Annotated in this window: 56 protein-coding genes and 1 tRNA gene (1 of these 57 only partly in view); 38 read left to right on the top strand and 19 right to left on the bottom strand. The window is 73.2% G+C overall.

Annotation, left to right across the window (positions count from 1 at the left end; genetic code table 11):
- The 7 genes from AB0H28_RS03215 to AB0H28_RS03185 all read left to right on the top strand — a co-directional run.
- Positions 1–243, top strand: partial view of a hypothetical protein gene (locus AB0H28_RS03215; RefSeq protein ID WP_358033401.1) — the final stretch only. It extends 618 nt beyond the left edge of the window; only the last 243 of its 861 coding nucleotides appear in the window; its start codon lies off the left edge, out of view; the stop codon is at positions 241–243.
- A complete protein-coding gene (fahA, locus tag AB0H28_RS03210) occupies positions 240–1439 on the top strand; it encodes a fumarylacetoacetase (RefSeq protein ID WP_358033399.1) in 1200 nt (399 codons plus the stop codon). The genes AB0H28_RS03215 and fahA overlap by 4 nt, the downstream gene beginning before the upstream one ends.
- A gap of 146 nt (positions 1440–1585) precedes the next feature.
- A complete protein-coding gene (locus AB0H28_RS03205) occupies positions 1586–1795 on the top strand; it encodes a DUF397 domain-containing protein (protein WP_358033397.1) in 210 nt (69 codons plus the stop codon).
- 111 nt (positions 1796–1906) lie between these two features.
- Complete coding sequence (locus AB0H28_RS03200) at positions 1907–2389, top strand: SRPBCC family protein (protein WP_358033395.1); 483 nt, start codon at positions 1907–1909, stop codon at positions 2387–2389.
- Between the two features lie 114 nt (positions 2390–2503).
- On the top strand, positions 2504–3757 hold the full coding sequence (locus AB0H28_RS03195; protein ID WP_358033393.1) for a PQQ-binding-like beta-propeller repeat protein: 1254 nt from the start codon (positions 2504–2506) through the stop codon (positions 3755–3757).
- Between the two features lie 36 nt (positions 3758–3793).
- A complete protein-coding gene (locus tag AB0H28_RS03190; protein ID WP_358033390.1) occupies positions 3794–4000 on the top strand; it encodes a hypothetical protein in 207 nt (68 codons plus the stop codon).
- Positions 3994–4509 carry a hypothetical protein gene (locus AB0H28_RS03185; RefSeq protein ID WP_358033387.1) on the top strand — a complete coding sequence of 172 codons (516 nt, stop codon included), beginning with the start codon at positions 3994–3996 and terminating at the stop codon, positions 4507–4509. Before AB0H28_RS03190 ends, AB0H28_RS03185 begins: the two co-directional genes overlap by 7 nt.
- A gap of 54 nt (positions 4510–4563) precedes the next feature.
- On the opposite strand, the gene hisC is transcribed toward AB0H28_RS03185, so the two are convergent.
- From hisC to hppD, 4 genes are all read right to left on the bottom strand, one after another.
- A complete protein-coding gene (hisC, locus tag AB0H28_RS03180; protein WP_358033384.1) occupies positions 4564–5667 on the bottom strand; it encodes a histidinol-phosphate transaminase in 1104 nt (367 codons plus the stop codon).
- Positions 5664–6641 carry an RDD family protein gene (locus tag AB0H28_RS03175; protein ID WP_358033382.1) on the bottom strand — a complete coding sequence of 326 codons (978 nt, stop codon included), beginning with the start codon at positions 6639–6641 and terminating at the stop codon, positions 5664–5666. The genes hisC and AB0H28_RS03175 overlap by 4 nt, the downstream gene beginning before the upstream one ends.
- 115 nt (positions 6642–6756) lie before the next feature.
- Positions 6757–7458, bottom strand: coding sequence for an RDD family protein (locus tag AB0H28_RS03170; protein WP_358033378.1), 702 nt, complete (start codon positions 7456–7458; stop codon positions 6757–6759).
- 10 nt (positions 7459–7468) lie between these two features.
- Positions 7469–8674, bottom strand: a complete 1206-nt coding sequence (gene hppD / locus AB0H28_RS03165; RefSeq protein WP_358033375.1) for a 4-hydroxyphenylpyruvate dioxygenase — start codon at positions 8672–8674, stop codon at positions 7469–7471.
- A gap of 137 nt (positions 8675–8811) precedes the next feature.
- On the opposite strand from hppD, the gene AB0H28_RS03160 reads away from it, so the two are divergent.
- The 7 genes from AB0H28_RS03160 to AB0H28_RS03130 all read left to right on the top strand — a co-directional run bounded on the left by AB0H28_RS03160 (position 8812) and on the right by AB0H28_RS03130 (position 18383).
- Complete coding sequence (locus tag AB0H28_RS03160; protein ID WP_358033371.1) at positions 8812–9318, top strand: Lrp/AsnC ligand binding domain-containing protein; 507 nt, start codon at positions 8812–8814, stop codon at positions 9316–9318.
- 153 nt (positions 9319–9471) lie between these two features.
- The gene (locus AB0H28_RS03155) at positions 9472–10854 is read left to right on the top strand and encodes a PQQ-binding-like beta-propeller repeat protein (protein ID WP_358033850.1); all 1383 of its coding nucleotides are present in this window, start codon (positions 9472–9474) and stop codon (positions 10852–10854) included.
- A gap of 77 nt (positions 10855–10931) precedes the next feature.
- Entirely contained in the window at positions 10932–12599 is a 1668-nt protein-coding gene (locus AB0H28_RS03150; protein WP_358033369.1) for a fumarate hydratase, read from the top strand.
- A gap of 92 nt (positions 12600–12691) precedes the next feature.
- On the top strand, positions 12692–13093 hold the full coding sequence (locus tag AB0H28_RS03145; RefSeq protein ID WP_358033366.1) for a hypothetical protein: 402 nt from the start codon (positions 12692–12694) through the stop codon (positions 13091–13093).
- A gap of 10 nt (positions 13094–13103) precedes the next feature.
- On the top strand, positions 13104–13637 hold the full coding sequence (locus AB0H28_RS03140) for a hypothetical protein (RefSeq protein WP_358033363.1): 534 nt from the start codon (positions 13104–13106) through the stop codon (positions 13635–13637).
- A gap of 310 nt (positions 13638–13947) precedes the next feature.
- Positions 13948–16929 carry a BTAD domain-containing putative transcriptional regulator gene (locus AB0H28_RS03135; RefSeq protein ID WP_358033360.1) on the top strand — a complete coding sequence of 994 codons (2982 nt, stop codon included), beginning with the start codon at positions 13948–13950 and terminating at the stop codon, positions 16927–16929.
- A gap of 44 nt (positions 16930–16973) precedes the next feature.
- Complete coding sequence (locus AB0H28_RS03130) at positions 16974–18383, top strand: class II fumarate hydratase (protein WP_358033358.1); 1410 nt, start codon at positions 16974–16976, stop codon at positions 18381–18383.
- Here AB0H28_RS03130 and AB0H28_RS03125 read toward each other — a convergent pair whose 3' ends face one another.
- Complete coding sequence (locus AB0H28_RS03125) at positions 18384–18647, bottom strand: hypothetical protein (protein ID WP_358033355.1); 264 nt, start codon at positions 18645–18647, stop codon at positions 18384–18386.
- A 258-nt stretch (positions 18648–18905) separates the two neighbouring features.
- On the opposite strand from AB0H28_RS03125, the gene AB0H28_RS03120 reads away from it, so the two are divergent.
- Genes AB0H28_RS03120 through AB0H28_RS03110 form a run of 3 tightly spaced genes read left to right on the top strand, consistent with a single transcriptional unit; the run spans position 18906 to position 20532 of the window.
- A complete protein-coding gene (locus tag AB0H28_RS03120; protein ID WP_358033352.1) occupies positions 18906–19718 on the top strand; it encodes a helix-turn-helix transcriptional regulator in 813 nt (270 codons plus the stop codon).
- Positions 19709–19894 carry a DUF397 domain-containing protein gene (locus AB0H28_RS03115; protein ID WP_358033349.1) on the top strand — a complete coding sequence of 62 codons (186 nt, stop codon included), beginning with the start codon at positions 19709–19711 and terminating at the stop codon, positions 19892–19894. Before AB0H28_RS03120 ends, AB0H28_RS03115 begins: the two co-directional genes overlap by 10 nt.
- A 41-nt stretch (positions 19895–19935) precedes the next feature.
- Positions 19936–20532 carry a GNAT family N-acetyltransferase gene (locus tag AB0H28_RS03110; protein WP_358033346.1) on the top strand — a complete coding sequence of 199 codons (597 nt, stop codon included), beginning with the start codon at positions 19936–19938 and terminating at the stop codon, positions 20530–20532.
- Here the strand turns inward: AB0H28_RS03110 and AB0H28_RS03105 are convergent.
- Positions 20499–21044: a CGNR zinc finger domain-containing protein gene (locus tag AB0H28_RS03105; RefSeq protein WP_358033344.1), complete on the bottom strand. Its 546-nt coding sequence runs from the start codon at positions 21042–21044 to the stop codon at positions 20499–20501. The genes AB0H28_RS03110 and AB0H28_RS03105 overlap by 34 nt on opposite strands.
- 72 nt (positions 21045–21116) lie before the next feature.
- Here AB0H28_RS03105 and AB0H28_RS03100 point away from each other — a divergent pair, with 72 nt between their 5' ends.
- From AB0H28_RS03100 to AB0H28_RS03090, 3 genes are all read left to right on the top strand, one after another.
- Positions 21117–22079 (top strand): EamA family transporter, encoded by a 963-nt coding sequence (locus tag AB0H28_RS03100; protein ID WP_358033341.1) that lies wholly within the window; start codon positions 21117–21119, stop codon positions 22077–22079.
- Positions 22076–22774, top strand: coding sequence for an HAD family hydrolase (locus tag AB0H28_RS03095; protein ID WP_358033338.1), 699 nt, complete (start codon positions 22076–22078; stop codon positions 22772–22774). The genes AB0H28_RS03100 and AB0H28_RS03095 overlap by 4 nt, the downstream gene beginning before the upstream one ends.
- 89 nt (positions 22775–22863) lie before the next feature.
- On the top strand, positions 22864–24552 hold the full coding sequence (locus AB0H28_RS03090; protein WP_358033336.1) for a S8 family serine peptidase: 1689 nt from the start codon (positions 22864–22866) through the stop codon (positions 24550–24552).
- A 277-nt stretch (positions 24553–24829) separates the two neighbouring features.
- Here the strand turns inward: AB0H28_RS03090 and AB0H28_RS03085 are convergent, their stop codons facing one another.
- Both AB0H28_RS03085 and AB0H28_RS03080 read right to left on the bottom strand, forming a co-directional pair.
- Positions 24830–25879: a hypothetical protein gene (locus tag AB0H28_RS03085; protein WP_358033334.1), complete on the bottom strand. Its 1050-nt coding sequence runs from the start codon at positions 25877–25879 to the stop codon at positions 24830–24832.
- 243 nt (positions 25880–26122) lie between these two features.
- Positions 26123–26770, bottom strand: coding sequence for a helix-turn-helix domain-containing protein (locus AB0H28_RS03080; RefSeq protein ID WP_358033332.1), 648 nt, complete (start codon positions 26768–26770; stop codon positions 26123–26125).
- 63 nt (positions 26771–26833) lie between these two features.
- Between AB0H28_RS03080 and cysS the strand changes: the two genes are divergently transcribed.
- Together cysS and rlmB are read left to right on the top strand one after the other, a co-directional pair.
- Complete coding sequence (gene cysS / locus AB0H28_RS03075; RefSeq protein WP_358033330.1) at positions 26834–28249, top strand: cysteine--tRNA ligase; 1416 nt, start codon at positions 26834–26836, stop codon at positions 28247–28249.
- A complete protein-coding gene (gene rlmB, locus AB0H28_RS03070) occupies positions 28249–29370 on the top strand; it encodes a 23S rRNA (guanosine(2251)-2'-O)-methyltransferase RlmB (protein WP_358033328.1) in 1122 nt (373 codons plus the stop codon). The genes cysS and rlmB overlap by 1 nt, the downstream gene beginning before the upstream one ends.
- 60 nt (positions 29371–29430) lie before the next feature.
- Here rlmB and ugpC read toward each other — a convergent pair whose 3' ends face one another.
- A complete protein-coding gene (gene ugpC / locus AB0H28_RS03065; protein WP_358033325.1) occupies positions 29431–30522 on the bottom strand; it encodes a sn-glycerol-3-phosphate ABC transporter ATP-binding protein UgpC in 1092 nt (363 codons plus the stop codon).
- 365 nt (positions 30523–30887) lie between these two features.
- Between ugpC and AB0H28_RS03060 the strand changes: the two genes are divergently transcribed.
- The 4 genes from AB0H28_RS03060 to AB0H28_RS03045 all read left to right on the top strand — a co-directional run bounded on the left by AB0H28_RS03060 (position 30888) and on the right by AB0H28_RS03045 (position 32749).
- A tRNA-Thr gene (locus AB0H28_RS03060) sits at positions 30888–30964 on the top strand.
- A 233-nt stretch (positions 30965–31197) separates the two neighbouring features.
- Positions 31198–31599, top strand: coding sequence for a helix-turn-helix transcriptional regulator (locus AB0H28_RS03055; RefSeq protein WP_358033321.1), 402 nt, complete (start codon positions 31198–31200; stop codon positions 31597–31599).
- Between the two features lie 35 nt (positions 31600–31634).
- Positions 31635–32057 carry a VOC family protein gene (locus AB0H28_RS03050; RefSeq protein WP_358033318.1) on the top strand — a complete coding sequence of 141 codons (423 nt, stop codon included), beginning with the start codon at positions 31635–31637 and terminating at the stop codon, positions 32055–32057.
- Between the two features lie 77 nt (positions 32058–32134).
- Positions 32135–32749, top strand: a complete 615-nt coding sequence (locus AB0H28_RS03045) for a histidine phosphatase family protein (RefSeq protein ID WP_358033316.1) — start codon at positions 32135–32137, stop codon at positions 32747–32749.
- Positions 32750–32801: 52 nt separating this feature from the next.
- Here AB0H28_RS03045 and AB0H28_RS03040 read toward each other — a convergent pair whose 3' ends face one another.
- The gene (locus AB0H28_RS03040) at positions 32802–33257 is read right to left on the bottom strand and encodes a hypothetical protein (protein WP_358033314.1); all 456 of its coding nucleotides are present in this window, start codon (positions 33255–33257) and stop codon (positions 32802–32804) included.
- Between the two features lie 172 nt (positions 33258–33429).
- On the opposite strand from AB0H28_RS03040, the gene AB0H28_RS03035 reads away from it, so the two are divergent.
- From AB0H28_RS03035 to AB0H28_RS03025, 3 genes are all read left to right on the top strand, one after another.
- Positions 33430–35829, top strand: a complete 2400-nt coding sequence (locus tag AB0H28_RS03035; protein ID WP_358033311.1) for a M4 family metallopeptidase — start codon at positions 33430–33432, stop codon at positions 35827–35829.
- 77 nt (positions 35830–35906) lie between these two features.
- Positions 35907–36674 carry an enoyl-CoA hydratase/isomerase family protein gene (locus tag AB0H28_RS03030; protein ID WP_358033308.1) on the top strand — a complete coding sequence of 256 codons (768 nt, stop codon included), beginning with the start codon at positions 35907–35909 and terminating at the stop codon, positions 36672–36674.
- Positions 36675–36734: 60 nt separating this feature from the next.
- Positions 36735–37355 (top strand): hypothetical protein, encoded by a 621-nt coding sequence (locus tag AB0H28_RS03025; RefSeq protein WP_358033305.1) that lies wholly within the window; start codon positions 36735–36737, stop codon positions 37353–37355.
- A gap of 141 nt (positions 37356–37496) precedes the next feature.
- On the opposite strand, the gene AB0H28_RS03020 is transcribed toward AB0H28_RS03025, so the two are convergent.
- The 3 genes from AB0H28_RS03020 to AB0H28_RS03010 all read right to left on the bottom strand — a co-directional run bounded on the left by AB0H28_RS03020 (position 37497) and on the right by AB0H28_RS03010 (position 40456).
- Positions 37497–37937 (bottom strand): HNH endonuclease, encoded by a 441-nt coding sequence (locus AB0H28_RS03020; protein ID WP_358033303.1) that lies wholly within the window; start codon positions 37935–37937, stop codon positions 37497–37499.
- Positions 37938–38268: 331 nt separating this feature from the next.
- Positions 38269–39810 (bottom strand): FAD-dependent oxidoreductase, encoded by a 1542-nt coding sequence (locus AB0H28_RS03015; protein WP_358033300.1) that lies wholly within the window; start codon positions 39808–39810, stop codon positions 38269–38271.
- Positions 39811–39961: 151 nt separating this feature from the next.
- Positions 39962–40456: an MSMEG_6728 family protein gene (locus AB0H28_RS03010; protein ID WP_358033297.1), complete on the bottom strand. Its 495-nt coding sequence runs from the start codon at positions 40454–40456 to the stop codon at positions 39962–39964.
- An 87-nt stretch (positions 40457–40543) separates the two neighbouring features.
- Here AB0H28_RS03010 and AB0H28_RS03005 point away from each other — a divergent pair, with 87 nt between their 5' ends.
- A complete protein-coding gene (locus tag AB0H28_RS03005) occupies positions 40544–42316 on the top strand; it encodes an NAD-binding protein (RefSeq protein ID WP_358033295.1) in 1773 nt (590 codons plus the stop codon).
- Between the two features lie 6 nt (positions 42317–42322).
- Here AB0H28_RS03005 and AB0H28_RS03000 read toward each other — a convergent pair whose 3' ends face one another.
- Positions 42323–43528 carry an APC family permease gene (locus AB0H28_RS03000; protein WP_358033292.1) on the bottom strand — a complete coding sequence of 402 codons (1206 nt, stop codon included), beginning with the start codon at positions 43526–43528 and terminating at the stop codon, positions 42323–42325.
- Positions 43529–43616: 88 nt separating this feature from the next.
- The gene (locus AB0H28_RS02995; RefSeq protein ID WP_358033848.1) at positions 43617–44354 is read right to left on the bottom strand and encodes a phosphatase PAP2 family protein; all 738 of its coding nucleotides are present in this window, start codon (positions 44352–44354) and stop codon (positions 43617–43619) included.
- 143 nt (positions 44355–44497) lie between these two features.
- Between AB0H28_RS02995 and AB0H28_RS02990 the strand changes: the two genes are divergently transcribed.
- Entirely contained in the window at positions 44498–45706 is a 1209-nt protein-coding gene (locus AB0H28_RS02990) for a DUF4032 domain-containing protein (RefSeq protein ID WP_358033289.1), read from the top strand.
- Positions 45707–45712: 6 nt separating this feature from the next.
- On the opposite strand, the gene nagA is transcribed toward AB0H28_RS02990, so the two are convergent.
- The 3 genes from nagA to AB0H28_RS02975 form a co-directional block, all read right to left on the bottom strand.
- The gene (gene nagA, locus AB0H28_RS02985; RefSeq protein WP_358033286.1) at positions 45713–46822 is read right to left on the bottom strand and encodes an N-acetylglucosamine-6-phosphate deacetylase; all 1110 of its coding nucleotides are present in this window, start codon (positions 46820–46822) and stop codon (positions 45713–45715) included.
- Complete coding sequence (locus AB0H28_RS02980) at positions 46819–47751, bottom strand: ROK family protein (RefSeq protein WP_358033283.1); 933 nt, start codon at positions 47749–47751, stop codon at positions 46819–46821. The genes nagA and AB0H28_RS02980 overlap by 4 nt, the downstream gene beginning before the upstream one ends.
- Positions 47752–47837: 86 nt before the next feature.
- Positions 47838–48767, bottom strand: a complete 930-nt coding sequence (locus AB0H28_RS02975) for a sugar isomerase (RefSeq protein ID WP_358033280.1) — start codon at positions 48765–48767, stop codon at positions 47838–47840.
- Between the two features lie 199 nt (positions 48768–48966).
- Here AB0H28_RS02975 and AB0H28_RS02970 point away from each other — a divergent pair, with 199 nt between their 5' ends.
- From AB0H28_RS02970 to AB0H28_RS02955, 4 genes are all read left to right on the top strand, one after another.
- A complete protein-coding gene (locus AB0H28_RS02970; protein WP_358033278.1) occupies positions 48967–49752 on the top strand; it encodes a DeoR/GlpR family DNA-binding transcription regulator in 786 nt (261 codons plus the stop codon).
- A gap of 155 nt (positions 49753–49907) precedes the next feature.
- Positions 49908–50909 (top strand): ATP-binding cassette domain-containing protein, encoded by a 1002-nt coding sequence (locus tag AB0H28_RS02965; RefSeq protein WP_358033276.1) that lies wholly within the window; start codon positions 49908–49910, stop codon positions 50907–50909.
- Positions 50906–51919, top strand: a complete 1014-nt coding sequence (locus tag AB0H28_RS02960) for an ABC transporter permease subunit (RefSeq protein ID WP_358033273.1) — start codon at positions 50906–50908, stop codon at positions 51917–51919. Before AB0H28_RS02965 ends, AB0H28_RS02960 begins: the two co-directional genes overlap by 4 nt.
- Before the next feature lie 135 nt (positions 51920–52054).
- Positions 52055–52651 carry a DUF3263 domain-containing protein gene (locus AB0H28_RS02955; RefSeq protein WP_358033270.1) on the top strand — a complete coding sequence of 199 codons (597 nt, stop codon included), beginning with the start codon at positions 52055–52057 and terminating at the stop codon, positions 52649–52651.
- 6 nt (positions 52652–52657) lie between these two features.
- On the opposite strand, the gene AB0H28_RS02950 is transcribed toward AB0H28_RS02955, so the two are convergent.
- Positions 52658–52870: a hypothetical protein gene (locus tag AB0H28_RS02950; protein WP_181570637.1), complete on the bottom strand. Its 213-nt coding sequence runs from the start codon at positions 52868–52870 to the stop codon at positions 52658–52660.
- Between the two features lie 143 nt (positions 52871–53013).
- On the opposite strand from AB0H28_RS02950, the gene AB0H28_RS02945 reads away from it, so the two are divergent.
- The 3 genes from AB0H28_RS02945 to AB0H28_RS02935 form a co-directional block, all read left to right on the top strand.
- Positions 53014–53916 carry a hypothetical protein gene (locus AB0H28_RS02945; protein ID WP_358033267.1) on the top strand — a complete coding sequence of 301 codons (903 nt, stop codon included), beginning with the start codon at positions 53014–53016 and terminating at the stop codon, positions 53914–53916.
- 150 nt (positions 53917–54066) lie between these two features.
- Positions 54067–54576: a GNAT family N-acetyltransferase gene (locus AB0H28_RS02940; protein ID WP_358033264.1), complete on the top strand. Its 510-nt coding sequence runs from the start codon at positions 54067–54069 to the stop codon at positions 54574–54576.
- A gap of 225 nt (positions 54577–54801) precedes the next feature.
- On the top strand, positions 54802–55303 hold a 502-nt coding region (locus AB0H28_RS02935; protein WP_358033261.1), incomplete at its 3' end, for a hypothetical protein.

Below are 55303 nucleotides of genomic sequence, written 5' to 3'. Positions count from 1 at the left end.
GGCTTCACCCACCACGGCTTCGTCAACGTGCTCGCCGCCACCCTGGCCGCCGACGAGGGCGCCGAGGTCGACGGCGTGGCCGAGCTGCTGACCGCCACCGACCCGCTGCGCGTGGTCGAGTCGGCCCGGGCCCGGCGTGAGGCCGACCGCCCGCTCTGGGTCGGCTACGGCTCGTGCAGCATCGCCGAACCACTTACCGATCTGATCCGGCTGGGGCTGGTGAACGGAGGCTTCGACTCATGAGTTGGGTTCCTGGCGCGGCGGGGTCGTCGTACGGGGTGACGAACCTGCCGTACGGCGTGTTCCGGCACGGCGAGCGCGAACCGCGGATCGGGGTTCGGATCGGTGACCGCGTGCTCGACCTGGCCGCCGCGGAGGCGGCCGGCCTGGTGCTGGCCGGCGGGGCGCTGGGCCGGCACACGCTGAACGCCTTCCTGGCGCTCGGCCGGCCGCAGTGGACCTCGGTCCGGGAACGGATCGCCGAGCTGCTCACCGACCCGGCGCACCGGCCGGCGGTGGAGCCGCTGCTGGTGCCGGTCGACGAGGTGGAGCTGCTGCTCCCGTTCGAGGTGGCGGACTACGTCGACTTCTACTCCTCCGAGCACCACGCCGGGAACGTCGGGCAGATCTTCCGACCGGGCCAGCCGCCGCTGCTGCCGAACTGGAAGCACGTGCCGATCGGCTACCACGGCCGGGCCGGGACGGTGGTCGTCTCCGGCACGCCGGTGGTCCGTCCCACCGGGCAGCGGGCCAGCGCGCAGGGCCCCACCACCGCCGCCTCGGTCCGCCTCGACATCGAGGCCGAGGTCGGTTTCGTGGTCGGCGTGCCGAGCCGGCTCGGCGACCGGGTGCCGGCGACTGACTTCGCCGACCACGTCTTCGGCGTGGTCCTGGTCAACGACTGGTCGGCCCGGGACATCCAGGCGTGGGAATACCAGCCGCTCGGGCCGTTCCTCGGCAAATCGTTCGCCACCTCCGTCTCGGGCTGGGTCACGCCGCTGGAGGCGCTCGCCGACGCGTTCGTGCCCGCGCCCGACCAGGACCCCCCGGTGCAGGACTACCTCCGCGACACCCCGCACCTCGGGCTGGACCTGACCCTGGCGGTGGAGTGGAACGGCGAACGGGTGGCCGAGCCGCCGTTCGCCACCATGTACTGGACCCCGGCCCAGCAGCTCGCCCACCTCACCGTCAACGGGGCGTCGCTGCGCACCGGCGACCTCTACGCCTCCGGCACCGTCTCCGGCCCGGAACGTGGCCAGGTCGGCTCGTTCCTGGAACTCACCTGGGGCGGCGCGGAGCCGGTGAAGTTCGCCGACGGCAGCCGACGGACCTTCCTGGAGGACGGCGACACGGTGACCATCACCGCCACCGCGCCCGGTCCGGACGGCACCACCATCGCGCTCGGCGAGGTCACCGGGACGGTCCTCCCGGCGCGCTGACGTCCGCCTTCCGCATCGACGGCCCCGATCGCACCCGCTGTGCGACCGGGGCCGTTTCGTCGTGCGTTGATCGACGCGGGTCGCGTGCGTCCCGGGCGGTGCCGGTCCGGGGGCGCAGCGAGGAGTGAACACAGGAAGGACCGAGCATGACCGAGTTGACCGGCGCCGTCTGGCGCACCAGCAGCCGCTCCAACGATCAGGGCCTCTGCGTCGAGGTGGCCACCAACGTGGTCACCTCGCACGGCGTGGTGGGCGTACGCGACTCGAAGGACCAGGACGGTCCCGCGCTCGCGGTGAGCCCGCCGGGGTGGACCGCGTTCGTCACGGCGCTGCGCGGCGACGCCTTCCGCGGTTGACGTAACCTGCCGACCCCGGCGCCCCGCCGCGGGGCGCCGGTGGTGGAAATGTCACTCCGGGGCTCCCCCGGAGCGGTGACGGCCCGTACCGTGGACGACACGGGAGGTGCCATGTCGACGGTGACCGTTTCCGCTTTCATCGAAGCGCAGGACGCCGATCTGTGGCGCCTGCTCACCGATCTCCCGGCCCGCGCCGACTGGCTCTCCGCGGTGGGCGCCGTCGAGGTGCTCACCGGCGGCGGGTTCTCCCCCGGCACGGCCTGGCGGGAGACGCGGGTCCGGCCGGACGGCGGTGCCGAACCGGAGGAGTTCGAGGTGGTCGAGGCGACCGCACCGCGCCGGCTGGTGCTCGGCTCACGCGGCTCCGGCGTCGACTACCTGATCACCTGGACGCTGCGGACTGTCGAGCGGCGGCGGCGTGGCTGCACCGAGGTGACCGTCCGGCAGGAGGCGGTGCCGACCCGGCCGTACGGGCGGGTGCTGGCCCTGATCCTCGGCGGCCTGGCCGCCCGGGCGGTGGAGGGCGCGCTCCGGCGTGACCTGGCCGACCTGGCCCTGGCCGCCGGCCCCACCCGCTCCGCCGAGGCCGCCTGAACCGATCTTCCTTCACGCCCCCGTCCGTCGGGCGTCCCCGCTGGTGTGTGACGGACCCGGCGCAGGGGTCGAGGTTCAGCCCTGGCCGGTAGGGTGCCGGGGCGGAGGTGGCGGATGGCGAAGTCCGGCAGGCGGCGGGCCGTGGTGGCGCTGGTGGCGGTGCTGGCCGTCGCGGCGTCGGTCGCCGTGGTCGTCCGGGTGCTGGCGCCGGCCGAGGTCGAGACCGTCGCCCGCGCCCCCTATCCGGAGGCGCCCGCGCCGACCGCCGGGGTGATCGGGCGGCTGCCGGTGGCGCCGCTGGTCGTGGACGGCCGGCTCCGCGTCTACGCCGGCACCCGCCAGGTGTACGCGGACCAGCCGGTCACCGACCGGCACCGGGTCACCCCGTTCTGGTCCTACCGGCGCTGGCCGGCGAAGCTCGTCGGGGTGCTCGCCGAGGGCACCACGGTGGTCAGCCGCTGGTCCGACGGGAAGCTGGTGGCGCTGGACGCGCGTACCGGCCGGGTGGCCTGGCGTGCCGACGGTCCCGCGCCGGGGCCGGTGCCGAAGCCCCGCCGCACGTTCGCCACCGTGGTCTGGGCACCGGCCGGCCTGCACGCCGCGCGTACCGCGGACGGTCTCGACGTGCTGCTCGCGGCCGGTCCGGGCGCGGTCGGCGGGTACGCCCTTGCCGACGGCCGCCGACTCTGGCACGCCGACGTCGACCCGGGGTGCCGGGTCGATGTGGGCAGCACCGCGAGCGGGGAACTGGTCGGGATGGACCGCTGCGCCGGGCCGGCCGCGGTCGAGCTACGGGACGCGGCGACCGGCGCGGTACGCACCCGCTGGCGGCCACCGGACGCGCCGGACGACCTGGTGGTCACGCCGGTCGGCTGCCGCGACGGGCACTCCGGCTGCCGGGGTCTGCGTACCGCCGGGTCGGACGGCCGGGGCGGTCGGGGCTGGCTGGTGACCGATCCGGGCGAGCCGACGGCCGCGCCCGGTCTGGACGGCCCGGAGTCGGCGCTGGACGGCGAGCGGGTGGTGGACACGTCCGGCGGCATGGTGACCGGGCGGTCCCCGCGCACCGGGGAGGAGCTGTGGCGCCGGGCGGACATCCACCCGGCCCGGGTGCTCGCGGTCGAGCCGGGGCGGGTGCACCTGCTGACGGACCGGCGGGAACTGGTCACGCTCGACCCGCTCACCGGGGCGACCCGGTCGGAGTTCGTGCTGGACGTCGGGCGGGACGGCATCGGTTGGCTGCCGGGTCTGGCCCACGCGGTGGACGGCTACGTCGCGGTGGAGCGGTTACGGGAGCGGGCCCGCCCGGAGGACGACGACCAGGGCTGGTTCCTGATGGCCGAGCCGGTGCTGCTCGCGGCCACCTGAGTCGACAAATCGGTCATAAGGCACTATATTTCCCGCGTGCGTTGGCTAGCTGCTTCCGTCGGCCTGGTGTGGGCCGCGTCCGGTTTCTCCGTGCCCGCCGAGGCGGCGCCGCCCCGAACGGCGCGGCTCGCCCTGACCGTGGGCGTCGACATCACCGTGCCCGCCTCCGTCAACCTCGGCACCGGCTTCGTCGGCGGGGTGCTGACCGGGCGGGGACGGCCGGCGGCGACGGACGGATGGTGAAGCAGATCGCGCGCGCCGGGATCCGCGTCTACCTGTCGGTGGGACCGGGCGGCGAACCGCCCTCCGGGTTCGAGGTGGCGCCGCTCACCGGCGCTCGCGACCCGGACGGCACCCCGGTGGTGACCGGCGAGGTGCACAACACCGGCCGGCGCGCCCTCGACCTCACCGGCGACCTGTGGCTCACCGACGGACCCGGCGGGCTGTCGGTGGGACCGGTGCGGGCCGAGGCGACCACGCTCCCGCTCGACGGCCGAACCACGATCCGGGTCACGCTGGACCGCCGGCTGCCCGACGGCCCCTGGCAGGCCCGACTCGCGCTCGCCAGCGGATGGACGAAACGCACCGCCACCGGCGAGATCAGCTTCGGCCGGGCCCCGGCGGCGGCGACCAGGGCCGACCGTTCCCGCCTGGTGCTCACCTCCGGGACAGCCGGATCACTGGTGATCCTGCTGCTCTTCGGCCTCTACACGTACCGGCGCCGGATGCGGCAGCCCGTGCCGGTCGGTTGACCGTCCGGGGTCGGTCCGTAGGGGGTTGACGGACCGACCCCGGACGCGCTTCGGTCAGGCCAGCGCGGCCTCGGCGGCGGCCAGGAACGCGTCGTTCTCCGCCGGGGTGCCGATGGTGACCCGCACGCCGTTGCCCGGGAACGGCCGGACGATCACGCCGCGCGCCTCGCACGCCTTGCCGAACTCCACGGCCCGCTCGCTCAGCGGCAGCCAGACGAAGTTGGCCTGGCTCTCCGGCACGTCCGGCACGAACTTGCGCAGCGCCTCGGCCACCCGGTCCCGCTCGGCCACCACCAGCGCGCAGCGCCGCTGCACCTCGTCGGCCTGGGCGAGCGCGGCCAGCGCACCGGCCTGGGCGGCCATGCTGGTGGAGAACGGGGTGACCACCTTGCGCACCGCGGCGGCCACCGCCGGCGCGGCCACCAGCCAGCCGATCCGCAGGCCGGCCAGGCCCCACGCCTTGGACAGCGTGCGCAGCACCGCCACGTTCGGCCGGCCCAGGTAGCTGAGGCCGTCGGGCACCTCGGCGTCGGTGACGAACTCCCGGTACGCCTCGTCGATCACCACGAGCACGTCGTCCGGCACCGCGTCGAGGAAGCGGTCCAGCTCCGCCCTGCGGACCGCCGTACCCGTCGGGTTGTTCGGGTTGCAGACCAGGACCATCCGGGTCCGGTCGGTCACCGCCGCCGCCATCGCCGCCAGGTCGTGCCCGTGGCCGGCGTCGTTGGGCACCCGCACGCTCGTCGCGCCGCTGGTCGCCGCGATGATCGGGTACGCCTCGAAGGAGCGCCACGAGTAGAGCAGCTCGTCACCGGGCAGGCAGGTGGCCCGCACCAGGTGCTCGGCCAGCGCCACCGAACCGCAGCCGGTGGCGATCCGGTCCGCGTCCACGCCGTAGCGCTCGGCGAGCGCCTGCCGCAGCGCCACCACGCCCATGTCCGGATAGCGGTGCGAACCGGCGACCGCCTCGGCGACCGCCTCCACCACGCCGGGCAGCGGGCCGTACGGCACCTCGTTGCTGGCCAGCTTGATCGCCTCGGGCAGGCCCAGCTCGCGGGCCAGGTCGGCCGGGCTGCGGCCGGGCACGTAGTTGGGCAGCGCGTCCAGGTCGGCGCGGGTCAGCCGCAGCGAAGGCTGGTGACGTCCGGTGTCGGTCATGGGGTGTCTCCCGGGGGGTCGGCGCGGTCGTGCGGGGCGGTACGAGGGTCGGAGCGGTTGCGGGGGAGCTGGACCACCACGGTCTGCGCCCGCTTGTCGTGCAGCGCCTGGCGCAGCGGCTGGTCGAACAGCGGCGAGACGGCGTCGACGAACTGGAGCACCAGGCCCAGGCCGCAGCAGTACCAGAGCAGCGTGGGCATGCCGAGCGTGCTCCAGCGCCGGAAGGCCCGGCCGAAGCCGAGCGGTTGGTCCGCCTCGATCGGCAGCGCGCGTACGCCGGCCACCCGCTTGCCGAAGGTCTGCCCGCGCGCCGCCATCGACGGCACCTCGTAGGCGAACCAGAGCGCGGTGGCGATCAGCAGGATGACGACCTGCAACCCGCCGGCCTGGTCGTCGATCTGGGGCAGCCCCTCGGTCGAGGTGTCCCCGTTCACCGCCCGGCGCATCGTCTCCCGCAGGTAGGGCGAGATCGCCTCGATGTAGCGCCAGACGAACCAGCCGTTGACCAGGGCGTTGAGCAGGAACACCACGCCCAGGTCGATCAGGCGGGCGACCAACCGGGCGCCGTACGAGGCGAGCGGCAGCCCGTGCGGGCGCGGCACCGGCGTCCGGCCCGGCCACTGCGGGTACGGCCAGCCCGGCGGGGACGCCTGCTGGCCGGGCTGCCCCGGCTGGCCCGGCCACGGTCCGGCCGGGCCTGGTTGCCCCGGCTGGCCTGGTTGCCCCGGCCAGTGGCTCGGCTGCCCCGGCACACCGGACGTCGGCAGCGGCCCCGGCGAGCCGGCCGCGCCGGAAACCGGCCGGTCGGGGCCGGGGGCCGGCGTCGCGGCGGCGGGCTCGGGCTCGGCGGGCGGGGGACCGTCGGGCGGGGTGACGTCGACCGGAATCGGCGCGCCGATCCACCCCTCCCCGTCCCACCAGCGGCGGGTCTCCGGGTCGGCGGGGTCGACGTACCAGCCTGGTTCCAGACTCACGGTGCCCCTTCGGTTCGCGACTGCGGGGCTCGCAGGCCCGGCTCACTCCTCGCGCTCACGGGTGCCCCTTCGGTTCGCGACTGCGGGGCTCGCAGGCCCGGCTCACTCCTCGCGCTCACGGTGCCACCTTAACGACGACCGTGCCGGCGAACTTGTCGTGGAGGCACTGCTGCCAGGGCTTGTCCCAGAGTTGCCAGAAGCCGTCGAGGTAGTTGAGGAACGGCACCAGCGACCCGGCGACGAACTCGACCAGATAGCGCTTGCCGAGCATGCCCCGGGTGAGCGTGGCGTCGGGCTGCGCCGGCACGATCCGCAGCTTCATCACCTTCTTGCCCAGCGTCTGCCCGCTGCGCCGGGCGTACTCCACGTGGTAGAGCCAGTAGAACGCGAAGATCAGCACCAACAGCCCCAGCTCGGCCGCGAGCAACGGGAGGAAGAGTTCGGTCCACATCGTCGCCGGGTCGGGCCCCTGCGGGCCGGCCTGCTCCAGCTCGTCGACGGCGCGGAAGAAGATCAGGAAGAAGACCGGGAAGAACAACACCATCGCCACCGCCGAGGCCACCGCGGTGTCGATCAGCCAGGCCAGCAGCCGGTCGCCGAAGCTGGCCAGCGGCTGCCCGTTCGGCGCCACCGGGGGCGGGGTGAACGGCGGGTACGGCACGTACCCGGGTGGGGGCGGCGGGTAGCCGGGCAGGCCCGCGTACGGCGGCGGGGTGTGCTGGGCAGGCACCGCGGGGCCGGTGGGCGGCGCGAAGCCGCCGCCCACGGGCGGGGGCCCGGCGGGCGGCGGCTGCGTGTTCGGGGGAGGCTGGGTCACGCGACCAGTGTCACAGATTGCCGCGCTTCTCCTGCTCCCGCTCGATCGCCTCGAACAGGGCCTTGAAGTTGCCCTTGCCGAAGCCGAGGGAGCCGTGCCGCTCGATCAGCTCGAAGAAGACGGTCGGACGGTCCTGCACCGGCTTGGTGAAGATCTGGAGCAGGTAGCCGTCCTCGTCCCGGTCCACCAGGATCTTGCGGGACTGAAGCTCCTCGATCGGCACCCGCACGTTGCCGATGCGGGCGCGCAGCTCCGGGTCCTGGTAGTAGGAGTCCGGGGTGTCGAGGAATTCGACGCCGGCCGCCCGCATGGCGTCGACGCTGGCCAGGATGTCGTTGGTGGCCACCGCGACGTGCTGGGCGCCGGGGCCCCGGTAGAACTCCAGGTATTCGTCGATCTGCGACTTCTTGCGAGCCACCGCCGGCTCGTTGAGCGGGAACTTCACCTTGCGGGTGCCGCTCGCGACCACCTTGCTCATCAGCGCGGAGTAGTCGGTGGCGATGTCGTCGCCGACGAACTCGGCCATGTTGGTGAAGCCCATGACCCGCTTGTAGAACTCGACCCACTCGTCCATCCGGCCCAGCTCCACGTTGCCGACCACGTGGTCGACGGCCTGGAAGAAGCGCTTCGGCTGGAGCCCGGCGTCGATCATCGGCTGCCGGTCCACGATCGGGGAGCGGGCGACGAAGCCGGGCAGGAACACGCCGGTGTAGCGGGACCGGTCGACGAGCGTGTGCCGGGTGTCCCCGTACGCGCCGATGGACGCCATCCGGACCGTGCCGTGCTCGTCGCTGACGTCGTGCGGCTCCACCAGTCCGGTGGCGCCCTGCGCGGTGGCGTGCGCGTACGCGGCGTCCACGTCCGGCACCTCGAGCGCGATGTCGGAGATGCCGTCGCTGTGCTTGGCCACGTGCTCCGCGCCGTCGGCGTCCGGGCGGATCACGCCGGTCAGCACGAACCGGGCCGAGCCGCTGGTCAGCACATACTGCGCGTGGTCCCGGTAGCCCTGCTCCGGGCCGCGGTAGGCCACGCAGGTCATGCCGTAGGCGGTGGAGTAGTAGTGCGCCGCCTGCTTGGCGTTGCCGACCAGGAAGTGCAGGTGGTCGAGGCCCTTCACCGGGAACGGGTCGCGGCTGATGTCGTGGTCGACGGCGCCGACGAGGATGTCGGCGTCGGCGTCCTCGGTCGTCTGGGGTCGGTCGATCGCCTGGGTCATGGTGGCCTCCCTCGCGTCCGGCCGGCCTCGTGGGCCGCCGTGGATGTGCTTTCCGCGAGCATGTTCCGACGGTGGGGAGTCGAGCAATAGTTGCGGATTTTGCTGGTCAGGTTGCGCATTCGGTACGGTGAACCACCATGAACACTGGTCAGGATGTCCAGCTCGACGAACTCGACGCCCGCTTGATCGAACTGTTCGCCGAGGAGCCCCGGATCGGGGTGCTGGAGTGCTCGCGGCGGCTCGGGGTGGCCCGGGGGACGGTCCAGGCCCGGCTGGACAAGCTGGTCGGCCGGGGCGTGGTGGGCGGGTTCGGGCCGGAGATCTCCCCGGCCGCGATCGGCTTCGGGGTGACCAGCTTCGTCACCCTGGAGATCAGCCAGCGGCACGGTCACGACCCGGTGACCGCGCACCTGGCCGCCATCCCGGAGGTGCTGGAGGCGCACACCATCACCGGCTCCAGCGACCTGCTGTGCCGCATCGTGGCCCGCTCGAACACCGATCTGCAGCGGGTCATCGACCAGATCGTCGCCTCGGAGGGCATCCGGCGCGCCTCCACCATCATCGCGCTGGCCGAGCAGATCCCCTACCGCACGCTCCCGCTGGTCCGCTCCGCGGCCCAGCGGGAAGGAAGGGCCCCCGCTTAACGCATGGGGCAGAGGCGGGGCCCCTTATTAACACCTCGGGTCCCGCAAGAAGCAGCCCGACACGCCGCGCGCCCGCACCGGGAGAACGGTGATCGTCGCTACCGTGTCGGTGTGAAGGGCCTAGGCGTACGCGGCTGGTTGCTGCTCGGGCTCATCACCGTGGTCGTGCTCGCCGCCACCGGTGTGTGGAACCCGTTCCCCCGCCTCTGGGACTGGGTGGACCGGAGCGCACCGATCTCCGAACCGGACGTCATCTGGCAGCAGCGTGTCGGCGGCACCCCGCGCAGCGTCACGATCGCCGGCGACACCGTCGTCGTGGAGCAGCGCACCCGGATCGAGGCGCGCAAGCTCGCCGACGGCACCCAGCTCTGGGAGCGCAAGGCCGACTGGTCGGCGGTGGCCGGCAGCGGCCGGCAGTCGGTCGTCGCCGTGGGCAAGCTGCTGGACCGGGGGTACGAGCTGCTCGACCCGGTGTCCGGGGTGACCCGCCGCCGCGACGATCGCGCGATCGCCGTCTGGACCTACCGGAACCTCCTGCTCGACGCCTACTGCGTGCAACCGACCGACTGCACGCTACGGGCCTGGGAGCCGCGCGGCACCGCTCCGCTGTGGAGCGCGTTCCTGCCCGGGGTGCACAGCGGCGTGCTCGCCGACAACCCGGAGCTGCTCGGCACCCGACGGCTGGGCGCCACCCGGATCGACGGCGGGGTGGCCGGGCCGGAGTCGGTCCCGCCGCTGCTCGGCTTCCCGGTCGACGGCCGGGTGCACGTGGTGGACACCGCCACCGGCCGGGTGCTCCAGAACGTCCAACCCGGCCGGGACGAGCGACTCGCGGTGGTCGGCGGCCGGCTGCTGCGGATCGCGGCCACCTCCCGCGACGGGAGCTGCTATTTCGTCATCACGGCCGTCGACCCGGCCACCGGGCAGCAGGTGTGGCGGCGGGCGGGGATCAACCTGCGCACCGCCGACTCCGCCGGCTGCGTGCAACGGGAGGATCCGCAGGGCGGCCGGAACGTGCTCATCGGGGTCGCGCCGGACGGCCGGGAGGCGGTGCTCGACGGCTACGACGGCCGGCTGCTCCAGGTCGGCGCGGACGGGGAGAAACTGCTCGCCGTCGACGACCGGTACACGGTGGTGCGCAGCGCCGACAAGGATGCACTGCTCGGCCGTGAGCTGTCCGCCGACCGGACCCGGTGGACCCGGCCGGCCGGTCAGAAGAGCGGCGCGGCGCTCACCCCGTACGCGGCGGTGATCACGGAGGAGAAGCCGTCCCGGCTGGTCGCGGTCGAACCGCGCGGGGGTCGGGTGCTGGCCGAGCTGCGGACCGCGGCGAACGCGCTGGCGGTCGGCCCGGACGGCATGATCATCGGGGAGGGCCGGGAGATCGGGTACGTCCGATGGGGCGCCGGCGCGAGCGGCGTGCCGCCGCCGGAGCAGGGTGCGGTGCCGGCACCCGATCCGGCGGACACCTGGCGTCCCCCGAGCGACCAGGGCACTTGCGGGCCGAAGAAGGAACTCTGCGCCGACGGGAAGTGACGCCCGGCTGAGATCGGCGTCCCACGACCCACCGGCGGGTGTCACCGATCGATCGCCCTGCCCTAGGCTTTTCGGTCATGAGCAGTGCCGCCGCCTTCTCGTACGCACCCCTGCTGCCGACCGGTCCCGACCAGACGGAATACCGCCTGGTCACCGACGAGGGCGTGGACGTGGTCAACGGCCCGGGTGGCCGTCGTTTCCTCACCGTGGAGCCGGCCGCGCTGACCGCGCTGACCGCCGAGGCCATGCACGACATCGCCCACTTCCTGCGCCCGGCCCACCTGGCCCAGCTCCGCTCGATCATCGACGATCCGGCGGCCTCGCCGAACGACCGGTTCGTCGCACTCGACCTGCTGCGCAACGCCAACATCGCGGCCGGCGGCGTGCTGCCGATGTGCCAGGACACCGGCACCGCGATCGTGATGGGCAAGCGCGGCCGGCACGTGCTCACCGACGGTGCCGACGCGGAGGCGATCTCGCGCGGCGTCTACCAGGCGTACACCCGCCTCAATCTGCGTTACTCCCAGCTCGCCCCGCTGACCATGTGGGACGAGCGGAACACCGGCAGTAACCTGCCGGCCCAGGTGGAGCTCTACGCCGAGGACCCGGACGGGCACCCCGACGCCTACAAGTTCCTGTTCATGGCCAAGGGCGGGGGCTCGGCCAACAAGTCCTACCTCTACCAGGAGACCAAGGCCCTGTTGAATCCGACGCGGATGATGCAGTTCCTGGAGGAGAAGCTGCGGCTGATCGGCACCGCCGCCTGCCCGCCCTACCACCTGGCGATCGTCGTCGGCGGCACGTCGGCGGAGCACGCGTTGAAGACCGCCAAGTACGCCTCCGCGAAATATCTGGACACGCTGCCGACGCGGGGTTCGATGAGCGCACACGGCTTCCGTGACCTGGAGCTGGAGGCCGAGGTGTTGGAGCTGACCCGCAACTTCGGCATCGGCGCGCAGTTCGGCGGGCGCTACTTCTGCCACGACGTCCGGGTGGTCCGGCTGCCCCGGCACGGCGCCTCCTGCCCGGTGGCGATCGCGGTGTCCTGCTCCGCCGACCGGCAGGCGGTCGCCAAGATCACCCCGTCGGGTGTCTGGCTGGAGCGACTGGAGACCGACCCGGCGCGGTTCCTGCCCGACGTCACCGACGAGTCGCTGGAGACCGAGGAGGTCGTCCGCGTCGACCTGACCCGGCCGATGGCCGAGATCCGCGCCGAGCTGTCAAAATACCCGGTGAAGACGCGCCTGTCGTTGACCGGTCCGCTGGTCGTCGCGCGGGACATCGCACACGCGAAGATCGCCGAGCGGCTGGACGCCGGTGAGCCGATGCCGCAATACCTACGCGACCACGCGGTCTACTACGCCGGCCCGGCCAAGACCCCCGAGGGCTACGCGTCCGGCTCGTTCGGCCCCACCACGGCCGGCCGGATGGACGCCTATGTGGAGAAGTTCCAGGCGGCCGGCGGTTCGATGGTGATGCTGGCCAAGGGCAACCGGTCCGCCCAGGTGACCCGGTCCTGCGGCACCCACGGCGGGTTCTATCTCGGCTCGATCGGCGGCCCGGCCGCCCGTCTCGCCCAGGACTGCATCAAGCACGTCGAGGTGCTCGAATACCCGGAGCTGGGGATGGAGGCGGTCTGGAAGATCGAGGTGGCGGACTTCCCGGCCTTCATCGTCGTCGACGACAAGGGCAACGACTTCTTCGCCGAGGTCATCAAGCCGGTGCTCACCGTCGGCCGGCGGTGAGCATTCTAAGTCTCTGGAGACTTGGGTGTTTCGGTGATTGATGGAGCTTCACTGTCCTCATAGGCTGGTCTCCTGGCGAGGGGGCCAGCCGCATGCCGTTGATCGACATAGACGAAGACACCGACAACTACCTGGCGTTCGCCGCCGACGTCGCCGGGCTGACCAAGGGGCAGATCGTCGCACGACTCGTCCGGGAGGCGAGGACGCGCGCCGGTGCTCGGCGGGACGAACCGACCGACGGCGAGGAAACCCCGGCCGTCAAGGTCTACGCGGACTACGCGGGGCATCGCACCTTCGCCTCGTTCGTGCCGGGGCCTGGGCGGATCGAGATCACCTCCGGACCGCTCGCCGGACGGGTCTACAAGACCCCGAGTCAGGCGGCCCGAGAGATCGTCAAGCACTACAACCCGGAGGTGAGTCCGCACCGAAACGGGTGGAGCTTTTTCCTCATTTCGGACAATTCCGCTCCACTTCAGACGCTTCGGTACCGGTGAGGTGGCTGGTGTGGGGCCACACATCTTCGTTGACGAAACCAAGGAACGGGGTCTCGTTCTCGCGGCAGCCGTCCTTGAGCGGCACCGGTTGACCGCTGCGCGTCAGCTCATCGCCGGACTGACGTTGCGAGGGCAACGCAGCATCCACTTCTGCAAGGAACGCAACGACCGGCGGCGAGAAATCCTGCTGGCCCTTCGTGATCTCGGTCCGACAGTGTTGCTCTACGACGCCACCGATCACCGCAACCAGCGGCTGGCCCGAGAGGCGTGTCTCCGAGCGCTGATCACCGACGCGGCGAAGCTCGACGCTGAGCGGCTGGTGTTGGAGATGGACGAGTCCCGGCGTATGGCTGACGTGCGTACGCTGAACCATGAGCTGCGGCTGACCGGCATGACTGGACGGCTGCGATACGACCACCTGCGAGCGCATGAGGATCGCCTGCTGTCGCTTCCCGACGCCGTCGCCTGGTCCTGGGCCAGGGGCGGCGAGTGGAAGATGATGGTGCGTCCGATGGTGCGGGAGATCCGACCGATAGACCACTGAAACGCGAGACCCGGCCCACCCACCGTCCGGAAGGCTGCCGGGTCCACTTCCAGAAGCTATTGCTTCCGGCGGCTCGAATACTACCCGCCTCGGCGGGGTCAGTTCCATCTTCCGACATCGGTGCGCTCGCCCGGCCTCTCGGCCGGACGAGCGCACCGCCCCCGTCGGATGCTGTCACCGACAGCAACCCGACATGAGTCTGGACGGCGTCGCTCTCGAACGTCTATCAGATCTCTATCACCTGGCCCGGGCGTTCGGTGACCACCGCGTTACGCTGCTGGAAGTGCACGAAAGGCGTACGGGGGCGCGCATGCGGTTCGGGATCCTGGGACCACTGCGGGTAGGCGGCGGCGAGGCCACCGTCACCGCAGGTCGGGACCGGATCGTGCTTGCCCTGCTGCTGTTGCGGGCCGGCCGGGTGGTGTCGTTCGACGAGTTGATCGACGCCGTCTGGGAGGAGCGCCCGCCGGCCACCGCCCGGGCCCAGTTGCAGATCTGCGTGTCGCGGTTGCGGCACCGGTTCGTGGTGCTGGGGTTGCCCGCCGAGACCATCGTCACCGACCCGGCCGGCTACGGCATCCGGGTCGAGCCGGACGACCTCGACGCCGAGGTGTTCGCCCGGACCGTGGAGGTCGCCCGCGCGCAGGTGGCCACCGGTCAGGTGAGCGAGGCGTGCCGGCACTACCGGTCGGCGCTGGCGCTGTGGCGCGGTCCGGCGCTGGCCGGCATCCCGGCCCGCAGTGTGCGGCGGCGGGCCCAGACCCTGGACGAGCAACGGCTCGCGGTGCTGGAGGAGTGCGTCGACGTCGAGTTGCGGCTGCGCCGGGCGGCCGACCTGATCGACGAGCTGACCGAGGCGGTCGAGCGCAATCCGCTGCGTGAGCGGCTGCGGGGGCAGTTGATGCTGGCGCTGTCCGCGGTCGGCCGTCAGGCCGACGCGCTCGCCGTCTACCGCGAGGGCCGGCGCGTCTACGCCGACGAGTTGGGCATCGAACCGGGCACCGCGTTGCAGGAGTTGCACCAGCGGGTGCTCGCCGGTGACCTGGCGCTGGGTGGATCGGAGAGCCGGGCCAGCGGTCCGGTGCGCGCGCTGCCCCGGGCGATCAGCGACTTCACCGGGCGGCAGCAGACCGTGGCCCGACTGGTCAAGGAGATCGAACAGGACGGGGTCCGCGTCCAGTTGGTCGACGGCATGGCCGGCAGCGGCAAGACCACGCTCGCCGTGCAGGTGGCGACCGCCCTGGGCGACCGCTTCCCGGACGCGCAACTCTTCGTCGACCTGCACGGGCACAGCGAGCGCAGCCCGCTGACCACGGCGGCTGCGGCGGCGACCCTGCTGCGGCAGCTCGGCGTGCCGGCCGAGCGGGTGCCGGTCGACCCCGCCGACCGCCTGGCGATGTGGCGCTCCGAGCTGGCCGACCGGCGGGCGGTGGTGGTGCTGGACAACGCGGCGGACGCCGCGCAGGTCGCGCCGTTGCTGCCGAACGGCCCGGACTGCCTGGTGCTGATCACCAGCCGCCGCCGTCTGATCGGTCTGGACGGCGGGCGGCCGTCGTCGCTGCCGGTGCTGGACCTGGACGAGGCGGTGGAGTTGCTGGCCCGGGTGGCCGGTGGGGAACGGGTCGCGGCCGAGCCGGAAGCGGCAGCGGAGGTGGCCCGCCGCTGCGGGCTCCTCCCGCTCGCGTTGCGGTTGGCCGGGGCCCGGCTCGCGCACCGACCGCGGTGGCGGGTGGCCGACCTGGCCGAGCGGCTGACCACCGCCGCCGACCCGCTGGCCGAGCTGGCCGCCGGGGAGCGGTCGGTGGCGCAGGCGTTCGCCCTGTCGTACGAGCAGGTGTCGCCGGCCGCCCAGCGGGTGTTCGGGCTGCTCGGGCTGCACCCCGGCGCCCGCGCCGACAACCGGGTGGCGGCCGTGCTCGCCGATCTCCCGCTCGTCGACGCGCAGGACGCGCTCGACGAACTTGTCGACGCGCACCTCGTCGAGGAGGTGGAACCGGGTCGGTACGGCCTGCACGACCTGATCCGGAAGTACGCGCGTACGCTCGGCGCGGAGCGCGAGACGGCGGAGGAGCGCCGGGCGGCGCTCGCCCGGCTGCTCGACCATCACCTGCAGGTCGCCGCGACCATCGCGTTGTCGCTGGAACTCGCCGTCCCGCGTGACCTGTTCGCGCTGTCGGACCCGCTGCGGCCCGACCTGGTGGCGGCCACGGTCGGGTTGGGTCGCACCTGGATCGAGGAGAACCGGGCGACGCTCGCCGCGCTGGTGCGGTTGGCCGAGACCGAGGGCTTTCTCCGGCAGAGCTGGCAGCTCGCCCGCGCCGGCTGGGCGGTCAACTTCGACGGCGGTCACCTGGACGACCTGATCGAGACGCACCGCGTCGGCCTGCGGGCCGCCGAGCGGCTGGGCGACGACAAGGCCGTGGCGACCATGCACAACTATCTCGCCTCGGCCAACTACCGGCGGGCCCGCTTCGCCGAGGCGATCCGGCAGATGGAGGTGGCGGTCGGGATCTACCGGCGGCTGGGCCTGACGGGGGAGCTGCGGGGCGCGGTGGCCAACCTGGGCACCGCGTACGCGGTGGGTCTGCAGTTCCGGCGGGCGATCGAGACGTTCGAGGCGTCCCGGGCGTTCCTGCGGGAGGCCGACGGGCCCGTGCCGCTGGCGAACCTGCTCAACAACCTCTCGCTCACCCTGATCTGGAGCGGGCACGTCGACGATGCCGTGCGGATGTGCCGGCACCACCTGGGCCTCGCCCGGCAGATCGGCGACCCGCGGCAGATCGGCAACGCCATCGGTCATCTCGGCATGGCCCGGCATCGGCGCGGTGACCAGGAGGCGTCGCGCCGGCTCCTGCGTGCCGGGCTGGCGGTGAAGCGCCGGACCGGCAACCGGTTCGGCGAGGGTGAGCTGCTCAACGAGCTGGGCATGATCGAGCGCGAGGAGGGCCGGCCGGACCTGGCCGCCGCGCTGCACCGGCAGGCGCTGGTCGCCATCAACGACGCGGGTGACCTGGTCGGGCAGTGCGCCTCCCGTAACCTGCTCGCCCGGGCGATCCGCGACCAGGGCGACGAGGCCAGCGCCTTGGATCTGCACCGCCGGGTGCTCGCCGACGCCACCCGGCTCGGCACGCACTACGAGCAGGCCCGGGCGCTGGACGGCATGGCCCGGTGCCTGCGGTGGAGCGACCCGGAGCAGGCCCACCGGTACGCCAGCCGGGCGCTGGCGCTGTTCGCCCAGATCGAGTCGCCGGACCGGTGGGCCACCGCGGAGTTGCTGGCCGAGCTGGGCTGAGGCCGGCGCGCGTTCCCCTGCACGTCGGCGGGTGGCGCGGCAGGATGGGGTGCGTGACGACTCCAGAGGCGACCGGTTACCGGATCGAACGCGACTCGATGGGCGAGGTGGAGGTGCCCGCCGAGGCGCTGTGGCGGGCGCAGACGCAGCGCGCGGTGCAGAACTTCCCGATCTCCGGGCGCGGGCTCGAACCGGCCCAGATCAAGGCGCTGGCCCAGATCAAGGGGGCTGCCGCCCAGGTCAACGGCGAGCTGGGGGTGATCGACGCGGACGTGGCCGAGGCGATCGTCACCGCCGCCGCGCACGTCGTCGCCGGCGGCTACGACGACCAGTTCCCGGTGGACGTGTTCCAGACCGGCTCGGGCACGTCGTCCAACATGAACACCAACGAGGTGATCGCGTCGCTGGCGAGCCGCGAGCTGGGCCGGGACGTCCACCCGAACGACCACGTGAACGCGTCACAGTCCAGCAACGACGTGTTCCCGACCTCGATCCACCTGGCCGCCACCCAGTTCGTGGTGGAGGATCTGCTCCCGTCGTTGACGCAGCTCGCGATGGCGCTGGAGGCGAAGGCGGCCGAGTTCGAGACCGTGGTCAAGGCCGGCCGCACCCACCTGATGGACGCCACCCCGGTGACGCTGGGGCAGGAGTTCGGTGGTTACGCCGCGCAGGTCCGCTACGGCGTGGAGCGGCTGGAGATGGCGCTGCCCCGGCTGGCCGAGCTGCCGCTCGGGGGCACCGCGGTGGGCACCGGCATCAACACGCCGCTCGGCTTCGCGGGCAAGGTGATCGGGCGGCTGCGGGACTCGACCGGCCTGCCGTTGTCGGAGGCGCGCAACCACTTCGAGGCGCAGGGCGCGCGGGACGCGCTGGTGGAGACGTCCGGCCAGCTCCGCACCGTCGCGGTCAGCCTTTACAAGATCGCCAACGACGTACGCTGGATGGGTTCCGGCCCTCGCGCGGGCCTGCGGGAGCTGCGCATCCCCGACCTCCAGCCCGGCTCGTCGATCATGCCCGGCAAGGTCAACCCGGTGGTGGCCGAGGCGATGCGCCAGGTCTGCGCCCAGGTGATCGGCAACGACGCGGCGGTGGCCTTCGCCGGCTCGCAGGGCGACTTCGAGCTGAACGTGATGCTTCCGGTCATGGGCCGCAACCTGCTGGAGTCGATCAAGCTGATCGCCGCGTCCAGCCGGCTGTTCGCCGAGCGCCTGGTGGCCGGCCTGGTCGCGGACGCCGAGGTCTGCCTGGCGTACGCCGAGGGGTCGCCGTCGATCGTCACCCCGCTCAACCGCCACCTCGGCTACGACGAGGCCGCCTCGATCGCCAAGGAGGCGCTGGCCAAGCAGGTCTCCATCCGGGAGGTGGTGATCTCCCGCGGGCACGTCGACTCGGGCAAGCTCACCGAGACCCAGCTCGACGAGGCGTTGGACCTGCTGCGGATGACGCACCCCTGATCAGGGCGTCGTCCGGCGGCGGGCCCAACCGAGGAAGCGGTCGAACAGGCCCGCCGGGTCGGGCCGCTGGTCGGGGTGGAGCCGGTGCAGGTCGGCGGTCGCCTCGTAGAGCACGCCGCAGAGATAGACGCTGAGCCCGACCGGGTCGGCCGCGTACTCGCCGACCAGGGTGAGGCGCGCGTCGGGGCACGGCCACGGCGTGCCGCAGGAGCGGCACAGCCAGAGCGGGCGCAGCGGCAGGTGCGGCCGGGGGGATCGAGGCATCCGTGGTCCTTTCGAGCTGAGTCGTTTGCGATATCGCCGCCCCCGGCAGGTGTGGACCGCCCGGCCGGGGGAGCGGGCGGTCCCACCGCGACGCCTCGCCCGGGGGGTCTGGGCACCGGCGTCGCCTTCACAGTCTGCTGATAACGCGACTACGCTCGGAAGGATTTGTGCACGGTGCCCGAGGCCCTCTGCGGCGGGCCGGCTGGCCCGTGGCGCGGCGTCGGAGTCGATCACCCTGGTCCTGGAGGGCGGCTGGAGATGGCGGACGGGCAGATGACGGCGGCGGCGTTCCTGGTCGCCGAGATGCGCCGGGCCCGCGCGCGGCGCGGCTGGAGCCAGGAGGAACTGGCTCGGGCGGTCAACTACTCGGCGTCGATGGTCAGCGCGGTGGAGCTGGGTCACCAGCCGCCCACCGCGAAATACGTGGAGCTGGTCGACCAGGCGCTCGACACCGGCGGCCTCTTCGGCCGCATGCTGACCGGGCTGGTCAGTCTGGACCGCGCCCAGCCCTGGCTACGTGGCCGGGGTGAGATCGTCGCGCAGTCGCGGGTGCTGCGCTGGTACGAGCCGCTGTACGTGCCCGGCCTGCTCCAGACCGAGTCCTACGCCCGCGCCGTCTTCGAGGCGGGGGGCGTGCTCGAACCGGACGTCGTCGAGCGCCGGTTGGCCGAGCGCATGGATGGACAGCGCCTCCTCTACGACGAGAACCCACCACGGCTGTGGGCGGTGTTGGACGAGGCCGCGCTGCGTCGACAGGTCGGCACCCGCAAGACGATGTGCGACCAGGCGACGCACCTGGCCAGGATCGCGACCGAACACCCGAGGGTGCGGTTGCACGTCGTGACACGGTCCGCTCTGGAGTATCCGGGCCTCGGCGGTCCGTTCATTCTGGCGACCCTGCGGGACGGGGCCGACCTGGCATTCATGGCCACACTGGCAGGCGGCCAGGAGGTTGACCGACCGGCGGATCTCGGCCTCGTGCAACGAGTCTGGGAGGCTATCCTCGGGGAGGCGTTGCCCCCGCAGGAGTCCATCGAGTTCGTGAGGGAGGTGGCGGAGTCGTGGATCTGAGCGGCGCGACCTGGCGCAAGAGTCGCCGAAGTGCCCAGAGCAACGACTGCGTCGAGGTCGCTGTCGGCCTGCCGGGCGTGGTCGGGGTGCGGGACAGCAAGGACCCGACCGGTCCGGTGCTCACCTTCGACCCGTACCCCTGGCGGGTTTTCGTCGCCGCGCCACCGCGGCGGTAATTGCCTCGCCCGGCGGTCGGGGGCGGCGGGATGATCCGACCGTGCCTGACGACGACGGGGTGTTGCTGGAGACCGCGCGGCTGACGCTGCGCCGGTTCACCGTGGATGATGTGGACCGGCTGGTCGAGCTGGACGCCGACCCGGAGGTCATGCGGATCCTGACCAGCGGCGAGGCGACGCCGGCCGCGACGATCCGGGAGGACGTGCTGCCCCGGGTGCTGGCGCGGTACGACCATCACCCCGGGCTCGGTCGCTGGGCCACACTCGACCGGTTCACCGGCGAGTTCCTCGGCTGGCACGCGCTCGACCCGTCCGACGACGGCGCCGAGGGGGAGCTGGGCTACCGGCTGCGTCGCGCGGCCTGGGGGCACGGCCTGGCCACCGAGGGGGCGCGGGCGCTGGTCCGGCACGCGTTCGGCACGCTCGGCGTGCGGCGGGTGTGGGCGCAGACGATGGCGGTGAACGACAGGTCCCGCGCGGTGCTGGCCCGGGCGGGGTTGCGCTACGTCCGCACGTTCCACCTCACGTTCGACGACCCGATCCCGGGCACGGAGCACGGCGAGGTGGAGTACGAGCTGCTCCGGGAGGACTGGCCCGGGGCGCGTCAGGAGTGGGATGCCGCCCTGCGTGCCCGGTAGGCGCTGACTGCGGCCCGGTTGCCGCAGCCGCCGTCGCAGAACCGGCGGGAGCGGTTCTTCGACAGGTCGACCAGCACGTTGTCGCATTCGGGGTGGTCGCAGTGGCGCAGCCGGGTCAGCTCGTTCATCCGGACCAGGTCGGCCACGGCCATCGCGGCCTCGACCGCCATCCGGGTCGCCAGCGGCGCGTCGCGGGGCACGGCGTGCAGATGGTACGGCTCGTCGTCGTGCCGGATGAGCTGCGGCAGCGCGCGGGACTCGCGGAGCAGCGCGTTGACGGTCCGCACCACCTCGTCGGTGTCGGCGTGCCAGATCCGGCGCAGCCGGGGTCGCAGGGCGTGCACCTGGCGCAGCTCGGCGTCGGTGTGCTCGTGCCGACCGCTCCACCCGTACGCGGTGAAGAACCCGTCGAGCGCGGCCACGTCGGGCAGGCCCTCCCGGTCCGGGCCGGCGGTGTTCACCAGCGCGGCGGCGGCGATCAACGCGCACTCGGTGTCATGAGCGAAAAGCAACTTGACTCCTGTCGGACGGCGCCCCTAGCGTCATCAGCGTAATGCCTTTTAGCTCATGACGAGGAGTCGCTGATGCGGGACCGCTCCGGCACCGGGCTCGGCCTGGCCCTGCTCTCCGCGCTCACGTTCGCCACCTCCGGCACGTTTGCCCGGCCGCTGATCACCGGTGAGTGGTCGGCCGCGGCGGTGGTGATCGCCCGGGTCGGCATCGCCGCCCTGGTGCTGGCCGTGCCCGCCCTGCTGGCGCTGCGCGGCCGGTGGCCGGTGCTGCGCCGCAACGCGGTCACGGTGGCGCTGTTCGGGTTGCTCGGCGTGGCCATGGCCCAGGCGTGCTTCTTCAACGCGGTCCGCTACCTGCCGGTCGGCGTCGCACTCCTGCTGGAATATCTCGGCATCGTGCTGGTGGTCGGCTGGATGTGGCTGGTCCACGGCCAGCGCCCCCGCCGGCTGACCGTGGCCGGCTCGCTCACCGCGCTGGTGGGCCTGGTGTTCGTCCTCGATCTCACCGGCGCCGGCCGGCTCGACCCGGTGGGCGTGCTCTGGGGACTCGGTGCCGGCATCGGTCTGGCCGGCTACTTCGTCATCGCCGGCCGCCTCGACGACGAACTGCCGTCGGTGGTGATGGCCAGCGGCGGCATGGCCGTCGGGGCGCTGGCGCTGCTGCTGCTCGGCGCGACCGGGGCGCTCCCGCTGGCCGCCGGCACCGCCGACGTCAGCTTCGCCGGCCACCGGATGAGCTGGCTGGTGCCGATCGCCGGACTGTCGCTGATCGCCGCAGTGGTCGCCTACCTGACCGGGGTGGCCGGCACCCGGCTGCTCGGCGCCCGGCTCTCCTCGTTCGTCGGGCTGACCGAGGTGATGTTCGCGGTGCTGATCGCATGGCTGGTGCTCAACGAGCTGCCGACCGTGGTCCAGTTGGCCGGCGGAGTGCTCATCGTCGGCGGCGTCGCCCTGGTCCGGGTGGACGAGCTGCGATCCGCCCCCGGGGCGGTCGCGCCGGCCCCGGTCGAACCGGCGCTGGCCGGTGAGCGATGAGCGCGCCCCGCACCGCCGTCGTCTTCGACGCCGACGAAACCCTCGTCGACCTGCGCCCGGCGGTCACCGGCGCGCTGGCGGCCGTACTCGACGAGATGCGGCGGCGGACCCCGGTGGCGGCCGACGTCTCGCTCGCCGACCTGGAGGGCGACTGGGGTTCTGCCTTCGGGGCGCTCAGCGCCGCCCCGGTGCAGGAGATCCGACGGGCCGCGCTGGCCCGGTCGCTGGCCCGGGCCGGGCTCGACGCCCACCTCGACGAGTTCGCCGCACTCTTCTTCGCCCGGCGATACGCCCTGAGCCGGCCGTTCCCGGACGCGCTGCCGGCGCTGGCCGCACTGCGCCCGCACCACCTGCTGGGCTTCGCCACCAACGGCAACAGCCGCGCCGAACGCTGCGGTCTGGCCGGGCAGTTCGCCTTCGCGCTGTACGCGCACGAGGGCGGCCTGCCGAAGAAGCCCGCCCCGGAGTTCTTCGCCGCCGTGGTGGCGGCCGCCGGGCTGCCCGCCGGCCGGATCATCCACGTGGGCGACTCGCCGGTACACGACGTGGCCGCCGCCCAGCGGGCCGGCCTGCGCGCCGTCTGGCTCAACCGAGGTGGCCTGCCGCGCCCGCCCGGCCTCGCACCCGACGCCGAAGTGTCCACGTTGACCGACCTGCCCCGGGTACTGCCGGTGTTGACGAGTGCGAATGCCTGATTGCCGGCTATTCCGGACGCGCCTCTGGCGTAACCGGCTCCCGTGATGTGGGATGACTGCCACGTCCCTCAACGAGAGGATCTGATGTGGTGAGCAAGCGCTTCACCGCCGGCGCGGTCGCGGTCGCGGCCTCGCTGGCACTCACGGTGACCGGCCTGGGTGTCCCGGCGACCGCCGCGCCGTCGGACACCCGGACCTTTACCGTGCTGGCCGAGAACGGCGTCTCGACCGACGCCGCGATCGCCGCGATCAAGGCGGCCGGCGGCACTGTCGTCTCCCGCACCGACGACGTCGGCCTCTTCCAGGTGACCAGCGACCGGGCCGACTTCGCCAGCCGGGCCACGGCCGCCGGCGCGCTGGTCGGCGCGGCCGAGGAGAAGGCGATCGGCCGCAAGCCGAAGCTGGACCGGGTCGAGCAGGAGAACCTCCTGGCCGCCGCCGCGGCCAAGGGCAAGGCCGCCAAGGCCAAGGCCAAGAAGATGGACCCGCTGGACGACAAGCTCTGGGGTCTGGACATGATCCGGGCCGACAAGGCCCGCAAGATCGAGCCGGGTGACCGTCGGGTGACCGTCGGCGTGCTGGACACCGGCCTCGACGCCAGCCAGCCGGACCTGGCCCCGAACTTCAACTGGGCGCTGTCGCGCAACTTCGCGCCGGACCTCCCCGACGTCGACGGCCCGTGCGAGGTGGCGAGCTGCCTCGACCCGGTCGGCACCGACGACGGCGGGCACGGCACCCACGTGGCCGGCACGATCGGCGCCGCCGCCAACGGCTTCGGCCTCTCCGGCGTGGCGCCGAAGATCTCCCTGGTGGAGCTGAAGGGTGGCCAGGACAGCGGCTACTTCTTCCTCAACCCGGTGGTCAACGCGCTGGTGCACGCCGGCCGTTCCGGGCTGGACGTGGTGAACATGTCGTTCTACGTCGACCCGTGGCTCTACAACTGCGCCGCCAACCCGGCCGACTCGCCGGAGGCGCAGGCCGAGCAGCGGACCATCATCGAGGCGATGAAGCGGGCGCTGACCTTCGCCCACCGCAAGGGCGTCACGCTGGTCGGTGCGCTGGGTAACAACCACGAGGACCTGGGCGACCCGCGCACCGACGTGAGCAGCCCGGACTACGGCACCGACCCGTACCCGCGGCCGATCGACAACGCGAGCTGCTGGGACCTGCCCACCGAGGGGCCGCACGTGATCAGCGTGTCGGCGGTCGGCCCGTCCGGCAAGAAGTCCGACTACTCGAACTACGGCACCGAGCAGACCGCGGTGGCGGCCCCGGGCGGCTGGTACCGGGACGGCTTCGGCACCGACACCTACCGTGCCGACGCCAACATGATCCTCTCCACGTACCCGAAGAAGGTGCTTCAGGAGGAGGGGTCGGTCGACGAGGACGGCAACATCGTGGCCGGCTTCGAGAACTCGGTGTTCAAGCAGTGCACCGCCAAGGGTGAGTGTGGCTACTACACCTACCTCCAGGGCACCTCGATGGCATCCCCGCACGCCGCCGGCGTGGCCGCGCTGATCGTCAGCCGGTTCGGCAAGAAGCAGGGCCGGGACGGCTTCGGCATGGCGCCGGACCAGGTCGAGCAGCACCTTTACCGGACGGCGGCCGAGCACGCCTGCCCGGAGCCGCGGCTGCAGACCTACACCGACGAGGGCCGGAGCGAGGAGTTCAACGCGTACTGCGCGGGCTCGCTGAACTTCAACGGCTTCTACGGCTATGGCATCGTCGACGCCTTCGCGGCGGTGAAGACCCCGCTGAAGCCCAACGCGCGGCCGTAACCACGCCGCACCGCACCACCGGGGAAGCCCGGGCGACCCGCGTCGCCCGGGCTTCGCCGTGTCGACGACTGCGCGCGGTCGTCTTCCCGCCGGGCGAGTTCGTGTTCCCGCCGGGCGAGTTCGTGGCCGAGCCCGGTCGACGCCGGGGTGGCGCGGACGCGGCCGGGTCGCCGTTCGTGGTCGGGTCGCCGTTCGTGGTCGAGTCGCTGCTCGTGGTCGGTTGGGCGTCAGTGGTCGGTTCGGCGTTCGTGGCCAGGGCCTGTGCGGTCGAGGGAGGTCATGGCCGCCAGCCCCGGGCCACCAGGGCGGCGCGGATCTCGCGGACCAGGGCGGGAAACTCCTGGCGCAGGCGGCGGCCGGTCACGTGCAGCACCAGCCAGCCGGCCTCGACGAACTGGTTGAGTCGGCGCCGGTCGAGGTGCATCCGGTCGGGATCGGCGGGCGACTGAGCGTCGTACTCCACGGCGACCCGGAACTCCGGCCACGCCAGATCCGGATGCAGGACGAGCCCGGTGGACACGCGCACCGGATGCTGCGCCACCGGGCGCGGCAGACCGGCGAAGACCAGGCGCACCCGCAGGTGGGACTCCGGTGGCGACTGGGCGCAACCGTCGGTCAGACCGAACACCCAGGACGCCCGCCGGCCACCCGGGCGGCCGGCGTTGCGGGCCGCCTCCGAGGCCAGCCCGGACCGGCTGACCGCCCCGAGCCGCAGCAAGCCGTCGATGACGCTTACCGCCTTCACCGGGTCGACCCAGACCGCCGTCTCCCAGGCGCACTCGGCGGGCCCGGTGCGAGGCGGTGGCCCGTGCGGGCGGGCCGGTCCGGGCGGGGACGCCGCGCCGGTGGCGCAGACCGGACGGCTCGGACCGGGTGCCCGGGTCAGCGTCGCCACATGCGACGGCCCGACCGACACCGGCGGTGGCCTGCCGCCGGGAGTGGCGGCGTTGGCGGGAACCAGAAGGCCACGCGGCGTGTCGGCCAGTGGTGCGTGGTGCACGCGGACGCCCGGTTGGGAATCGGCCCGGACCGTGGCCGGCAGCAGGACGTGCACGTCGTCGCTGAAGTCGGCGGCGTGCTCGACCCCGTGCAGGTAGGCCGCCGACGGGCCGGCGATCAACGTGCCGGGCGGCATCCGCAGCAGGACGGCCCGGCAGGCCAGCGCGTGGTCACGGTCGAGGCGCGCATCGGCGTAGACGTCCTGCCGGAGTCGGACCCAGGACGCGCCCCGAAGGTGATGTCGGGACAGCAACCCGCGCCGGACCGCGTCCGAGCCACGGAAGACCTGCCAGGCCAACTGCTGCGGCCGATGTGGATGAGGTGGCATAGGGCCAGGATGCTGAGTGGTGGCGAGCGTCGACAGCCCCTGTGGACAACCGCTGCCGGTCCCGACCGCCGCGTCCTGTGGACAACCACCACGCCACCGTCTGATGTGCTAGATGCATCGTCCCGCTACCGGTGCGACACCACTACGCCGAGGTGGTGGGTTCAGGCCAGGTTGATTCCGCCACTTCCCCGAGCTGGCGGTGAGCGGGGTGGACCCGCGCACGTGAGGGGTGGGCGGTCGGGATCAGGCGAGCGCGGCGGCGACCGCCGTGGCGGCGGCGGTGACCTGGGTGCCGACCTCGGTCACGTCGAGCGGCGTCAGCGACACCACGCCGACGCTGCCCTCCCAGCCGGGCACCCCGAGCACCGGCGCGGCCACCCCGTACGCCCCGGACTGCAACTCGCCGCTGGTGCTGACCGGCCCGGGGTCGCCGGCCCGTCCGGCCAGCACGGCCCGGCCCGCCGCACCCCGCTCCAGCGGATGCCGGGAACCGGTCCGGTACGCCACGTGGAAGGCCGTCCAGCTCGGCTCGACCACTGCCAGCGCCACCCCCTCGCCGCCCTCGACCACGGTCAGGTGGGCGGTCGCCCCGGTCCGTTCGGCGAGCCGGCGCAACGCCGGCATCGCCCCCTCGGCGAGCAGCGGCTGCGCGCGGCGGGCCAGGTGCAGCACGCCGACACCGATCCGCAGCCGGCCCTCGCCGTCGCGCCGGAGCATGCCGTGCCCGGTCAACGCGCCGACCAGCCGGTAGACCGCCGCCCGGCCGACGCCCAGCCGATGCGCCGCCTCGGTGACGGTCAACCCGCCCGGGGCGTCGGCGACGAGGTGCAGCAGGCGCAGGCCCCGGTCCAGGGTCTGCGCGGTCTCCGGAGGGCGTGCCGCCGTGTCCACAGCACGCAGCGTACGACCCGGCACCGGCCAACCGGGAAAGGTGCGGACGGCTACCCTTGTGACGTGACGCTACGCCTGTATGACACCGCCACCCGATCGGTGCGGGACTTCGTCCCGCGGGAGCCCGGCAAGGTGGGGGTCTACCTGTGTGGTCTCACTCTCCAGGCGCCCCCGCACATCGGCCACCTTCGTTCGGGTGTCAACTACGACGTGCTGCGTCGCTGGCTGGTCGCCAACGGCTTCGAGGTCACCTTCATCCGCAACCTGACCGACATCGACGACAAGGTCCTGGCCAAGGCCATGGAGCAGGGCCGGCCGTTCTGGTCGATCGCCTACGCCAACGAGCAGATCCTCGCCGCCTCCTACCGGGCGCTGAACGTGCTCCCGCCGACCTACGAGCCGCGGGCCACCGGGCACATCCCGGAGATGCACGAGCTGGTCGCCCGCCTGATCGAGACCGGGCACGCCTACCCGGCCGGCGACGACTCCGGTGACGTCTACTTCGACGTGGCCTCCTGGCCGGCCTACGGTTCGCTGTCCGGCCAGTCGCCGGCCGACATGCAGCCCGCCGGGGACGCGCCCGACCGGGGCAAGCGGGATCCGCGTGACTTCGCGCTCTGGAAGGGCGTCAAGCCGGGCGAACCGGCCGACGCCTCCTGGCCGTCGCCGTGGGGCCGGGGTCGGCCCGGCTGGCACATCGAGTGCTCGGCGATGTGCTGGCGCTACCTCGGCGCCGAGTTCGACATCCACGGCGGCGGGCTCGACCTGACGTTCCCGCACCACGAGAACGAGGTCGCCCAGTCGCAGGCCGCCGACCTGCCGTTCGCCCGCTACTGGGTGCACCACGGTCTGCTCGGCATCGGCGGCACCAAGATGGGCAAGTCGCTGGGCAACACGCTCGACCTCGACTACGTGGCCTCGCTCGGGGTGCGCCCGGTGGAGTTGCGCTACTACTACGCCGCCGCGCACTACCGGTCCCACATCGACTACTCGGAGGACGCGCTGCGCGAGGCCGCCGTCGCGTACCGGAGGATCGAGGGCTTCGTGCGGCGGGCGGCCGAGCAGGTCGGCGCGGGCCGGGCCGACGGGCTGCCGGCGGGCTTCGTGGCGGCGATGGACGACGACCTCAACACGTCGGCGGCGCTCGCCGTGCTGCACGAGGTGGTCCGGGACGGCAACACGGCGCTGAGCGACGGCGACGATGTGACCGTCCGCACGACGCTCGCCGCAGCCCGGGCGATGCTGGATATCCTCGGCGTCGACCCCCTGGATCCGGCCTGGACCGGCGGCGACCGCGCGGACGACCTGCGCGGCGTGGTGGGCTCCCTGATCGCGTTGGCCCTGGAGCAACGCGCCCAGGCTCGCGGCCGCAAGGACTGGGCCGCCGCCGACGCCGTCCGCGACCAGCTCAAGCAGGCCGGCGTGGCCGTCGAGGACACCCCCCAGGGCCCGCGTTGGACTATTGGAGAGCAGGACTGATGGCCGGCAACTCGCAGCGCCGTGGCCGGCGACTGACGCCGAAGGCGGGCGCCCCCAAGGGCACCGGTGGCAAGAACAAGGACACCCTCGCCGGGCGGGGCCGCACCCTGCCCGCGGACGAGCGCCCCTGGCACAAGGCCTACTCGGGCACCGAGAAGCTGCCCCAGCGCACCGCCTGGAAGCAGGACAAGGAACGTCGGGCCGCCGCCGAGGAGGGCCGCGCGCCCAAGATCGGCCAGCCGGGCACCAAGGACACCACCTGGGGCAAGGGCGGCGGCCGGGGCGTACCCACCGCCAAGGGCCGCGGCGGCAAGCCCGTTGCCGGGCGGTCCGGGCCCCGGGTCTCCCCCGGCCGCAAGTCGAACCCGGCGAAGGACAGCCCCGAGCTGCTCGTCGGGCGGAACCCGGTGCTGGAGTCGCTGCGGGCGCAGGTGCCGGCGACGGCGCTCTACACCGCGCAGGGCATCGACGTCGACGACCGGGTCAAGGAGATCGTCCGCACCGCCGCCGACCGAGGCATCGCGATCCTCGAGGTCGGCCGCGCCGAGCTGGACCGGATGACCGGCGGGGTGCTGCACCAGGGCGTCGGGCTCCAGGTGCCGCCGTTCGCCTACGAGCCGTTCGAGGACCTGGTCACCGCCGCGCTGGAGCAGGCCGCACCGCTGCTGGTCGCGCTGGACGGCGTCACCGATCCGCGCAACCTCGGCGCGGTGATCCGGTCGGCCGCCGCGTTCGGCGCGCAGGGTGTCTTCGTACCCGAGCGGCGGGCCGCGGGGATCACCGCGACCGCCTGGCGGACCAGCGCCGGCGCCGCCGCGCGCGTCCCGGTCGCCCAGGTCACCAACCTGACCCGGTCGCTCAAGGCGTGCAAGGAGGCCGGGTTCGTCGTGGTCGGCCTGGACGCCGACGGGCAGACCGACCTCTACGACCTCGAAGCCGCGGTCGGCCCGCTGGTCGTGGTGGTCGGCTCGGAGGGGCGCGGCCTGTCCCGCCTGGTCGGCGAGACCTGCGACCTGACCGTCAGCATCCCGATGGTCTCCGACGTCGAGTCGCTCAACGCCAGCGTCGCTGCCGCGGTCACGCTGGCCGAGGTCGCCCGCCGGCGTACCGTCGAGGTCTGACCCCGCGTACGCAGAAGGGGCGATCCGCCACCGCGGACCGCCCCTTCTGCGTCGCTTACGTCAGATCCGCTTGCCGGTGGCGGCGTTGAAGACGTGGTTGCGCCCGGCCCGCGGCTTGACGAACACGGTCTCACCCATGCTCGGCATGCTGCGCCGGTCGGTGCGGACCACGAACCGCTCGTCGTGGCCCTCCAGCGCGGCGTGGCCGTAGATGTTGGCGTCGGAGCCCAGGTCCTCGACCAGCTCGACCACGACCGGCATGCCGCCGTCGGACGGGCTGACCAGTTCGCAGTCCTCCGGGCGGAAGCCGACGGTGACCTTGCCGTCGCCGCCCTCGGCCCGGGCCGCCGCGACCTGCTCGCGGGTCAGCGGCACGGTCATCTCGGCGAACGCGGCGCCCTGCTCGGTCAGCTTCACCGTCTTGATGTTCATGGCCGGGGAGCCCATGAAGCCGGCGACGAAGACGTTGGCCGGGGTGTCGTAGAGCGCACGCGGGGTGTCCACCTGCTGGAGCACGCCGTCCAGCATGACCGCGACCCGGTGACCCATGGTCATGGCCTCGACCTGGTCGTGGGTGACGTAGACCGTGGTGACGCCGAGCTTCGCCTGCAGCGAGGCGATCTGGGTACGGGTCTGCACGCGGAGCTTGGCGTCGAGGTTCGACAGCGGCTCGTCCATGAGGAAGACCTGCGGCTCCCGGACGATCGCGCGGCCCATGGCGACCCGCTGGCGCTGACCGCCGGAGAGCGCCTTCGGCTTGCGGCTGAGGAACTCCTCCAACTGCAGGAGGTTCGCCGCCTCCTTGACCCGCCGGTCGATCTCCGACTTCGAGGTCTTGCGCAGCTTGAGGGCGAACGCCATGTTCTCGTACACCGTCATGTGCGGGTAGAGGGCGTAGTTCTGGAAGACCATCGCGATGTCGCGGGCCTTCGGCGGGAGGTGCGTGACGTCCCGGTCGTCGATGTAGATCGCGCCGTCGTCGACGTCCTCCAGGCCGGCGAGCATCCGCAGGCTGGTGGACTTGCCGCAGCCGGACGGGCCGACCAGGACGAGGAACTCCCCGTCGCCGATCTGGAGGTCGAGCTGGTTGACGGCGGGGCGCTCGGTGCCCGGATAGATCCGGGACGCCTTCGCGTAGGTGACCGTAGCCATGATGGAGCGCTTCCTTTCACCGGCAGGAACGTGCCGGACGATCCGAGTGAAGGAGCGACCGGCACCCGAGGTGCCGGCCAACGGCGCGTCACCCAGGCAGCCGAGGCCGGCCGGAGTGTCGTCCGTGTCACTGCACCGTAAACGGCTTTCACGATCGTGCCAAGGCGAGGGGCAGCGGGTGGGACGGATGGCATACACATTTCGGTCACCGGGGCACGGCAAGACATCAATCTCCCGCCCATCGAAGCGATTCGACGGCGATCCATCGACAGGTGCCCGGTCGGGAAGGTGACGTTTTCCGTGGTGGGGAGCACTGCCGGGCGGGATTTCCGGTGGCCAGTCGCTATGCTGAGCCCGTCACATGCGCCCCTGTAGCTCAGCTGGCCAGAGCACTCGCCTTGTAAGCGAGATGTCGCCGGTTCGATCCCGGCCGGGGGCTCCAATTCCATCAGGCGCCCCGGGGCGGCATGCCGGGCGCGATCGTCGAGGCGCCCGGGCACGCGGAAGCGAAGGCCCCGCCGAAGCGTCGGCACTCGGCGGGGTGGTCTCATCCGGCCGGGACCGCCGTTGCCCCGTTTGCGCCGGCGGGGGCGACGCTGTCATGTGAGAAGGGCGCCCTTCTATGCAGAAGGCGTTAACAGGGGGCCCCGCCTTGCAGGCGTAGCCTGCGAGGTGATGAGCCGTGCGGTGGAGGAGTCCAACCGGGCCATGCTGCGGGCCCGGGACGCGATGGACCGGGCGTACGCGCGCCCGCTGGACGTTCCCGCGCTGGCCCGGATCGCGCACGTCTCGCCGGCGCATTTCATCCGCACCTTCCGGGCCACGTTCGGCGAGACGCCGCACCGCTACCTGCAACGCCGGCGCGTCGAGCGGGCCATGTCGTTGCTGGTGGAGACCGACCGGGACGTCACCGACATCTGCCTGGCGGTCGGCTTCACCAGCCTCGGCACGTTCAGCCGGACGTTCCGGGAGATCGTCGGTGAGTCGCCGAGCCAATTCCGGCGGCGCCGGTCCGGTGCCGCCGGTGTGCCGAGCTGCTTCGTGAAGTCCTGGACCAGACCCGTCACTTTTGGATAAGCGCTAGGTCAGGGCGTTGGTCTAGCGTCGTCGGCATGACGATGACTTCGATTTCCCGCTCCCAGATCTATGTCCTGGACCAGGACGAGGCGCTCGACTTCTACGTCGGCAAGCTGGGCCTTGAGGTGAACACCGACCAGGATCTCGGCTTCATGCGTTGGCTCACGGTGAACGTGCCGGGGGACGTCGAGCGGGAGATCCTGTTGGAGAAGCCGGGGCCGCCCGCGCTGGACCCGAAGACCGCCGAGCAGGTGCGGGAGTTGCTCACCAAGGGTGCCGCCGGCGGTTTCCTGTTCCTCACCACCGACGACGCGCACCAGACGTACGCGGACCTGGTGGGCAAGGGCGTGGAGGTCACCGACGAGCCGACCGACCGGCCGTACGGGATCGACTTCGGCATCCGCGACCCGTTCGGCAACCGGATCCGCATCGGCCAGATGCACCCGCGCGAGCAGTAGGCGAACGGCTGATCGGGGGCTGCGGAGATCGGGGGCGGGCGGCTAGGGTCGGTTCCCCGATCTTGGTGAGGTGACCGATGGGCAGCCGCCTGCTGTTCCTGGCCCGACACGGCGAGCAGGAGGAGACCGGGGCGGAGGCTCCGGAGGTCGGCCTCTCCGCGCGGGGCCGGCGGCAGGCGATGTTGCTCGGTGAGCGGCTGCGCGGGGCGCGGGTCGACGCGGTGCACCACGGACCGTTGGCCCGGGCGGCCGAGACCGCCGCGCTTGTCGCCGCCGCGCTGCCCGGTGTCCCGGTGCGTGCCGACGAGCGGGCCGGCGACCACATGCCGCACGACACCGACCAGGCCGGCCTGCCCGAGCGTCACGCCGCGTTCCTCGCCCAGTTCTCCGGGCGGGAACGGCGGGACGGGCCGCGCGTGACGGCGGAGGCGGTGGCCCGGTTCGCCACCCCTCCGGCTGAGGGCGACGTGCGGGAGCTGGTGGTGACCCACAACTTCCTGGTGGCCTGGCTGGTGTGCCACGCGCTGGAGGCGCCGGCCCGCCGGTGGATCGGGCTCGGCCATGCCAACTGCGCGCTGACCGTGATCCGCTACAGCTCGGCCGGCCCGCCCTCGGTGATCGCGCTCAACGACGCCGCTCACCTGCCGCCCGAGCTGCGCGCCACCGGCCTGCCGGACGACTACCGGTTCTGAGGTGGCGCGTCTCCCGGCCGGGCGCACGGCGTCCGGCGGGTGAGCGGCCCGGTCAGCCGGTCGCGTCGGTGAGCAGGTCGACCACTTCGGCGGTGGCGGGCGGCGGGGTGGCCTGCGGCGGGCAGTCCACGTAGGCGCTGGTGGTCGATCCGACGGTGAGCTGGTAGTTGAACGCGTCGGCGCACATGGTCGCCGGCACGGTGACGGCGGCCTCGGCGGTGAGCCGGGGGTCGGCGGTGAGCTGCCGCAGCCGACGCAGGTCGCTCCCGGTGAGCTGACCCTCCTTGCTGTTGCCGGCCCGGTCGGTTCTCGTCCAGTGGCCGTCCGGCTCGACGGTGATGGTGTCGGTCAGCCCGGCGATGCCGCCGGACTTCACGAGCGTCACCTCGACCCCGGGCAGCGCGGTGGCGGTCGGGTCGACGCGGGCCGGTGGGTCGGTTCCGGCGCAGCCGGCGAGCGGGACGAGGAGGGCGGCGACGACGGCCGCCACGGCGGGGGCTGCTCTCATACCGGATCGGACGCGCGACGGGGCCGTGTGGTTCCGGACCACCGCGCCTCCCTCATCCGTTCGGTCAATGTCTTCGACGGGAAGCCGTCGCCCTCTTTCACGCCTGTCGATGTCTCAGCTATATCTACATCAGTGACTACCCCCGTCACAACTTCTCCTTCCAGGAGGGCACGTGAAGAGATCCGTCGCCGCCGCCAGCGCAGCGCTGCTCACCAGCGGCGTGCTGGCCTGCGTCACCACCACGGCGCACGCGGCCGCGCCCAGCGCCCCCAGCCCCGAGCCCAGCGCGGTGGCCCGGGCCGACAGCCTGATCCGCACCAACCCGGGCGCCGTCCAGGGTGCCGGCGGTGAGGCCTACCGGGCCGTCCGCACCAAGGTCGACCCCTCCGGGGCGGCACACACCCGCTACACCCGGACCTACCAGGGCCTGCGGGTCTACGGCGGTGACTTCGTCGTCCACACCGCCCCCAACGGCACCCTGACCGGCACCTCGGTCGGCCTGTCCGCCCCACTCACCCTCGGCACCACCGCCAAGGTCGGCGCGTCCGCGGCCAAGGCCAGCGCGCGCAAGGCGTTCACCGGCAGCCTCACCTCCGTCGGCGCGCCCGAGCTGTTCGTCGACGCCAGCAGCGGCAAGGGCCGGCTGGCCTGGGAGACCGTCGCCAGCGGGTGGAAGGCGGACAAGCAGACGCCGTCGAAGCTGCACGTGATCACCGACGCCACCACCGGCAAGGTGATCGGCTCGTACGACGAGATCGAGTCGGTGGTCGGCAGCGGCCAGGGCATCTACACCGGCACGGTCAGCATCGACACGACGCTCTCCGGCAGCACCTACCAGATGATCGACCCGTCGCACGGCAACGGCCGTACCTGCGACATGAACAACGGCACCTCAAGCTGCACCACCTTCACCGACGCCGACAACGTGTGGGGCAACGGCACCAACTCCAACCGGCAGTCGGCCGCCGTGGACGCCCACTTCGGCGCCGCGAAGACGTTCGACTACTTCAAGAACGTTCACGGCCGCAACGGCATCTTCGGCAACGGGCAGGGCGTGCCGAGCCGGGTGCACTACGGCAACAACTACGTCAACGCCTTCTGGGACGGGTCCCAGATGACCTACGGCGACGGCTCCGGCAACGCCCGGCCGCTGGTGTCGCTGGACGTGGCCGGGCACGAGATGAGCCACGGCGTCACCGAGGCGCTGGCCAACCTGACCTACTCCGGCGAGTCCGGTGGCCTGAACGAGTCCACCAGCGACATCTTCGGCAACATGGTGGAGTTCTACGCCGCCGCGCCGAGCGACCCGGGTGACTACCAGGTCGGTGAGAAGATCAACATCAACGGCAACGGTACGCCGCTGCGCTACATGTACAACCCGTCGCTGGACGGCTCGTCCGACTCCTGCTGGTCCACCAGCACGAAGAACAAGGACGTGCACTACTCCTCCGGCGTCGGCAACCACTTCTACTTCAACCTCGCCGAGGGCACCGGCTCCACCGCGTACGGCACCTCGCCGGTCTGCGGCTCGGCCCCGGCGGTCACCGGCATCGGCCGCGCCAAGGCGGAGAAGATCTGGTACCGGGCGCTCGACGTGTACTTCACCTCCAGCACCCAGTACGTGAGCACCAGCAACCCGGCGAACACCGCCCGGGCGTACACCCTCAAGGCGGCGACCGACCTGTACGGCAACTGCTCCACCGAGTACAAGGCCGTCCAGGCGGCGTGGACCGCGGTGAACGTGGCCGGCAGCGACGCGCCGTGCAGCTCCACCGGCAACAACTTCTCCGTCTCGGTCTCGCCGACCGCCGGTTCGGTGACCGCGGGTGGTTCGGTGTCCACCACCGTCGCCACGGCCACCACCAGCGGAAGCGCGCAGACCGTCACGTTCTCCGCGTCCGGCCTGCCCAGCGGCGCCACCGCGTCGTTCAGCCCGTCGTCGGTGACCTCGGGCGCGTCGTCCACGCTGACCATCGCCACCAGCTCCGGCACCCCGTCCGGCACCTACTCGGTGACGGTCACCGGCAGCGCCGCGTCCGGCACGAAGACCGCCACCTACACGCTGACCGTCACCGGCAGCGGCGGCGGCTGCACCAGCCCCGGCCAGAAGCTCGGCAACCCGGGCTTCGAGTCCGGCAACACCGTCTGGTCGGCCACCTCCGGGGTGATCGGGCAGTACGGCTCGCAGGGCCAGCCGACCCACGGCGGCACCTGGAACGCCTGGCTGGACGGCTACGGCAGCACCCACACCGACACGCTGGCGCAGTCGGTGAGCCTGCCGTCGGGCTGCTCGAGCTACAACTTCAGCTTCTGGCTGCACATCGACTCGTCGGAGACCACGTCGAGCGTGCAGTACGACAAGCTGACCGTGCAGGTGCTCAACTCGTCCGGCTCCGTGCTGGCGACGCTGGCCACCTACTCGAACCTGAACAAGGCCAGCGGCTACAGCCTGAAGTCGTTCTCCCTGGCGTCGTACGCCGGGCAGACGGTGACGCTGAAGTTCACCGGCAAGGAGGACGTCTCCCTGCAGACGTCGTTCGTCGTCGACGACACCGCGGTCAACGTCTCCTGATCTGACCGCCCGACCCCGGGGCCCGGCGGCCACCCCACCTGGGTGGTCACCGGGCCCCGCCCGTTACGGTCTGCCCCATGTCCGACGCGGAGTTGACCGTCACCGTGACCGGCCCGGTGGCGACCGTGATGATCCACAATCCGGCCCGCCGCAACGCCATGACCCCGGCCATGTGGCGCCAACTTCCGGTGCTGCTCGACGGCCTGGAGGCCGACCCGGCGGTGCGGGCGCTGGTGCTCACCGGCGCGGACGGCACGTTCTGCGCCGGCGCCGACCTGGGCGATCTGGACGAGCTGCTGGCCGCCGGTGACGGCAGCATCGCGGTCGCCGCCGAGGAACGGCTCGCCGCGTTCGGTCGCCCCACCGTCGCCGCCGTCGAGGGGGCCTGCGTCGGTGGCGGCTGCCAGCTCGCCGTCGCCTGCGACCTGCGCCTCGCCGCGACGGACGCCCGCTTCGGCGTACCCCCGGCCCGGCTCGGCCTGGTCTATCCCGTGCCGACCACGCGGCGGCTGGCCGGGCTGGTCGGGCCGTCCGCCGCCAAGCACCTGCTCTTCACCGGCGACCTCGTCGACGCCGAGCGGGCGCTGCGGATCGGCCTGGTCGACGAGGTGCTCCCGCCCGCCGCGCTCGCCGACCGGGTGGCGGCGCTGACCGCCACGATCGCCGAGCGGTCCCGGCTCACCGTGACCGCGGCCAAGGAGATCGTCGACGGTCGCGCCGACGCCGACCGGATCGCCTGGTGGCACGCCCAGGTGCGGGACAGCGGCGAGGCCCGCGAGGGGGTGGCGGCGGCGAACGAGCGCCGGCCGCCGCGCTTCGGCTGGACCCCGCCGGCACCGCACTGACCGCTGTTTGCCCGCGACACCCCGAGGGTACGCCCCAGGCGGCGGACGGGGGAGGCCATGATGGACGGTCGCGACGACGAAGCACGCCTGATCCAGCGGGGCAGGCGGCGGACCCGTGGGCTGATGCTCGGCGTGGCGCTGGTGTTCGGGGTGCTCGGCGCGCTCGGAGTCCTGCTTGCCCGCGATCTGTTCGGCGCGGGCTGGTCGAGCTGGTGGGAGGGAGACGCCCCGGCGGCGGCACAGATCAACGGCGTGGTCCTCGTCGTGCTCGGCCTGGTCGTCGAGGTCGGCGCCGTCGGGTGGGCCGTCCGCCGTGGGCGGTACCGGTCCAGCCGGGAGTCCCCGATGTGGGCCATGCCGATGCGCCGGCGATCCCGGTTGATCAAGCAGGTGCGGCGTGGCACCGCGGGCCCCGACGCCGACCTGCCGACACTCACTCTCGTCGCGCGTCAGATGGTGGAGAGCGGATGGTGGGTCGTCCTGGCGGCGGGGCTGGTGACGGTGAACCTCGGTCAGATGCTGATCCGCGTCACCTCACCGGCGTTCGTGGCCCTCTTCGGACTGGTGGCGGTGATGTTCGCGCTGGCCGGCTGGCAGGTCCACCTCAACGCCCGCCGGGCGGCCGAGTTCCTGCGTCACCACGCCGCCGAGCCGCCTGCGGCCACTCCCACGAATGTCTGAGAAGCACGCGCTGCGCTAGATCTTGGAAGATGGCGGCCCCGCTGAGGGCCACTTCCTTCCAAGATCTCAGCTGGTCGGGGCCGGCGGGCGCCGCGCCGGGGTTTACCCCCGACACCGCCCCCTGTGCCCGCCGGCCGGCCGTCACCGCGCCAGCGACGCCCAGTTCGGGGTCGTCGGCTCCCGCCGCAGCGGCATGCCCGCCTCGGTCGGGGTCCGGTCGCCCTTGCGCTGGTTGCACGCGTAGCAGGCGGCGGTGGTGTTCCCCCAGGTGTTCCGGCCTCCGCGCGAGCGCGGCAGGACGTGGTCGATCGTGCTGGCCGGGCCGTCGCAGTAGGCGCACCGCCGGCCGTCACGCGCCAGCACCCCGGCCCGGGACCAGGCCGGGCCGGCGCGGAACCGCCAGCGCGTCACCACGTACCGGACGAGGCGGACCACCCGCGGCAGTGGGAAGACGCCGATCAGCCGGTCCGGTTCGGCCTCGTGGATCTCGGCGACCCGCCGGCAGAGCATCCGGATCGCGTGCTGGACGGTGACCCGGTGCAGCGGGCCGAGGTCGGCGTTGATGACGAGGACGGCGTCCACCGGGTTCTCCCTTCACGATCGGTGGTACGAAAAAGCCGCCCGGTCCAGGGGGACCGGGCGGCGCGACGGGACGCGCGGGCGCGCGTCAGTCGAGTCGTCCGGACCATGGGCAGCCGTCACCGAGCGGCCACGACGGCGTCGTGGTGGCGGATCGCAGCGACATGGACGGCTCCCGGAACGGTGGTTGACCTTGCGCGTTCACGGTAGATCGACACCGGAAACCCGGGCAACGTATTTCGATCCGCCCTCGGACGGTGGCCCGGCCGACCGCGCCGGCCAGGCGGACAGCGAGCGGCGAGCACCGCCGCCGAGTAGGGGCAGCACGCTGGTCTTACGATCGTTTATCGGCGGTTCGCGCCAGCAGCCCCCGGGGACGGATCGAGCGGACCGGCTCGGCCGCCGCCCCCTCGGCCCGCAGGATGTGGTTCGCCGCGATGATCCCGGTGGCCGCCGAACGCTCCATCAACGCGCTCGGGAACTCGGTGCGGATCCCGTCCCCGGCCAGGTAGAGCCCCTCGGCGTCGGTGCGTACCCCGGGCCGGCCGGCGTGGCTGCCCGGCGTGAACGCCGGGGCCTGCGCCTCCACCCGGGCGCGCAGCTCGCGGACCCGCAGGTCGGCGACCTCCGGCCAGAGCGCGGTCAGCTCCCGCAGCATCCGCGCGGCCAGCTCGTCCGCCGGCACGTCCGGCTCGCAGGCGTACGCGTGCAACTCCACCACCGAGCCGCCGGTGTGCTCCGCCCAGCGGCGCGGCTCCGCCTCCAGCCGGTGGTAGAGCGTCACCGAGTCCAGCGTCGGCTGGCGGGAGACACCGCTGAACACCGCCCGGTCGGCGCGGACGTCCCCGTCCATCCAGTAACGCGCCACCGCGTACGGCGGACCGGGCTCGCCGAACGCGGGCATCCGCGCCACCAGCTCGGGCGCCGCCGCGACCAGGCCGGGGGAGGCGGCGACCAGCGCGGCGAGCGCCGGCGGGTCGACGGCGAGCACCACGTGCCCGGCCGCCCAGGTGTCGCCGTCCGCGCCGGTCACCCGCCAACCCTCGGGGGTACGGTCCAGGCGGGCCGCCGGGGTGCCGGTCAGCACCCGGCCGCCGTGCTGCTCCACGTGCCGGGTCAACGGCTCCCAGATCGCCGTCGCGTAGTCCTCGTCCGGGCAGTCGAAGGCCAACCCCTCCGGGTTGCCGAGCAGATAGAAGTGAAACTGGGCGATCATCTCGGCGGCCGACATCTCCGCCTCGTGGTTGAAGAACGAGTGCGAGAAGACCTCGAACAGCATCGCCCGGGCCCGGTCCGGCAGCCGCAACGAAGTGAGCAGGTCGTCGGCGGTCCGCCCGTCGAACTCCGCGTAGGTGCGCACCGGATCGTAGGTGAGCAGCGGCAGGGCGGCGTCCCGATCCATCGCGCGCAGGTCGGCCAGGCGCAGGCTCGGGCTGCGCAGCAGCAGCGCCAGCAGGTTCGCCGGCGGGGCCGGCGGCAGCTTGCCGAACTCCTCGGTCGGCCACTGGGCGGACAGGATCGGGTAGCCCGGGATCGGCTTGAGGAAGCCGAGCGTCGGGTCGGCGCGGCGCAGGATCGACCGCCAGTTCCAGTACTGCCGGAAGAACGCGTGGAAGCCGTGCTCGTTGCGCTGCGGGCCGTCGGACAGCGCCTCCGGCCAGGCGCCGAGCCGGCCGCCGAGGTGCGGGGCGGCCTCCAGCACGGTCACCGCCACGCCGCGCTCGGCCAGCACCACCGCCGCCGACATGCCGGCGATGCCACCGCCCACCACCACCGCCGACGCCTGCCGCGGCACGCGGGCCGCGCCACCGCCGCCCGGGTCCACCACATGCTCACGTACGCCGATGAGCCGACCAACCTTTTGCGACAGCCCCACGCCACCCTCCTTTCCCCGGCCCCCCATCCTGCCCCAGGTGCAAGGAGGGGCCCCCTGTTAACGCCTCCGGTATAGAAGGGGCCCCCTCTCACCAGGCGCGGGCGCCCGCATCCGCCGGGGTCAAGCGGGGCGCGTTCCTCTACCGGAGGCGTTAACAGGGGGCCCCTCCTTGCACTCGGCGGGGGCGGTCGGAGGGGGGCCAGACGTAGTCCAGGTCGAGTGGGGTGTCGGCGGGGAAGAGCGGGCGATAGTGGGTGGGGTCCTTGCGCAGCAGCGAGGACCGGTGGCTGCGGTGCAGGTCGTCGCGGCCCAGCCAGGGCGGGACCTCGCCGGCGGCGGTCAGCTCGTCCTGGCCGCGGATGGTCGTGATGCCGCAGGCGGCGGCGAGGTCGGTGGCCAGGGTGGCGGCGCAGGTGTCGGCCCGCCCGGGCTCGCACCACACCGCGCACATGTCCAGCCCGTAGCGGGTCAGCGCCTCCTCGTACCCGGCCCACATCTTCACCGCGGGGTGGTTGCGCCAGCCGTAGTCGGGTCGGGTCAGCCCGCGCAGCACCTGGATGGCCTCCACGCGCTGCTTGCCCAGCCGTTTCTGGTCCAGCGTCCGGGCGCTGGCCAGGAAGTCCGGATACGGCAGGAACGTCTGCATGCCGGTGCTCTACCCGTACCCGCCGCCGCCATGCGTTCAAGATCGAAGGGGGTGCGCCGACCGCGAGCGGCTGACTACGATCCGGGCATGGCCGAGCCCCTGCGCGACCGTGCGCGCCGCGCGACCGGGTGGCGGTTCCGGCCGAACGGGGACGAACGACCCCATTACGTGGTCTGTGGATCCGACCCGTTGGCCTACTGGGTGGTCCGAGCGTTGCTCGCTACCGGCCCGGCGGCCGGTCAGGTCCGGGTCACGCTCGTGGTGCCGGAGCGCCGCCGCTCGGACGGCCCGGACGGGCGGGACGTGCCCGGCGTCCGCGTCATCACCGCGGACCGGCTCGACGAGGCCGCGTTCCGGCGGGCCGGGCTCGCCGACGCGGCCGGGTTGGCCCTGCTACGCCAGGACGACGTGGGCAACATGCACGCGGCGCTCTGCGCGCAGGAGGTCGAGCCCCGGCTGCGCCTGGTGGTGCGGATGTTCAGCACCAACCTGGCCGACGGGCTGCGGCAGCTCTTTCCCGACTCGGCGGTCATCTCCGACGCCTCGATGGCCGCTCCCGCGTTCGTCGCCGCCGCGCTGGGCGAGGTGGCACCGACCCACTTCCGGCACGCCGGCCGCACGCTCTACGTGGCCCGCCGCACCGACGTACGCCCACGGGACGTGGTCTGTGGCCTGGCCGTCACCACGGACCCGGAGCTGGTCCGGGTGCTGCCCGCCGACGAGGCCACGGCCGACGTGGTGCTTGCCGAGGCGACCGGCCAGCCGCCCGGCACCGAGCTGGCCGCCCGCCGCCTGGTGCGGGCCCGCCGCCGCCGGCAGCCGGTGGAGGTGCTGCTGCGGGCCGTCCGCAGCTTCGCCACCCGCAAGATCGGCATCGCGGTGCTGGTGCTGCTCGGGGTGATCGCGGTGCTGGGCTGGCTCAACGCCCGCGCCGCTGACGTCACCTGGAGCGAGGCGCTCTATCTCACCCTGGTCACCACGCTCAGCGGCCAGGACCCGGACGTCAACAAGCCGGTCGCCGCCCAGGTGATGCAGGTGGTGCTCAACCTGGCCGGGCTGGCGTTGATCCCACTGATCACCGCCGCCGTGGTCGACGGCATCGTCAACGCCCGGTTGGCGCTGCACGCCGGCCGGATCCAGCCCGACCGTTGCGGGCACGTGGTGGTGGTCGGGCTGGGCAACATCGGCACCCGGGTGATGGCCCAGTTGCACGACTTCGGCGTCGAGGTGGTGGCCATCGACAAGAATCCCGACGCGCGCGGCGCCGCGTTGGCGCACCGGCTGGGCGTGCCGGTGATAGTCGGGGACGCCGGCCTGGAGGAGACGCTCCGCTCCGCCTCGGTCGACACCAGCCAGGCGCTGGTGGTGGTTTCGACCGACGACGGGGCGAACCTGCGCGCCGCGCTCATCGCCCGCTCCCTCGACCCCGACCTGCGGGTGGTGCTGCGGCTGTTCGACGGCGACTTCGCCGAGCGGATCCAGCAGGCGTTCGGCATCGGCATCTCGCGCAGCGTCTCCTACCTCGCCGCGCCGTCGTTCGCGGCGGCCCTGCTGGACCGCGCGGTGATCGCCACGATCCCGGTGGACCGGCACGCGCTGCTGGTCACCGAGGTGCCGGTGGTGGCCGGTTCGCCGCTGGACGGGCGTCCACTCGGCGCGGTCGCCCGCCCCGGCGAGGTGCGCCTGCTCGCGCACACCCGCACCGGGCAGAAGGCCGACTGGTCGGTCGACCCGCGGGTGGTGCTGACCGCGGGGGACCGGCTGACCGTGGTGGCCCGGCGGGCCGGGCTGACCGCGTTGCTGCGCGAGACGACGCCCGCGCCGGCCGCGCCCCCCACCCCGCGCGAGCCGGCGGAGTGACGCCGGTCAGCGGTGGCGGAGGGCGTACCAGAGCGCGCCGAGGGCGAGCACGCCGAACCCGCCGAGCACGCTGGGCAGCGGCAGGCTGACCGCGAGCACCAGGCACCCGACGAGTCCCAGCGCGGCGAGCAGCGACGGGCCGAGCGTCAGCGCCGAGGCGTTGGTGATCGCGTAGTAGACCAGCACGGTGCAACTGGAGAAGCCGATCGCGCCCCGAACGTCGCCGAGCGTCACCACCACGACGACCACGGCGGCCACGGCCAGTTCGGCGCGGTGCGGCACCCGGTGGCGGGGGTGCACGGCGGCCAGCGCGCCCGGCAGGTCGCGGCGGCGGGCCATCGCCAGCGTGGTGCGGCCGACGCCGGCCAGCAGGGAGAGCAGCACCCCGGTCACCGCGACGGCAGCCCCGGCCCGCACCAACCAGGCCAGCCCGGGTCGGCCCGCCGCGGTCACCACGTCGACGAGTGGCGCCGTCGAGGTGGCCAGCCGGTCGGCGCCGAGCACGCCGAGCGCGATCACGGCCAGCGTCAGGTAGACCGCCAGCACCGCGCCGAGCGCCATCGGCACCGCGCGTCCGATGGTGCGTTCCGGGTCGCGGACCTCCTCGCCGAGCGTGGCGATCCGCGCATAGCCGGCGAAGGCGAAGAAGAGCAGGCCGGCGGCGGTGAGCACGCCGTGCGTACCGAGGTCGGCGGAACCGGTGAGCCGGCCGGCTGCCACCTCGGGTGCGCCGGTCACCGCCACCACGGCCAGCACGGTGAGCACCACGCCGACCAGCACCCGGGTGGCGGTGGCGGTCTTGCCGACGCCGCGCAGGTTCACCGCGGTCACCGCGACCACGGCGAGGACCGCGACCAGCCGGGCCCGCCCCGGCCACAGGTAGGCCCCGACGGTCAGCGCCATGGCCGCGCAGCTCGCCGTCTTGCCGACCACGAACCCCCACCCGGCGACGAAGCCGGCGAACGGGTGCAGCCGCTCCCGGCCGTAGACGTAGGTGCCGCCGGACTCCGGGTAGCGGGCGGCGAGCCGCGCCGAGCTGGTGGCGTTGCAGAACGCGATGAAGCCGGCGAGCGCGAGCGCGACCAGGAGCCCGACGCCGCCGGCCGCCGCCGCGGCCGGGGCGAAGACCACGAAGACGCCCGCGCCGAGCATCGCGCCCAGACCGATGACCACCGCATCGGGTACGCCGAGTCGCCGCGCCAGCCGGTCCACACCGGCAGCCTAGGGTGCCGGGGTGAACGGCCGGTGCCGTGCGCGCCTCACAGGTGGGCGTCGGCGAGCCGGTGGCGTGGGCGGACGCTCAGTCGAGCCCGTCGGCCGGCCGGGCCCAGCGGCCGAGCCGCGCCGGCAGCGGCAGGGCGTTCCACGGCACCCGGCGCAGCAGCCGGTCCAGCAGCAACCCGAGCAGCAGCCCGGCGATGGAGTCGGTGAGCCAGTGCCAGCCGAGATAGACGGTGGTGCAGAACACCACGGCCGGCGGCACCACCCGGACCACGGTGACCAGCCGGGGTGGCACGGCGCGGCCGACCGTACGCAGCAGCGGGACCAGCAACAGGGCGAGCACGCCATACCAGACGATCGCGTTGGCCACGTGCCCCGACGGGTACGACTGGGCGAAGCGCACCGGCAGCTCGTGCTGGAACAGCGGCAGCGTCTGTTCCGGCGGCAGGAACGGCTCCTTGACGCTCGCGCTCGGCGCCGGGCGGGCGGTCCACACCTTCAGCGGACCGATGGTGAAGAACGTCAGCACGAACGCGGTCACCGGCGGCAGCGCCGCCCGCACCGAGCGCAGCCGCAGCGCCAGCAGCACGCCCAGCCCGGCCGCCAGCAGCGTCAGCGGGGTGCCCTGCCCGAGCAGGTTGAACGCCATGGCGAGCCACCGGGCGGCGGTCGGCCGGTGCGCGGCCGACCAGTCGGTGACCGCCCGGTCGAGCCCGAACAGGTGGCCGGAGGCGAGCGCCACGGTCAACGCCACCAGCCCGGCGAGCAGCAGCCCGTCGCACCACCACCCGCCCGGTCGGACGGGTCGCAGCCGCAGGTCGCGGCGTACCCCTGAGCTCTGGCGCACGCGACCACGCTACCGGTCGCCGACGGTGGCCCGCCTCGCGCGGGCGTCGGCGGCCTGTGTGCCGAGCCACGAAGGGAAGCGCCGCGCGGGGGTCAGCGGTCACACTGGTTGCCGTGCGGATCACCTCGGCCCTCGTCGACCCGGCGTTGCTCGACCTTCCCTGGTCGACCCCGCTGGAGCAGTGGCCTGCCGAGCACCTGGTGGCGCTGCCCCAAGGCATCTCCCGGCACGTCGTGCGGTTCGTCCGGCTCGGCGACTACGTCTACGCGGTGAAGGAGACCGGCGAGCGGGTCGCCGAGCGGGAGTACGACCTGCTGCGGGCGCTGGAGCGGATCGACTTCCCGTCGGTCGAGGCGATCGCCATCGTGGCCGACCGGCGGACCGACGACGGCGAGCCGCTCGACCCGGTGCTGATCACCCGGCACCTCCAGTTCTCGCTGCCCTACCGGGCGCTGTTCTCCAATACGTTGCGTCCGGAGACGATGAACCGGCTGCTGGACGCGCTGGCCGCGCTGATCGTGCGGATGCACCTGACCGGCTTCTTCTGGGGCGACTGCTCGCTGTCGAACACCCTGTTCCGGCGCGACGCCGGCGCGTTCGCCGCCTATCTGGTCGACGCCGAGACCGGGGCGCTGCACCCGTCGCTCTCCTCCGGCCAGCGCGGCGAGGACCTGGAGATCGCCCGGGTCAACATCTTCGGCGAGGCGCTCGACCTCCAGGCCGCCGGCCTGCTGCACGAGTCGATCGACCCGGAGCTGGTCTGCGAGGAGGTGGTGCGGCGCTACGAGCGGCTGTGGCACGAGATCACCTACGAGCAGCAGGTCGAGCGCACCGCCCGGCACGACATCGAGGGGCGCATCCGCCGCCTCAACGAGCTGGGTTTCGACGTCGCCGAGGTCGCCATGTCGACCGCCGACAACGGGCGTTACCTGGTGCGGCCCAAGGTGGTCGACGCCGGCTACCACACCCGGCGGCTGCTGCGGCTGACCGGCCTGGACGCCGAGGAGAACCAGGCCCGCAAGCTCCTCAACGACCTGGACGCCTACCGGGTGGAGAGCGACCTTACCGACGAGCAGCAGGCGGCGCACCGCTGGCTCACCGAGGTGTTCGAGCCGGTGGTCCGGGCGGTGCCGGGGCACCTGCGCCGCAAGCTGGAGCCGCAGGAGCTGTTCGCCCAGATCATCGAGCACAAGTGGCTGCTCTCCGAGCAGGCCGGCCGCGACGTCGGGATGCGCCGGGCCGTGCACTCCTACCTGGCCGACGTGCTGGTGCACCGCCCGGACGAGCAGGCCGTGCTCGGCGTCGAGGTGCCCACCGCCTGACGGGCCTCACTCCACCCAGTCGCCGCCGTGCATCACCCGGACCACGTTCAGGTCGTCGTCCAGCACCACCAGGTCGGCGCGCAGGCCGGTCTGGAGCGCGCCCAGCCGATCGGCCAGGCCGAGAGCACGGGCCGGGGTGGTCGCGACCATGCGGCAGGCGTCCGGCATCGCGACGCCGGCGCCGACCGCGTGCCGCAGCGCGGCGTCCATGGTGAGCGTGCTGCCGGCGATCGCACCGCCGTCGCTGAGCCGGGCCACGCCGTCGGCCACGGTGACCGCCTGGCCGCCCAGCTCGTAGTCGCCGTCGGGCATGCCGGCGGCGGCCATCGCGTCGGTGATCAGCGCGGCCCGCTCCGGGCCGGCTACCGAGGTGGCGAAGCCGAGCATGCCGTCGTGCAGGTGCACGCCGTCGGCGACCAGCTCGCAGACCACGTTCGGGGCCTCCAGCAGCGCCACCACCGGGCCGGGCTCGCGGTGGTGCACCGGGCGCATCCCGTTGAACAGGTGGGTGCCGACGCTCGCCCCGGCGGCGACCGCCGCGCGGGTCTGCTCCCAGGTGGCGTCCGTGTGGCCGACCGCCGCCACCACGCCGTTCGCCACCAGCAGCTCGATCGCCGCGGTCGCGCCCGCGCGCTCGGGGGCGAGCGTGACCATCCGCACCGCGCCGCCGCCCAGCTCGATCAGCTCGGTCAGCTCGGCCGTGGACGGGTCGCGCAGGAACTCGGGGTTCTGCGCGCCGCAGCGGTCGGCCGACAGGTAGGGGCCCTCGAAGTGGATGCCGGCGAGCACCCCCTGCTCGACGAGCGGCCGGAACGCCGCGGTGGCGTCGCGCATCAGCGCGAACGGGGAGCTGACCAGGCTGGCCAACAGCGTGGTGGTGCCGTGTCCGAGATGGAACGCGGCGGCCTGCCGCGCCGACTCCGGGTCGCCGGTGGTGAACGTGTGGCCGCCCCCGCCGTGGGTGTGCATGTCGACGAAGCCCGGCACGATCCAGTGGCCGTCGCGCACCGACGGGTAGTCGGCGACCGCGCTGATCCGGCCGTCCCGGATCTCCACGCAGCCCTGCCGGACGACGCCGGTCGGGGTCACCACCTTGCCGGTCACGCGCAGGGTCATCGACTCTCCTTCGCCACAGTGTCCAGGGCCAGCAGGGCGGCGCCGAGGCAGCCGGCCTCGTCGCCGAGGGCGGCTGCGACCAGGCGCGGCTCGCGGTGGAAGGTCAGCCGCTCGCGCAGCGCGTCGCGCAACGGGTCGAACAGCCGGGGACCGGCCTGGGCCAGCCCGCCGCCGAGCACCACGGTCGCCACATCATAGAGCGCCTGCCCGGTGGCCAGACCATCGGCGAGCGCGTCGACCGCCGCCCGCCAGACCGCGACCGCGAGCGGCTCGCCGGCCGCCGCCCGGTCGGCCACCTCCGCCGCGGTCGCCGGCGTGCCCGTCAACTCGGCGTAGCGCCGGCCGATCGCCGAGGCGGAGGCCACCGCCTCCAGGCAGCCGGCGCGGCCACAGCCGCAGGGCGGGCCGCCGGGGCGTACCAGGATGTGCCCGATCTCCCCGGCGGCGCCGTGCGCGCCGGTGGCGGCCGACCCGCCGACCACGTGCGCGGCGGCGATGCCGGTGCCGATCGCGACGAAGAGCACGTGCCCGCCGTCCCGGCCGGCGCCGAGCCGGGCCTCCGCCAGGCCGCCGGCCCGCACGTCGTGGCCGAGCGCCGCGGGCAGGCCGAGGCGGGTGGTCGCCAGCTCCCGCAGCGGTACGTCCCGGAAGCCCACGTTGGCCGACCAGACCGCCACCCCGCGGGGCTCGTCGACCACGCCCGGCACGGCGATGCCGCAGGCCACCGGCGTGAGACCGGCGGCGTGGGCCTTGCCGGCCAGCCCTTCGGCCACGTCCAGGACGGTCTCGACCACGGCGTCCGGCCCGCGCTGCGCGGCGGTGGCGTGCCGTTCCGTGTGTACGGTCGTGCCGTCCGGTCGGACCAGGGCGCACTTCATCCCGGTGCCGCCCACGTCCAGCGCGACGACGACCTCGTCGCCGGGCCTCACGCCGTCTGCCGGCGGGGCATGCGTCCACGGCCCCCGCTGCGTTCGGTGCCTCTGCTCACTGCTGCGCCATCCTCAGCTCGGTGATCTCATGCCAGGACCACGGACCGGGTCAGGTGCCGGGGGGCGTCGGGGTCGAGGCCGCGGCTGGTGGCCAGCGCGACGGCGAACCGTTGGGCCAGGATCAGGTCGGCCATCGGGTCGACCGGGGTGCGGCCGGCCGCCCAACTGGTCAGCACCGTGCGGCAGCCGTGCGTGCGGCTGTGCACGAACGCCGCGCCGGTGGCGGCCACGTCCTCCGCCAGGCCGTCCGGGATGTCGCCGAACGCCCAGACCAGCCGGCCCGGGGCGGCGATCGAGATGGGGCCGTGCCGGTAGTCCATGGCCGGGTACGCCTCGGCCCAGAACGTGGCGGCCTCGCGGCACTTCAGCGCGGCCTCCTGGGCCAGCCCGACGGTCCAGCCGCGACCGAGGAAGGTGACCTGCTCGATGCGGGCCGGGTCGATCGGCAGCGGCGCGCGGACGGCCACCTCGGCGTCGGCGGCGAGCCGGCCGAGATCCTCGCCGAGGTGGGCGCGGAGCAGCGCGAGGGCGGTGGTGGCGAAGCGGGTCTGCACGACCGAGCGTTCGTCGGCGAAGGGCAGCGCGACGGCGGCGTCGGCCAGCGGCACGGCGGGTGAGCCCGGGTCGCCCAGCAGGACCGTGGTGGGGACCTGCCCGCGCAGCGCGGCGAGCAGGTCGAGCACCTCGGTGGTGGTGCCGGAGCGGGTGATCGCGATGAGCCGGTCGTACCGGCGGCCGGTGGGGAACTCGCTGGCCTGGTAGGCGTCGGTCTCGCCCTGGCCGGCACCCTCGCGGAGCCCGGCGTACGCCGCCGCCATGAACCACGATGTGCCGCAGCCGACCACGGCGACCCGCTCGCCGGGGCCGGGCAGGTGCTCGGCGACGGTCGGCGCGAGCCGGGCCGCCGCACCCCAGCAGTCGGGCTGGCTCGCGATCTCCGCGTGCACGTACGCCATGACAACTCCTCGCCGGGGGAGACCTTGCGCAATACGGCGCGATAGGGCCTTCTTTCGCGCGTCATTCTGCGCGAAGTGGGGTGGGCGTGGCAACCGTCTCCCGGTTCGCGCAGCACAGGGTTTTGCGCAGACGTAGTTTCGCGCACTACTGTGCACGCAATCAATCACCGTACGTGCACAGTCAGGGGAGGCCCCCGCGGTGGACCGCTACGCGCGTTGGAACGCGCTGCTCGAGATGCTGACCGACAGCGGCCGGGTCAGCGTCGAGGAGGCGGCCGAGCGGCTCGGGGTATCCCAGGCCACCATCCGGCGGGACTTCGACCAGCTCGGCCAGCAGCAGATGATCACCCGGACCCGGGGCGGCGCGGTCGCCAACGGCGTCTCCTACGACCTGCCGCTGCGCTACAAGACCGCCAAGCACTCGGCGGAGAAGCAGCGGATCGGTGCCGCCGCCGCCGCGCTGGTCTCCCCGGGCACCGTGGTCGGCCTCAACGGCGGCACCACCAGCACCGAGGTGGCCCGGGCCCTGGCGGTCCGCCCGGACCTCAACACCAGCGCCGAGGGCGCCCAGCTCACCGTGGTCACCAACGCGCTCAACATCGCCAACGAGCTGCTGGTGCGCTCGCGGATGAAGGTGGTGGTGGCCGGCGGCGTGGTCCGGCCGAAGTCGTTCGAGCTGGTCGGCCCGCTCGGCGGGGCGTTGCTGCGCGAGGTCACGCTCGACGTCGCGCTGCTCGGGGTGGACGCGATCGACCCGCAGTTGGGCGCCGCCGCGCACCACGAGGGTGAGGCGGCGATGAACAGCCTGATGGTGGCGCGCGCGAAGCGGGTCGTGGTCATCGCCGACTCGTCCAAGCTGGGCGGGCACGCGTTCGCCCGCATCTGCCCGGTCGACCGGGTGGAGACGCTGGTGACCGACTCCGGCGCGGCCCCGGCCGTGGTGCAGGCGTTCCGCGACGCCGGCGTCCAGGTCGTCTGCGCCTGAGGTGCAAGGCGGGGCCCCCTCTTAACGCCTCCGGTATAGGCGGGGCCCCCTGTTAACACGCTGGCATGCCGACACGCCGTGCATACCGGGTATTGCCCTCGGGTGCATACCGCGTATGGTGTCGCTGTCGCCTAACTCATCGGGGGAGGTCAGCTGTGTCGGCTGTCCTGGAGATCGAAGGTCTCCGTAAGACGTACCGGAGCCGGAAACGCGGGGTCCGCCACGCGCTCGACGGCTTCGACATGCGGGTCGAGGCCGGCCAGGTGCACGGCTTCCTCGGCCCGAACGGCTCCGGCAAGACCACCACGCTGCGTACGCTGCTGGGGCTGATCCGGCCCAACGGCGGCCGGATGGCCATCCTCGGCCAGGAGCTGCCGCGGGCGCTGCCGGCCGTCGCCGGGCAGGTCGGCGCCATCGTGGAGAGCCCGCAGTTCTTCCCGCACTTCACCGCGCGGGACACCCTCGGCCTGCTCGCCAGCGCCGGCGAGCTGCCGCAGCGGCGGGTCGACGAGGTGCTGGAGCAGGTCGGGCTGCGGGACCGGGCCGGGGAGCGGGTGAAGACCTACTCGCTCGGCATGAAGCAGCGGCTCGCCGTCGCGTCCGCACTGCTCAAGGACCCCACGTTGCTGATCCTGGACGAGCCGGCCAACGGCCTCGACCCGGGCGGCATCCGGGAGATGCGCCGGCTCATGCGGGACCTGGCCGAATCCGGCATGACAGTGGTGCTCTCCAGCCACATCCTCGGCGAGATCCAACTCATCTGCGACTCGGTCACCATCATCTCGCTCGGCCGGCGGGTCGCGTTCGGGCCGGTCGACCAGGTGCTCGCGGCGCACTCGCAGGGCAGCGTGCGGGTCCGCCTGGAGGCGGTCACCGACCTGCCGCAGGCGGTGGAGACGCTGACCCGCGCCGGGATCCGGGTCGCCGCCACCGAGCCCGACCACCTGATGCTGGCCGGCGTCGACAAGCCGGCCGGGGTCAGCCGGCTCCTCGCCGAGCAGGGCCTCTACGTCAGCGAGCTGACCCCGGTCGCGGTCGACCTGGAGAGCGTGTTCCTCGAACTGACCGCCACCGCGCCGGTCCCCGGCCAGCACCGTCAGGTCGATCAATCCGCCAAGGTCGACCAGACCGGCACCGCAGGAGGTTGGGGCGCATGAGCCTGTTCGTCACCGAGCTGCGCCGGCTCACCAAGCGCCGGCTCACCCGGCTGCTGCTCGTCCTGCTGGTGGTCGGGCTCGCGACCGTGGCCACCGCGTTCAGCTTCTCCAGCCAGAAGCTCTCGCCGGAGGTGGTGGCCGCCGCCCAGGCCGAGTCCGACGCGCAGTACAAGCGGTCGGTGCAGGAGTGGCAGCGCACCGTGACCGAGTGCGAGGCCGCCCAGGCCAAGGGTGAGCAGACCGAGGAGCGGTACGGGTCGAACTGCGGCAAGGACTTCCAGCCGCAGCCGGAGATGTTCGACCCGAAGTGGAACCTGCCCTACCAGTTCGACTTCCGGGCCGAGTTTCCGATGTTCGTCGCCGTGTTCGCCGGTGCGGTGGCGCTCTTCGCGTTCATCGTCGGCGCGTCCTTCGTGGGCGCCGAGTGGAACACCGGCGGGATGATGAACCTGCTGCTCTGGCGGCCGAAGCGGCTGGCCGTGCTGGGCGCCAAGCTGGGCGCGTTGCTCACCACCGTGCTCGGGCTCAGCGTCGTGCTCGGCGCGTTGTGGACTGCCGTGTTCTGGCTGATCGGCACCCAGCGGGGCACCACCGCGAAGATGACCGCCGGGGCGTGGCGCTCGATCGGGCTGGACGGGCTGCGGGCCGTGGCGTTGATCCTGGTCGTCGGCGCGGTCGCCTTCGCGCTCGCCTCGCTGGGCCGGCACACCGCGATGGCGCTCGGCGCGGCGGTGGCGCTGTTCGCGGTCAGCGAGGTCGGCATCCGGATCGCGGTCGGCGTGCTGGCGGTGCCGTTCGGCGAGCGGTACGTGCTCTCCACGTACGCCCAGTCGTGGTTCATGAAGCAGGCGGAGCTGTTCGACTACGACACCTGCCAGTTCGCCAGGGGCGCCTGCGAGCCGGCCAAGTACGTCGTCACCTGGGAGCAGTCGGCCGTGGTGTTCGGCATCGGCGCGGTGGTGGCGCTGGTCGCCGCGTTCTGGACGATGCGCCGGCGGGACATCGCCTGAGCGGGGCCCGCGCCGCCGGGAACGCCGGCGGCGCGGGCCCCGCGTCCGGTGCGGCCGGGGACGGCCCTGGTTACGCTGGGGTCCGCCGACCGGCGCGTCTCCCGCGCCGGTCATTCGCCGTCGGAGAGGAGCGCCATGTCCGCCGACGCCACCGACCGGGCCGCCGTCGACGAGTCGGGCCGGACCCGGGGTACGCGCCGCGCCGCCGGCCCTTCCGTGCCCCCGCCCCGCCCCGCCCCGCCGGTCGAGTCCGCGCCGCCGGCCGGCCCGGCACCCGCCGTGTCCTCGCCCGTGGCCGAGCCGCCGCTGGCCGAGCCGCCTCTCGCCGAGCCGCCGCTGGCCGAGCCGCCTCTCGCCGAGCCGCCTCTCGCCGAGCCGCCGCTGGCCGAGCCGCCTCTCGCCGAGCCGCCGCTGGCCGAGCCGCCCCTCGCCGAGCCGCCTCTCGCCGAAGCGTCGAGCGTCGACGAGGCCCGACCCGAGGCCGCCGGCGCCGAACCGGCCGGCGGGCTCACCGAACGGGAGCGGCGGATCCTCGACTTCGAGTCGCAGTGGTGGAAGCACGCCGGCGCGAAGGAGCAGGCCATCCGGGACACGTTCGGCCTGTCCGCGACGCGCTACTACCAACTGCTCAACGCGTTGCTGGATCGTCCGGCCGCGCTGGCCGCCGAGCCGCTGCTGGTTGGCCGGCTGCGTCGGCTCCGCTCGTCGCGGGCCCGCAACCGGCGGCGTTGAACCACCTCACTTCTCGTACGTGCGCAACCCGTTGCCGATGGCGAAGAAGGTGGGTGCCCACTCGCCGATGAAGATGCCCCAGCGGTCCGCCCGGTCCACTCCGGCGCGTTCCAGGCTCTTGGAGAGAAACCAGCTCGTGAACGACAGCCCGATGCTGACGAAACCGGCCAGGTAGGCGTGTTCCGCGCGGATTCCCGACTCGTGCAACCGCTCCAACATGGCGATCCCCCTGTCATGGTCCGACCAGATCGAATCCGACGCTACCGGCTGCCCCTGGGTGATGACGCAGAGTTGACCGGATGCGCGGCATGGCCCCACGCCCGTCGGGTAAGGCGGCCCTCGGCGACGGAGGGAGCACGGCGATGGGGGCACCGGACCGCCGGTACGCGACGGGCGGCGAAACGATCCGCCCGGTCGGCGAGGCGCCGATGATGCGGGTACGCACCGCGTCCGACCCGGCGCCCGGCCGGCCGGAGAACGAGGACCTGGTCTTCCGGTTCGGTCCGCTCGTCGGCGTCCTCGACGGGGCCACCGTGCCGGAGGGCTTCGACACCGGGTGTGTGCACGGCCCGGCCTGGTACGTCCGGCACCTGGCCGCCCGGATCGGCCTGGCGGTCGCCGCCCGGCCCGCGGCCACGCTGATGAGCAGCCTGGCGGCGGCGATCCTGGCGGTGCGGGCGGACCACGGCGGCGCCTGCGACCTCGACCATCCGGGCACCCCGTCGTCCACCGTCTGCCTGCTCCGCGAGGGTGCGGACCGGGTCGACCACCTGGTGCTCTGCGACAGTCCGCTGGTGCTGGACACCGGCGACGGGATCGACGTGGTCTCCGACGACCGGCTGGAGACCGCGCTGGCCGACCTGCGCCGGACCGCCGCCGCGCTGCCCGACGGCGACGGTGACCCGTCGACCCGGTTCCGGCGGGCCGTGACGGTGCAGCGGACCCGGATGAACCGCACCCACGGCTACTGGGCGGCGGCCGCCGACCCGGACGCGGCCTACCACGCGGTGACCGGGACGGTGCCGCTGCGCGGGCCGGGCGCGCTGCGCCGGGCGGTGCTGCTCAGCGACGGCGCCTCCTGCGCGGTCGAGCAGTTCGGCCTCTTCGACTGGGCCGGGCTGCTGGAGGTGGTGACCGTGGCGGGCCCGGAGGGCCTGATCGACCGGGTCCGGGCGGCCGAGCGGGACCACCCGGACCGACTACGCCGCCGCAAGCGCACCGATGACGCGACGGTTGCGCTCTGTGAGTTCGGCCCTTCGGCGTGAGCACCCTCACCCCGGAACGGACCGGTCGGATGACAACGGAGCGTGAGGCGAAACACCCTGGGGGTACGACCGGACGCCCCGCTCCGCCGTACCGGCAATGAGTCGGCAAAGGGGTGGACGGGCGTTGCACCGGCCGGCAGACTCCGGCTCGTGACAGGTGCGGTGAAGCTGGAGCCGGTGGATGAGCGAAACCTGGAGCCGTTGCTCTCCGTAGCGGCAGCGGAGGCGGAGCCGGAGGACGTGATGCCTCCGGTGGATGCGCCGGCCGGGTGGTCGTTGGCCCGCCGGGACGCGTTCCGCGAGTTCCACCGGGCCAGCTTCGGCGGGCTGGACGGCCCGACCGGCACCCTGATGTACGCGATCGTGTCCGGCGGTGAGGTGGTCGGCATGGTGCGGATGACCCGCCGCGACGAGCCGGGGACGGTGGAGGCCGGAATGTGGCTCGGCCGGTCGGCGCGCGGCCGTGGTCTGGGCGCCGCCGCGCTGCGGGAACTGCTGCACGCCGCCGCGGCGGCCGGGATGCGCACGGTCGTGGCCGACACGACGCCCGGCAACGCCGGCGCGGTTTCGGTGCTCCGTAAGTGCGGTGCGGAGTTGCGCGAGGAAGGCGGCCGGACGTACGCCCGGATATGTCTGGATTCGGCCCTCCCGACCCGCTGAGGTTGTTGCCCGCCGCCCTGCCCGTCGGTGGGTTGCCGGCCCGGCCAGGATGCCGTCCGGATTCCGCCGGGCCCAGGTTTCGCCCCGGCCGTGACGGGTAGAGCCGGTCGGGTCCGCTGATGCGGTTCGCCGATCGCAGGCCCTTTCGCTGATCCCCGGCAGGTGCGCTGGCGGGGCTGCTCCACCGATGAGGTGTCCCGCCCGCCGGGCAGCGAGGGAGAGCCGATGAAGAGCGGAGCCCGGATCGCCCTGGCGGTCGGTTTCGGATATGTCCTGGGCCGCCGCCGGAAGTTGCGGACCGCGCTCACCCTGGCCGCCGCCGTGGCCGCCGGACGGGCCAGCCGGAACCCCACCGGCCTGAAGCAGATGGCCGACGGCCTGCTCGGGTCGAGTCCGCAACTGGGCAACCTGAGCAGGCTCGGCGCGCCGCTGCTGACCGCCGGACGGGCCGCGGCGACCGCCGCCGCCGGCAGCGGCATCGACGCGGTCGGCGGCCGGTTGCGCAGCGGCGCGGATGCGTTGCGCCGCCGGTCCGGCGCGCCGCCGGAGGGCGGTCGGCGGTCCGCTCCCGACGAGGAGCAGGAACTCGCCGACCAGCCCACCGCCGGCCAGCCCACCGCCGACCGGGCCGCCGCCGGCCAGCCCACCGCCGACCGGGCCGCCGCCGGCCAGCCCACCGCCGACCGGGCCGCCGCCGGCCAGCCCACCGCCGACCGGGCCGCCGCCG

The organism is Micromonospora sp. NPDC050980 (assembly GCF_040653835.1).
Taxonomy (GTDB): domain Bacteria; phylum Actinomycetota; class Actinomycetes; order Mycobacteriales; family Micromonosporaceae; genus Micromonospora.
This window is presented reverse-complemented; position numbering and strand designations above follow the sequence as displayed.

Excerpts from the sequence above, each read along its gene's own strand:
- fahA (WP_358033399.1), top strand. The coding sequence starts at position 240 with ATGAGTTGGGTTCCTGGCGCGGCGGGGTCGTCGTACGGGGTGACGAAC.
- AB0H28_RS03205 (WP_358033397.1), top strand. The coding sequence starts at position 1,586 with ATGACCGAGTTGACCGGCGCCGTCTGGCGCACCAGCAGCCGCTCCAAC.
- AB0H28_RS03200 (WP_358033395.1), top strand. The coding sequence starts at position 1,907 with ATGTCGACGGTGACCGTTTCCGCTTTCATCGAAGCGCAGGACGCCGAT.
- AB0H28_RS03195 (WP_358033393.1), top strand. The coding sequence starts at position 2,504 with ATGGCGAAGTCCGGCAGGCGGCGGGCCGTGGTGGCGCTGGTGGCGGTG.
- AB0H28_RS03185 (WP_358033387.1), top strand. The coding sequence starts at position 3,994 with ATGGTGAAGCAGATCGCGCGCGCCGGGATCCGCGTCTACCTGTCGGTG.
- hisC (WP_358033384.1), bottom strand. The coding sequence starts at position 5,667 with ATGACCGACACCGGACGTCACCAGCCTTCGCTGCGGCTGACCCGCGCC.
- hppD (WP_358033375.1), bottom strand. The coding sequence starts at position 8,674 with ATGACCCAGGCGATCGACCGACCCCAGACGACCGAGGACGCCGACGCC.
- AB0H28_RS03160 (WP_358033371.1), top strand. The coding sequence starts at position 8,812 with ATGAACACTGGTCAGGATGTCCAGCTCGACGAACTCGACGCCCGCTTG.
- AB0H28_RS03150 (WP_358033369.1), top strand. The coding sequence starts at position 10,932 with ATGAGCAGTGCCGCCGCCTTCTCGTACGCACCCCTGCTGCCGACCGGT.
- AB0H28_RS03145 (WP_358033366.1), top strand. The coding sequence starts at position 12,692 with ATGCCGTTGATCGACATAGACGAAGACACCGACAACTACCTGGCGTTC.
- AB0H28_RS03135 (WP_358033360.1), top strand. The coding sequence starts at position 13,948 with ATGCGGTTCGGGATCCTGGGACCACTGCGGGTAGGCGGCGGCGAGGCC.
- AB0H28_RS03130 (WP_358033358.1), top strand. The coding sequence starts at position 16,974 with ATGGGGTGCGTGACGACTCCAGAGGCGACCGGTTACCGGATCGAACGC.
- AB0H28_RS03125 (WP_358033355.1), bottom strand. The coding sequence starts at position 18,647 with ATGCCTCGATCCCCCCGGCCGCACCTGCCGCTGCGCCCGCTCTGGCTG.
- AB0H28_RS03120 (WP_358033352.1), top strand. The coding sequence starts at position 18,906 with ATGGCGGACGGGCAGATGACGGCGGCGGCGTTCCTGGTCGCCGAGATG.
- AB0H28_RS03100 (WP_358033341.1), top strand. The coding sequence starts at position 21,117 with ATGCGGGACCGCTCCGGCACCGGGCTCGGCCTGGCCCTGCTCTCCGCG.
- AB0H28_RS03095 (WP_358033338.1), top strand. The coding sequence starts at position 22,076 with ATGAGCGCGCCCCGCACCGCCGTCGTCTTCGACGCCGACGAAACCCTC.
- AB0H28_RS03085 (WP_358033334.1), bottom strand. The coding sequence starts at position 25,879 with ATGCCACCTCATCCACATCGGCCGCAGCAGTTGGCCTGGCAGGTCTTC.
- rlmB (WP_358033328.1), top strand. The coding sequence starts at position 28,249 with ATGGCCGGCAACTCGCAGCGCCGTGGCCGGCGACTGACGCCGAAGGCG.
- ugpC (WP_358033325.1), bottom strand. The coding sequence starts at position 30,522 with ATGGCTACGGTCACCTACGCGAAGGCGTCCCGGATCTATCCGGGCACC.
- AB0H28_RS03055 (WP_358033321.1), top strand. The coding sequence starts at position 31,198 with ATGAGCCGTGCGGTGGAGGAGTCCAACCGGGCCATGCTGCGGGCCCGG.
- AB0H28_RS03050 (WP_358033318.1), top strand. The coding sequence starts at position 31,635 with ATGACGATGACTTCGATTTCCCGCTCCCAGATCTATGTCCTGGACCAG.
- AB0H28_RS03045 (WP_358033316.1), top strand. The coding sequence starts at position 32,135 with ATGGGCAGCCGCCTGCTGTTCCTGGCCCGACACGGCGAGCAGGAGGAG.
- AB0H28_RS03040 (WP_358033314.1), bottom strand. The coding sequence starts at position 33,257 with ATGAGAGCAGCCCCCGCCGTGGCGGCCGTCGTCGCCGCCCTCCTCGTC.
- AB0H28_RS03030 (WP_358033308.1), top strand. The coding sequence starts at position 35,907 with ATGTCCGACGCGGAGTTGACCGTCACCGTGACCGGCCCGGTGGCGACC.
- AB0H28_RS03025 (WP_358033305.1), top strand. The coding sequence starts at position 36,735 with ATGGACGGTCGCGACGACGAAGCACGCCTGATCCAGCGGGGCAGGCGG.
- AB0H28_RS03010 (WP_358033297.1), bottom strand. The coding sequence starts at position 40,456 with ATGCAGACGTTCCTGCCGTATCCGGACTTCCTGGCCAGCGCCCGGACG.
- AB0H28_RS03005 (WP_358033295.1), top strand. The coding sequence starts at position 40,544 with ATGGCCGAGCCCCTGCGCGACCGTGCGCGCCGCGCGACCGGGTGGCGG.
- nagA (WP_358033286.1), bottom strand. The coding sequence starts at position 46,822 with ATGACCCTGCGCGTGACCGGCAAGGTGGTGACCCCGACCGGCGTCGTC.
- AB0H28_RS02975 (WP_358033280.1), bottom strand. The coding sequence starts at position 48,767 with ATGGCGTACGTGCACGCGGAGATCGCGAGCCAGCCCGACTGCTGGGGT.
- AB0H28_RS02960 (WP_358033273.1), top strand. The coding sequence starts at position 50,906 with ATGAGCCTGTTCGTCACCGAGCTGCGCCGGCTCACCAAGCGCCGGCTC.
- AB0H28_RS02955 (WP_358033270.1), top strand. The coding sequence starts at position 52,055 with ATGTCCGCCGACGCCACCGACCGGGCCGCCGTCGACGAGTCGGGCCGG.
- AB0H28_RS02950 (WP_181570637.1), bottom strand. The coding sequence starts at position 52,870 with ATGTTGGAGCGGTTGCACGAGTCGGGAATCCGCGCGGAACACGCCTAC.
- AB0H28_RS02945 (WP_358033267.1), top strand. The coding sequence starts at position 53,014 with ATGGGGGCACCGGACCGCCGGTACGCGACGGGCGGCGAAACGATCCGC.